The sequence below is a fragment of the Inquilinus sp. NPDC058860 genome, from assembly GCF_042743185.1.
Taxonomy (GTDB): Bacteria; Pseudomonadota; Alphaproteobacteria; order DSM-16000; family Inquilinaceae; genus Inquilinus.
In genome coordinates, this window is record NZ_JBHYMS010000020.1 from 1 (window position 1) to 54,798 (window position 54,798).

Consider the following 54,798-nt stretch of genomic DNA (forward strand, 5'->3'; position numbering starts at 1 on the left):
TTCACCCCCATCCCTTCGCTCCGAATCAGCAAATCCGGAACGTATTGATTCAGCACCATTCAGCTCTGGGAAGGCTGAATGTCGATTGGCCCTAGCCGGCGCGAACTCCATCGACAAGAGAAGGCTGGACATGACTGAGAGCGCGACCCGGGACGGCGGCGCGGCGATCGCGGCCGTGCGCGGCAGGACCAGGGTGCGATGGATCGTGGCCGCGCTGATGTGGCTCGCCATCGCCATCAACTACATCGACCGCACGGTGCTGGCCGCGGCCGCGCCGCATCTGACGCAGGACCTCGGCATCGCGCCCGACATGATGGGCATCATCATGTCGGCCTTCTTCTGGTCCTACGCGCTGCTGCAGATCCCGGCGGGATGGTTCGCCGACCGGTTCGGCCAGAAGATCGGGCTGGGGGCGGCCGTCGCCTGGTGGTCGGTGGCGACCTCCGCCAGCGGCCTCGCCACCGGCTTTTACTCCCTGCTCGGGCTGCGCGTGGCGCTCGGCGCCGGCGAGGCGGGGGCCTATCCGGCCAATGCCGGCATCGCCGCGAAATGGTTCCCGGACCGGGAGCGGGCGACGATCTCCGCCCTGTTCGACAGCGCTTCGAAATTCGGCGGCGCGGTGGCGATGCCGCTGATCGCCTGGATGATCTCGGTCCTCGACTGGCGGCTGACTTTCGTGGTGATCGGCGCCGTCGGTCTGGTCTGGACCGCCGCCTGGTGGTGGTTCTTCGCCGAGACGCCGGAGGGGCACGGCAGCGTCAACGCGGCGGAGCTGCGGCACATCCGCGACGGCCAGGCCCGGCGCCACGGCACGGGCGGCGCGATGCCGATGCGCTGGTACCAGCTGCTGCGCTACCGGAACATCTGGGCGATGTGCCTCGGCTTCTTCACCATCAACTACATCTCCTACTTCTTCATCACCTGGCTGCCGACCTATCTGGTGAAGGAGCAGGGGATGGGCTTCCTGACCATGGGGCTGGTCGCCTCGCTGCCGCTGCTGGCGGGGCTGGTGTTCGAGATCCTGGCCGGCTGGCTGTCGGACCGCATCGTCCACAGCGGGCGCCTGTCGCTCACCGCCACCCGCAAGCTGTTTCTGATCGGCGGGCTGGCGATGGCGCTGTGCATCGGCCTGGCGCCGTTCTCCACCTCCGTCACCTTTACCGTGCTGCTGCTGTGCATCGCCAAGGCGGGCACCACCGTCGCCGCCTCGCAGGTCTGGGCGCTGCCGGGCGACGTCTCGCCGCGCAACATGACGTCGACGGTCGCCGGGCTGCAGAACATGGTGTCGAATTTCGGCGGCATCGTCGGGCCGGTCGTGACCGGCTTCATCGTCGCCGCCACCGGTTCCTTCAACGCCGCCCTGGTGTTCTCCGCCGCGATCGGCGTGCTGGGGATCGTCAACTACGCGGTCCTCCTCACCAGGGTGGAACCGATCCAGGACGCGGGAGAGCAGGCATGAGGGCCACGGTGGTCAGCCTGGGCGGGCCGGTGGCGCCGGAGGCGGAAGAATTGCTGCGAGAGGCGGGCGTCAGCTCCATCGCCACGGAGCCCTATCCGGCGAAGGAGCGGATGATCGCGACGCTCGCCGAGCACCAGCCGGAGGCGGTGATCGTCCGCCTGGTCGACCGGGTCGACGAGGCGGTGCTGCGCGCCTCTCCCCGGCTGCGGGTGGTGGCGAAGCACGGCGCCGGGACCAACGACATCGACGTGGCGGCGGCCGGGCGCCTCGGCCTGCCGGTGCTGGCCGCGACCGGCTGCAACGCCCATTCCGTCGCCGAGCACGCTTTGGCTCTGATGCTGGCCCTGATCAAGGACCTCCGGCGGCAGGACGCCTTCGTCCGCGGGGGCGGCTGGGAGAAGAAGTCCTATCGGGGGCACGAGCTGCGCGGGCGCAGGCTCGGGCTGGTCGGGATCGGGCTGATCGCCCAGGCCCTGGCCCGGATGGCCGATGCGATCGGCATGCGGGTCGCGGCCTATGACCCTTTCGCCCCGGACGAGGCCTTCGGTGCCGTGGTCGGGCGCGCGGCCGATCTCGACACGCTGCTGCGCGAGAGCGACGTCGTCAGCCTGCACTGCCCGCTGACCGACCGGACCCGGGGGCTGATCGGGGCGCGGGAGCTGGGGCTGATGAAGCCGACCGCGTTCCTGATCAACACGGCGCGGGGCGAGGTGGTCGACGAGCCCGCTTTGGTGCAGGCCCTGCAGGCCGGGACCATCGCCGGTGCCGGGCTGGACACCTTCGCGCCCGAGCCGCCCGCCTCGGACAACCCGCTGTGGCGGCTCGACACCGTGATCGTCTCGCCGCATGTCGGCGGGGTGACCGAGGAGGCTCGTCGTGAGGTCTCGCTGCAGACGGTGCGCAACGTCCTCGCGCTGCTGAGGGGCGAGGAGGTGCATCCGCGCTACGTCGTCCGCGGCTGAACAGTCGGCTTTCAGAGAGGCCGCCCGACCGGCGGCGTGCCGTGGGTGTGGAAGGAGTCGATCGTCTTCAGGCCCCAGGCCTGGCCCTTCCTGCGCTCCTCCTCGGTCCAGACGATCGGCGTCCAGTCGGGCGCCAGGACCAGGCGGGCCCCGGCATTCGCCACCTCGACGCGGTTGCCGCCGGGCTCGTAGACATAGAGGAAGAAGGTCTGCTGCACCGCGTGCTTGTGCGGGCCGGTCTCGATGAAGACGCCGTTCTCCAGGAAGATGTCGGCCGCCCGCAGGATGTCCTCGCGCGAATCCAGGGCGTAGGTGACGTGGTGGAAGCGCCCCCGGGTGCCGGTGTGGTCCCTGGTGTAGGCGAAGTCGTAGCTCTTGTTGGTGAAGGTCAGCCACGTCCCGGCCTCGGTGCCGTCGTTCAGCACGATCTGCTCGGTCAGCCGGGCGCCGAGATAGGTCTCGAAGAAGATCCGGTTGGCCTTCACGTCGGCGGCGAGGCCGTTGAAGTGGTCGAGGCGGCGGACATTGACGCCGCGGGCCGGAAAGCGCTGGGCCTGGTTCTTCAGCGCCGGCTTCAGCTCCGCCGGCGCCTGGTACCACTCGGTCTCGTAGTAGAGCTCGATGACGTGCCCGTCCGGGTCATGGCAGCGATAGGCCGGGCCGTGGCCGAGCTCGTCCTCGGCCCAGCCGATCTCGTGGCCGGAACCCTTGAGCGCGGCGACACGCCGCTCCAGCGCCTGCGGGCTGCGGGTGCGGAAGGCGGCGTGGCCGAGGCCCGAGGTCTTCGACCCGGTCAGCACCAGCGAAGTCCGCTCGTAGTCGTCCCAGCCGCGCAGATGGACGGAGCTGCCCTTCTGGCCGCTCACCGTCATGCCCATGACGTCGACGAAGAAGTCGAGGCTCTTCTCCGGCACCGGGCTCAGGATCTCGACATGGCCGAGATGCGCGACGTCGAGATTGGGTTCGGGCGACATCGGATCAGCCCGGCAGCTCGTCGACATAGGTCAGACCCGCGGCGGCCAGCGCCTCCCGCATCCTGTACATGTCGAGCCCGAGCTCGCCGGCGGCCAGGCGGGCGCGCTTCTCCTCCTCGTTGGCGACGCGCTTCTCGCTCAGCGCCAAGACCTCCGCGGCCTGTGCGCGCGGCACGACGACGACCCCGTCATCGTCGGCGACGATCGCATCGCCGGGCACGACATGGGCGCCGGCGCAGACCACCGGCACGTTGACGCTGCCGAGCGTCGCCTTGACCGTGCCCTTGGCCGAGATCGCGCGCGACCAGACCGGGAAGCGCATCTCGGTCAGCGCCTTGACGTCGCGGCAGCCGGCGTCGATCACCAGCCCCGCCACGCCGCGGGCGCGGAACGACGTCGCCAGCAGCTCGCCGAACATGCCGTCGGTGTTGTCGGTGGTGCAGGCCACCACCAGCACGTCGCCGGGCCGGCACTGCTCGACCGCGACATGCAGCATCCAGTTGTCGCCGGGCTGGGCCAGCACGGTGACGGCGCTGCCGGCGATCGCGGCACCGGGCCAGACCGGGCGCATATAGGTCTTCAGCAGGCCGACCCGCCCCATGGCCTCGTGCACGGTCGACACCCCGCAGGCGGCGAGGCGCCGGGCGACCTCCGGCTCGACCCGGCGGATGTTGCGGACGACGACGGGCTTCATGCCAGCACCTCCAATGCCTCCGGTAACAGGGCGTGCAGGGCGATGATCCCGCCGGCGCGCCAGACGAAGTCGCCCGGACAGGGTCGTCACGCGAGGTGACGCTTGAACCACGCGATCGTCCGGTCCCAGGCCAGCTTGGCGGCGGCCTCGTCATAGCGGGGCGTGGAGTCGTTGTGGAAGCCGTGATTGGTGCCGGGATAGATGTAGGCTTCGTAGGTCTTGCCCTGGGCCTTCAGGGCGGCCTCGTAGGCGGGCCAGCCGGCATTGATGTTGGCGTCGGTCTCGGCGTAGTGCAGCAGCAGCGGCGCCTTGATCCGCGCCACGTCCTCCGGCTTCGCCTGCCGGCCGTAGAACGGCACCGCGGCGCCGAGCTCGGGATAGGCCACGGCCGCGGCGTTGGCGACGCCGCCGCCGTAGCAGAAGCCGGTGATGCCGACCTTGCCGGTCGTCAGCTCGCTCTTCATCAGGAATTCGACCGCGGCGAAGAAGTCGTTCATCAGCTTGGCGGGATCGACCTTCTGCTGCAGCTCGCGGCCCTTGTCGTCGTTGCCGGGATAGCCGCCGACCGAGGTCAGGCCGTCGGGGGCGAGCGCGACGAAGCCGGACTTCGCCACGCGCCGCGCCACATCCTCGATATAGGGGTTGAGGCCGCGGTTCTCATGGACCACGACCACGCCCGCCACCCGGCCGGTGGCCTTGGCGGGGCGGACCAGATAGGCGCGGACCTCGCCATTGCCGTCGGGCGACTGGTAGGTGATGTACTCGGCGACGATGTCCGGGTCGGTGAACGCGACCTGCTGCGCCATCGCGTAGTTCGGGCTCAGCGACGCCAGGACGGCCGCCGCGCTCAGCCCGGCGACGGCGAAGGTGCCGGCGCGGTCGAGGAACTCGCGCTTGGTGATCTTCCCATGGACGTAGAAGTCGTAGAGCTCGAGCAGCTCCGGCTGGAAATCCTTGGCCGTGAGACGGGTCATGGTGCGTTCCCCCTTTCCAGGCCGCTTCGCGAATCCCGAAGCGGCTAACCCACCTCACGTTCGTCGCGGCCGGAACCGTCGCTCGCGCGGCGTCGGCATTGCCCTCACGCCCGCGGCGGCGGCAGGAGGGGGCGCTCGACCAGGACCGCCTGACCTCCGAACCGGAGGCCGGCTCCTCGGGCCGACGGCGCCTATGGCTCGCGGACGCGGGCAACCAGGGCCCGGGCGCCCGCCGGCGACAGGCCGTCCATGGCGCGGCCGGTCAGCCCGGGATGCTCCGAAGCGGTCAGCCGGGTCAGGACGTCGCCCGGAGGCATCTCCAGCAGGACGGCGGCGCCGTGCTCGACCATCAGCGCGACGCTGTCGGACCAGCGCACCGGATGGGCCAGGTTGGTCGCCAGCTCCTCCCGCACTCCGGCGGCATCGCGCAGCATCCGGGCCCGGCGGTTGCCGACCATGGCGATGCGCGGCGTCGCGACCGGCACCGCCTCGGCCTCCGCCGCCAGCGCCGCCGCCGCCCCGTCCATCAGCGGCGCATGCGACGGCACGGCCACGGCCAGCCGCTCCGCCCGCCGGGCGCCGGCCTGCCGGGCCGCCTCGATCGCCCGGTCCAGCGCGGCGTCGGCGCCGCTCAGCACGAACTCCGCCGGTCCGTTGAGGTTGGCGAGGTACAGCGGCGCGGCCGCGCCGTGGATCGCGCCGACGATCGCCTCGACCCGGCGCTGCGGCAGGCCGGTCACCGCGACCATGCCGAATCCGGCCGGGCAGGCCTGCTCCATCAGCCGCGCCCGGCGGTCGACCAGGCGCAGCGCGTCGGCGAAGCCGATCGCCCCGGCCGTCACCGCGGCGGCGAAGGACCCGACCGACAGGCCCGCGACCATGGCGGGGACGACGCCCTCCGCCGCAAGGGCCCGCGCCGCGGCCACGCCGGCGACGGTCAGGCCGGTCTGCACCGACACCGTCGATTGCAGGGCGGCGCCTTCGTCCAGCGTCAGGACGTCCAGCCCGAGCACGGCGCCTGCCTCCTGCAACGTGGCCGTGACGGCCGGATGGTCCGGCAGGCGGTGCAGGAAGCCGGGGCTCTGCGCGCCCTGGCCGGGGAACAGGAAGGCGAGGCTCATGCGGGCTCGACCCAGGGATTGCGGACCAGCCGCGGCCCCTGGAGCGTCTTGACCACCGCTGCGCCGCCGGCGGCGATCTCGGCCAGGCTGCAGGCGCCGAGCGGCGTCTCCACCGCGATGTCGGCCGGCAACGCAGCCAGGGCGGCGAGCAGGCGGCCGGCCTCGCCGCGGCCGATCCGGCCCGGCGCGCGCAGGACGATGTCGAGATCGCTCTTCGGATGCGCCGCGGGATGACCGGTGGCGAGCTCGAAGCCGATGCTGCCGGCCGGGCCCCAGCCCGATCCGGCGAGCAGGGCGGCGACGGCATCGAGCGCGGCCAGCGCCGGGATTTCGGTCCGGCGCGGATGCCCCCGCCAGGTGCGGGCTGCGGCCAAGTCCTGCGGCGTGCGGCACTCGACGACCGTGGCCGGCGACAGCCAGGCGGCGCACCGTTCGGAGCGGCCGTGCCCGCGGATTCCGACCGGCAGCAGGCCGCCGAAGGGCAGCGCCCGGCGCACCACCACCCAAGGCGCCGCCGCCAGCGACGCTGCCGTCCAGCCGGGCAGGTTGCCAGCCAGCTCGATGACGGCTGCAGTATCGACTCGCAGCAGGTCGTGCGGTTGAAACGGTCCGGCAAGCGGGGCAGCGCCCGCTTCTTCCAAGTCCCCCCTCCCCTTGCGGGAGGGGGGCAGGGGGAGGGGTCTGCGCGCGTCCGCGCGCGAATGGGAAAAGGATCGCGGGGCAGATCCGCCAGCGTGTTGAGCGAGCGGAGAGAACTCCCTCCCCCTATCCCCCTCCCGCGAGGGGAGGGGGGACTCATGAAGCAGGCTGTTGTTCCCGTCTTCGTTCATCTCACTCGGCGTCCCATTGCTCGGCCAGGCGCCGGCGCACCTCGATCGAGGCGGCGCGACCCTGCCGCGCCTCCGGTGAGGCCAGGCGCGAGGACAGGTTGCGGCGGCCCGAAGTGCGGATGTCGGCCACCGCCGCCGCCAGCTCGGCCCGCACCCGTTCGACATCGGCGGCGTCCGGCGCCTCCGCCGAGACTCCTTCGATCAGCCGGTGCAGCAGCCCGAGCCCGGCATAGGCGCGGATGCCGTAGGCCATCGGCGGGATCTGCTCGCCCAGCCGGTCGAGCTCGGCGACCGTGCGGCGGGTGACGCGTGCCGCGGCCTCGCGGCCCATCGCATGCACCAGCACGCCGTCATCGGCCAGCGCCAGGATCCGGTTGGCCTGGTAGCCATGGGCCAGGAAGGCGCCGGACATCGCCTTGCCGACCAGCAGCGCCACCACCGGATGCCCGGCGAGCCGGGCCGTGGCATAGGCGTCGGCCGCCGCGGCGCAGGCCAGGTGGATGCCCAGCATCTCCTCCTGCCGTCCATAGGCCTGGCTGGTCACGTCGACCACCGCGACGATCGGGCGTTTGGCGCCGTCCCGGTCGGCTTCGATCGCGGCCCGCACCGCCGCGGCCAGGCCCCAGCCCTCGTCCAGCCCGACCTCGCCGTGCCGGGCCCGCGGGAAGCGGTTGGCCGGGTCGGGCACCACCGCGATGAAGCGGGCGGTCTCGCCGCCCAGCGGCGCGTCGGCGGCCAGTACGGTCGAGGTGCCGTCGACGGCGCTTCCCGGGCCGGCCAGGGCCGAAAGCCAGATCCGGCCCCGGCTGTCGGAAGACATCGTGCTCATGACACGCTCTCCTCGCCCCACAATTCTCTCAGCCGTTCCGGCGTCGGCGGCGCGGCCGGGTCGATCGCCGCCAGCCGCGCCCGGTACAGCTCGGCCGCCGCGCTGCGATGCTGCTTCGGCAGCCCGGCGCTGAAGGCGGCGCGCACGGCGTCGGCGATCGTCCCGGCATCGTCCGCGACCAGCGCGTCGACGAAGCCGGCGGCGCGGCGCTGCTCGCCGCCGATCAGGCTCCAGATCAGCTTGCGGTCGGAGGAATCCAGCTCCTCGATCCCGGCCTCCTGCTCGATCACCTCCGGCCCGTTCATGCCCAGCCGGGCCTGCCGGGTGACGATCAGCGTGCTGCACAGCGCCGCCGCCAGCGACATGCCGCCGAAGCAGCCGACCATGCCGGAGACGATTCCGACCACCGGCACATGCGGCCGCAGCGCCAGGATGGCGGCCTGGATCTCGGCGATGGCGGCGAGGCCGAGATTGGCCTCCTGCAGCCGCACGCCGCCGGTCTCGAACAGGATCACCGGCCGGGTCGGGATGCCGCGCTCATGGTCGGCCAGCGCCCGCTCCAGCGCACCGGCGATCTTGGCGCCGGCGACCTCGCCCATGCTGCCGCCCTGATAGGCGCTCTCGATCGCGGCCACCACCGCCGGCCGGCCGCCGATGCGGCCGCGGGCCAGCACCACCCCGTCGTCGGACTGGGCGACGATGCCCTGCAGCGGCAGCCAGGGCGAGACCAGTCGGTCGAACGGCCCCAGGATCTCGCGGACGCTGCCCTCGTCCAGCAGTGCGCGGGCGCGGTCGCGGGCGGTCAGCTCGATGAAGCTGTTGCGGCTTGCGATGGCGTTCATGACTTCGCCGCCTCCACCGCCTGCTCCAGGCGCAGCGCCACCATGCCGGGCGTGGCGCCGAAATCGTTGATCTCGACCGCGGCGGCGACGCCGTGGCGGGCGATGAAGCGGTCCAGCACCGCCCGCCACACCGCGCCGTAGCCGTCGACGCTGGTGGTGACGCGGATATGCGCCTGGCCGTCCGGCGAGGGCTCGATCAGCACCTCGAGATTGCCGGAGCCGACGACGCCGACATGGGCGCGCTTCGGCACGGGCGTCGTCGCGGGATAGTCGAAGCTCAGGCGTTCCATGGGGCGAAGCTCCGGTCGATGCGGTCGAGGAACAGGGCGGCGGCCAGCAGGTCCGCCGATCCGCCGGGCGACACCCAGCGGGACAGGAGGTCGGCGTCGAGCGCCTGCAGCGCCGCGCGGCCGGCCGGGGTGGCGGTGCCGCCGGCCGCCAGCACGGCGCAGGCGCCGGACTGTGCCGCCTGCAGGGCAGGGCGGCCGCCGCGATGCAGCAGGCAGGTGTCGTCCAGCGACGCCATCACGGCCAGCAACGCGTCCAGCCGGGCTTCCTCCTCGGTGGCCCCGGCGGCGCGGCTGGCCCGCAGGGCGGGGAGGGCGATCGCGACCACATGCGGGAAGCCGGCCTGCGCCTCGCCGCGGGCGCCGGCCGCGCCATGCGCCTGCCGCACCTGCTCGCCGTTGCTGGTGTGACGCGGCGCGAAGCGGTCGGGCCATTGCGCGATGGCAGCCGCCGCGCCGGCGATCCGGCAGGGGTCGCCGGGGCCGGCGATCACCGCCCCGGCCAGCAGCAGACCCAGCGCCCAGATCGCGCCGCGATGGGCGTTGCTGCCGCCGGTCGCCGCCATCATGCGGGTTTCGCCGGCACGGCCGATCGCGGCCAGCTCTTCGCGCAGCGCCTGGTCCGGCGCACGGCCTTGAGCAACCTCGGCCATGGCGCGGAATGCGGACCGCAGGGCGCGGGCGCTGCGGCGCAGCGTCTCCAGGTCGAGGTCGCGATGCGCGCCGGGGCCGCGCCGGTCGACCAGCCCGGGCTTCGGCGTCAACTCCGCCTCCTCGACCAGCGCCCAGACGGCGAGGTCGGCGAGAGCGTGGGGACCTATGGCATTCGCATGCCGTTCTGTTCTAGTCCCCCCTCCCCCTGCGGGAGGGGGGTAGGGGGAGGGGTCTGCGCGCGTCCGCGCGCGAATGGGCAAGGTGCCGGATAGGCCGATGTGTCAGGATCCTGGCCGGATCGAGCGGAGAGAACCCCCTCCCCCTATCCCCCTCCCGCGAGGGGAGGGGGGACTCGTTGAACTTCGGCCGGTGCCCTGGATCGGCCTAGCGGCTGGCCGGGATGATCTGGCGGCGCCAGGGGGCCAGGATCGACTCCCGCATGTCGCCGATGGTCATCCAGTCGATCGGCACCAGCTTGGCCTTCTGCGCCGGGTCCAGCAGCGGGATGCGCTTGCCGGTCTCGGGCGGGATCGCGGCGTCCTTGTTCGAGGGCGCGTAGAACATCGCCTCGGAGAAGCGCTTCTGCGCCTCGGCCCCCAGCGCGTAATCCATGAAGGTCTCGGCCGCCTCGCGGTTCGGCGAGTTGGCGATCAGGCTGATCACATTGACCTGGGTGATGGTGCCCTCCGCCGGCGCCACCGACCCCAGCCGGCCCTCGGTCTGGTCGGCGTAGAACTGGCTGCGCGCGTTCCAGCCGATCGCCAGCGTGGCGGTGCCGTTGGCGACCAGGGTGTAGGCGTCGGGCTTCGGTTCCCAGGTCTGGATCAAGGGCGCCATCTCGACCAGCTTGTCGACGCCGGGCCCGACGCCCTGGCGGTAGTCCTCGGCGCCGGCCATGCGGTTGGCGATCAGGGTCAGCGCGATCGCCTGGATGTCGCCGCCGCCCTGGGCCGGCACGATGATCTTGCCGGCCTGCGCCTGGTCCCACAGCGCGGTCCAGCTGGTCGGCGCGGCCGGGAAGGTCTCGGCATTGTACAGCAGGGCCAGCGTGTCATAGGTGATCGGCGGGGCGAAGGTGCCGAGGTCGCGGCCGAGATCGCCGAGATGGGCCAGGTTGGTCAGCCGCGCCGGGTCGCCCTCGGCGATCAGCCCTTCGTCCCGGGCGATCTTGGCGACCGACAGGTCGAAGATCACGGCGTCGACCTGCGGCGCGTCCTTCTGCGCCCGCATCAGGCCCAGCGCCGTGGCCGCGTTCTGGACGCCGTAATAGGTCACGGTGATGTCCGGATGGGCGGCCTGGAACGGCTCGATCACCGCCTTGGTGTAGTTCTCCTGGAACTCGCCGCGATAGCCCATGACCGTGATCTGGGCGGCGTGGACCGCGCCGGTCGCGGTGATGGCCAGGATGGAGGCGAGACAAAGGGATCGCGCGCAGGAGGCGAGTGTCATGGTCGTGTCCCTGTTTGTGCCGTGGCGGCCGCCGTCGGGGGCGGTCTGCGGGCGCCGGTCGATCGCCGGCGGCAGGGACACGCTGGGGCAGGCGGCCCACCCCGTCTAACGGGTTTTTCTTATCGCCCGATAAGATTTCCCAGGCTATCCCGCCCGGACCAGGCAGGCCGCCTCGGTGCCGCCATCGGCCGGGCGCAGCGCCGGGCGGGTCGTGGCGCAATCCTCCACCCGGATCGGGCAGCGGCTGACGAAGGGGCAGCCGGCCGGCGTCGCCAGCGGGCTCGGCAGGTCGCCGGACAGGATGATCTTGCGGCGCTGCCGCTGCGCCCGCGGGTCGGGCAGCGGGATCGCCGACAGCAGCGCCTCGGTGTAGGGGTGGCGCGGCGCCGCGAAGACGGCGTCGGTGTCGCCCTGCTCGACGATGGTGCCGAGATACATCACCGCCACCCGGTCGGCGATGTGGCGCACCACCGACAGGTCGTGGCTGATGAACAGATAGGCCAGGCCGAGCTGGTCCTGCAGCCGCACCAGCAGGTTCAGGATCTGCGAGCGGATCGAGACGTCGAGCGCCGAGACCGGCTCGTCGCAGACCATGAGCTTCGGCGACAGCGCCAGGGCCCGGGCGATCACCACCCGCTGGCGCTGCCCGCCCGACAGCTCGTTCGGATAGCGCTGCGCATAGGATCCGGGCAGTCCGACCAGGTCCAGCAGCTCCGCCACCCTGCGGCGCCGCTCGGCACCGGGCGTGCCGCGGATCGCCAGCGGCTCGGCGATGCTGGCGTCGATCCGCATCTTCGGGTCCAGCGCGGCGCTCGGGTCCTGGAACACGATCTGCATGGCGCCGGCCAAAGCGCGGCGCTCGGCCGGGGCGGCATGGGTGACGTCGCGGCCCTCGAAGGTGACGGTGCCGCGCGTCGCCCGCTCCAGCCCCAGGATGGCGTAGCCGGTGGTCGACTTGCCGCAGCCGCTCTCGCCGACCAGCGCCAGGGTGCGGCCGGCCTCGAGGTCCAGCGAGATGCCGTCCACCGCCTTGACCACGGCGCCCTTGGCGGCGCCGCGGACCGGGAAATGCACCGCCAGGTCGCGGACGGAGAGCAGGCTCATGCCAGCGCCCCCACGCGGTCGCCGTGCCAGCACGCGGCCAGGTGGCCGGCATCGCCCGTCGCCGGCTCCAGCGGCGGCGCCTCGGCGCAGCGCTCATCGGCCAGCGGGCAGCGGGTGCGGAAGCGGCAGCCCTGCGGCCAGTGCGCCGCGTCCGGCACGGCGCCGGCGATGGTCTTCAGCTCCTCGCGGCGCGGGCCATCCAGCCGCGGCACGGTGGCCAGCAGCAGCCGGGTGTAGGGGTGGGCCGGGGCGTCGAAGATGGCGTCGACCGGCCCGCTCTCGACCACCGTGCCGCCATACATCACCGCCACCCGGTCGGCCATGTCTGCGACCACGCCCATGTCGTGGGTGATCAGCAGGATGGCGCTGCCGGCTTCGGCCCGCAGCGACTTCAGCAGGTCCAGGATCTGCGCCTGGATGGTGACGTCCAGCGCCGTGGTCGGCTCGTCGGCGATCAGGATCTCCGGCCGGCAGATCAGGGCGGACGCGATCATCACCCGCTGGCACATGCCGCCCGACAGCTCGAAGGGGAACTGCCCGGCGCGGCGCTCCGGATCGGCGATGCCGACCCGGGCCAGCATGGCCACGGCCTCGGTGCGGGCGGCCGCGGCCGAGGCGCCGCGATGCAGCCGCAGGCTCTCCGCCACCTGGTCGCCGACCCGGACCAGCGGGTTCAGCGACGCCACCGGCTCCTGGAAGATCACCGACACCCGGTTGCCGCGCAGGTCGCGCAGCGCGGCCTCGTCCAAGGCCAGAAGATCGGTGCCGTCCATGGCCACGGTGCCGCTGGCGACGCGCGCGGCGGCCGGCAGCAGGCGCAGCACCGACAGGGCGGTCAGGCTCTTGCCGCAGCCGCTTTCGCCGACCAGGGCCAGCACCTCGCCGCGGCGGATCGACAGCGACACCCCGTCGACCACCGACCGGCCGCCGATGGCGACCTTGAGCCCGTCGATGGCGAGAAGGGGCGCCTCAGCCGCCATCGGCCGGCCCTCCGACCGCAACGCCGGACCACGGGCTGGTCGGATGCGCCATGCCGACCGTCTCTCCGGTCTCCGGATCGTGTGAGGCGGCCGAGGCGATGGCGAAGTTCACCGGATACAGCGTGTCCTCGACGATCTCGACCGGGAAGTCGCGGGCGACCGTGGCGGCGACATCCGGCGCGGCCTGGGCGTTCACCTTGATGGTCGGCGTGCTGGCATCGACGCGCGGCGTGTGGAACGCCTCCTCCAGCGTCATCCCGTAGTCGACGAGATAGGAGATCAACTGCAGCAGGGCCGGGAAGATCGACCGGCCGCCGGCAGCGCCGATCGCCAGCTCCGGCCGGCCGCCGCGGCCCAGGATCAGCGGGCACATGTTCGCCAGCGGCTGGGCGCCTCCGACCATCGAGTTCGGCTGGCCCGGCCGCGGGTCGAACCACATCATGCCGTTGTTCATCAGGATGCCCGCGGCAGGCAGCGCCACCTTCGACCCGAAGCGGGACAGCAGGGTGTTGGTCAGCGAGACGAAGTTGCCTTGCGCGTCGACCACGGAGACGTGGCTGGTGCAGCCGGGGTCGCGGGCCAGGCCGGCATGGCCCATACCTGTCAGGCGGCGGCGATAAGCCTCGCGCGCCGCGCGGGCATAGGCCAGCGCCGCCCGCGCATCCGGCCGATCGCCCCAGGCGGTTCGCGGCGCCAGCAGCTCCAGCGCCGCCAGCAGGCTCGGGCCGCCGCTCAGCCCCGGCATGGCCCAGACATCCCGGCCGCGATAGGCGCCGCGCAGCGGCTCGGTCCAGCGCGGCCGGTAGGCGGCGAGGTCGGCGGCGGTGATGCGGGACCCGGCCTCGGCCAGGTCGGCCGCCAAGCCGCGCGCGGTCTCGCCCTCGTAGAAATCGCGGGCGCCCTCGCGCGCCAGCCGCCGCAGCATCCGCGCCTTGGCCGGCATCGGGCGGTGCTTCCCATCCCCCGCCTTCGGGGCCTCGCCATTCTCCAGCAGCAGCGCGGCGGTCGGCGCGAAGCGGGCCAGGGCCGCGGCCTCGATCGACAGGCAGAAGGCGGCGTACCAGTCGATCTCCAGCCCGCGCTCGGCATGGTCGATGGCGGGCGCCAGCGCCTCGTCCCAGCCGATGCTGCCGAAGCGCTCCAGCGCCGCGGCCAGTCCGGCGACGGCGCCGGGGATGCAGATCGAGCTGCCGCCGATCAGGTTGCGGTCCTCCACCACCGACGGCCACTGGAACCAGTTGCCGGTGTCGGCCCCCGCCAGCGGATAGTCGGCCGGGTCCAGCGCCGCCGGGGCCCGGACGTTGAAGTCCAGCGCCGAGACCGCGCCGCTCGAGCCGTCGGCATGCAGCAGGAAGCCCCCGCCGCCGACGCCGGACAGCCAGGGCTCGACCACGCTCAGCACCAGCGCCGCCACCACCGCCGCATCCATGGCGTTGCCGCCGCGGGCCAGCACCGCCGCGCCGGCCTCGGCGGCATAGCGATGCTGGGCCGCGACCAGGCCGTGGCGGCTGCGGATCTCGGTCTTGCGCCCGCTCACATTCATGCCGTGCGCCCGAAGCGGCGCGGCTCGACCGGGCCGGGGATGGCGGAGGCGGCGACGAAGCGCCCGGCATTGGCCGACCCGGCGTGATACGCCGCGACCTCGCCGACCGTGGCGATCCAGACGCCGGGCGCCGTGGTGATCCGCTCCAGCAGGCGTTCCAACAGCCGCAGCCGCTGGGCGCGGCCGGAGATCCAGTCATGCACGGTCAGCATGAACAGGCCGTTCAGGCGGCGCAGGCCTTCCCACTCGTCCAGCCAGCCCTCCAGGATCGGCCCCGGCGCCTCGGGCGGCCACTGGTCGGTGCCGCCGCCGGAGAACTTGAAGAACACGGCGTCGTCGATCGCCCATTGCACCGGCACCTCGACCACCCCGTCGATCTCATAGGGGTGGTCGGCGCCCGCCAGCGAGCTGTCCCAGAAGCCGTGCCGGCGGACCTCCGCCAGCATGTGCGGGGTCATCTCCCAGGCCGGCGACCGGAAGCCCTTCGGCACCGCGCCGGTCTGGCGCCGAAACACCTCGATCGCCGCCTCCAGCGCGCCGGTGAACTCGGCGTCGCTGCTCTGCGCCACGATCTCGTGGAAGAAGCCGTGCAGGCCGATCTCGTGGCCGCGCTGCAGGAAGGCCGGCAGCAGCTCGGGGTTGGCCTCGGCCACCGCGCCGGGCACGAAGAAGCTGCCCTTGACGCCGAAGCGGTCGAGCAGGTCGAGCAGCCGCCAGATGCCCATCCGCGGGCCGAAGCGCCGCTGCTCCAGCTGGCCCAGCGAGCGCGTCGCCTCCGGCGCCCGCTGCTGCCAGAGATAGGGCGAATCCGCGTCGACATCGACGGTGAAGCAGAAGGCGCTGTCGCGGCCTTGCGGCCATTGATAGCGCGGCCAGGGCTGGACCATCGGATCCTCCTTACAGCGGCGACTTCTTGGCCTGGTACACGGCCATCGACCCGATCGAGTTGCCGCCGTCGACGGTCATGGTCGACCCGGTCATGTAGGCGGCGGCGTCGCTGGCCAGGAACAGCACGGCGTTGCCGACATCGGCGGCGGAGGAGGGGCGGCCGAGCGGGATCGACCCGCTGGTGGCCTCGACATGCTCCTGGGTCAGCAGGCTGACCTTGCTGCCGGCGATGAAGCCGGGCTCGACCGCATTGACCCGGATGCCGAACTCCGCCAGCTCCAGGGCGAAGCCCTTGGTCAGCCGGTCCAGCGCAGCCTTGGACACGCAGTAGGGCACCACGGTCCGCCGCATCTTGCGCGACGCGCCGGAGGAGATGTTGATGACGCTGCCGGGAACCTCGGCGGCGATCATCTGCTTGGCCAAAGCGCGGGTCAGCAGGAAGGGCGCGCGCAGGTTGACGTCGAAGATCCGGTCCCATTCCTCGACATCGATGTCGAGCAGGAAGCCGCTGGGATAGACACCGGCGTTGTTGATCAGGATGTCCGCCGTGCCCCAGCGCCGGCCGATCTCGGCGGCCAGGTCGTCGATCGCGGCGTCCTTCCGCAGGTCGGCCGCATGGGCGAAGCGGTCGCCCTTGAGGTTCAGGACCAGGCGGTCGAGATCCTCCTGGGACGTGTCGGTCAGGCACAGGCGGGCGCCGGCCTCGGCGAAGGCGGCGGCGATCCAGCTGCCCACCACGCCGCAGGCGCCGGTCACCACCACGCGCTTGCCGTTCAGATCGCTCGGGATGTTCATGGATGTCCTCATCGGCTGTGGGGGTCGAGACGGTCGCGCAGCGCGTCGCCGATCAGGTTGGCGGCGAGCACGAGAAGGAACAGGCAGAGCCCGGGGAAGGTCGCGATCCACCAGGCGGTGGCGACGTAGTTGCGCCCGGTCGACAGCATCGCGCCCCAGCTTGCGGTCGGCGGCTGCACGCCGAGGCCGAGGAAGGACAGCCCGGCCTCGAACAGCACCATCAGCCCGAACTCCAGCGTTGCCACCACGGTCACGGCGCCCAGGATGTTCGGCAGGATGTGGCGGAACAGCACGCGGAATGGCCCGGCGCCCATGAAGGCGGACAGCCGGACATAGGGCCGGCCGGCGATCGCCAGGGTCTGGCCATAGGCGACGCGGGCGTAGCGCGGCCAGCGCGTCAGGGCCAGCACCAGGATGACGTTCAAGAGGCCGGGCCCGACCACGGCGACGGTGATGATGGCCAGCAGGATGGCCGGCACCGACAGGAACACGTCGACCACCCGCATCATTACCATCTCGACCGGCCCGCGCAGATAGCCGGCGAGCATGCCGAGCACGGTGCCGATGATGCCGGAGATCAGCACCGACAGCACCGCGACCAGCAGCGAGATCCGGGCGCCCCAGACCAGGCGGCTCAGCAGGTCGCGGCCGAGCTCGTCGCTGCCCAGCAGGTAGTGCACGTTGCGGGCGATGGTGCCGGGCGGCTTCAGCCGGCCCAGCAGGTTCTGCGCGTTCGGGTCGTAGGGCGCGACCAGCGGCGCCAGCACCGCGGCCAGGGCGAACAGCGCCAGCAGGATGATGAAAGGCAGGGCGCGCCGCAGCGGCCGGCGCGCGGCGGGTGCGGTGTCGACGGCGGCGCTCATCGCGCATTCCCCAGCCGGATGCGCGGGTCGACGGCGGTGTATAGCAAGTCGGTCAGCAGGTTCAGCGCGACGGTGACGAAGGATCCCAGCAGCACCACCCCCTGCACGATCGGGAAGTCGCGCGCCAGGATCGACTGCACCGTCAGCTGCCCCAGCCCCGGCCAGGCGAACACCGTCTCGACGATCACCGCGCCGGCCAGCAGGTTGGAGATCTCGAGGCCGGCCACCGTGATCACCGGGATCGAGGCATTGCGGGCCAGGTGACGCAGCAGCAGGCGCCCGGTCCCGGCGCCGCGGGCGCGGGCGGTGCGGACATAGTCCTTCGACAGCTCCTCCAGGAGGGCCGTCCGCGTCACCCGGGCGAAGGTCGCCATGCTGAGCAGGCCGAGCGCGACCGACGGCATCACCAGATGGTCGATCCTGCCGGTGGAGGAGGGCGGCAGCCAGCCGAGCGTCACGGCGAAGACGAGGATCATCAGGATGCCGCTCCAGAAGGTCGGCATGCTCTGCGCCGCCAGCACCAGCCCGGCGAGCAGCCGAGCCACCCAGCGGTCGCGCCAGAGGGCCAGCGCCACCCCGACCGGGATGCCGAGGCCGCAGGCGACCAGCAGCGCCCCGGCCGCCAGCGCCAGGGTGTAGGGCAGGCGCGAGGCGATGATGTCCAGGACCGGCACGCTCTGCACCACCGACCGGCCCAGGTCGAAGCGCGCGACCTCGCCCAGGAAGGACAGGTATTGCACCCAGAGCGGCCGGTCGAAGCCCAGCGCGTGGCGCAGCGCCTCGATATCCGCCTGGGTCGCGGTGTCCGGCACCAGCAGGTAGGTCGGGTCGCCGGTCAGGCGCTGCAGGAAGAAGATCAGCGTGGCGACGCCGAAGATCGTCAGCAGCGCCTGGCCCAGGCGGCGGAGCAGGAAGGCGGTCATGCCGGGTGCCGGTCCTCCCTCAGTCCGACCAGGACATGCGGTTCAGGAACAGGCTCTCATTCGGCGTCGGCGTCCATTGCAGCGGCCTGGCGGCGCCGTAGATCGCCACCGTCTGGAACAGCGGCACCACCGGAAGCTCGCTGGCGATGAAGGTGCTGACCTTGCGGTAATCGGCCAGCCGCCTGTCCGCGTCCAGCGTCGCCCGGGCGTCGTCCAGCCAGCCGTCGAGCTCCTTGTTCTCGACGATCGTCCAGGGATTGCCGGAATGGAACAGCTGGTACAGCGCCCCGTCGGCGTCCTGGCAGGCGCAGGAAGACCGGCTGACGGCCAGCGCCGGGCCGCCCTGGGCGCCCTGCTGGATCAGCTTCAGGAAGGTCGGGGTGTCGACCAGCTTGATGCTGGCGTCGAAGCCGATATCGGCCAGCTCCTGCTGGATCGCCTGGACCACCCGCTGGTCGAAGAAGCTGCCGGTGGCGATCTCCACCTTCGGCGTGCCTCCGACCTCGGCGACCAGGGCCTTGGCCTTGTCCGGGTCGTAGGGCAGGCCGGGGATGTCGTCGAACCAGCCGAAATGCGCCGGCGTCAGCATCTGCCCGATCGGCTTGTCCAGGCCGCCGAGGATGCCCTCGGTGATGCCCTCCTTGTCGACGGCATAGGCCACGGCCTGGCGCAGGCGCTTGTCGTCGAAGGGCGGCCTGGTCGGGTTCAGGCGCAGATAAGCCAAACGCTCGGTCAGCGTATAGAGCCGCTTGCCCTTGCCCGAGGCCTCGAGCTGGCCGGCCAGGTCGGAATCGAGCGACACCGCCAGGTCGGCGCTGCCGGCCTGGATGTCGGCCAGCCGGGTGGCGGCGTCGGGCACCGCCCGGAACACCGCGGTCGCGAACGGCCCCTTCTGGCCCCAATAGGCGTCGTTGCGGGTCAGGGTGACGGCGACGCCGCGCTGCCAGCTGTCGAACTTGTACGGGCCGCTGCCGACCGGCTTCAGGTTGAAGGCGTCGTTGCCGACCGCCTCGACCACATGCTTCGGCACGATCGACAGCTTCACCAGCTGCGCCAGCAGGGCCGGGTAGGGGCCGGCGAGGGTCAGCACGACGCTGTGCGGCCCCGTCGCCTCGGCCTTCACGATCTTGTCGAACTGGCCCTGCTGCGGGCTGGCGAGCTTCGGATCGATGATCCGGGTGACGCTGTAGGCGACATCCTCCGGCGTCAGCGTGCTGCCGTCATGGAAGGTGACGCCGTCGCGGATCTCGAACTCGACCCGGGTGTCGGACAGCACCTTCCAGCTTGTGGCGATCTGCGGGGCGATCCCGCCCTTGTCGTCGCGGGTGACCAGATTGTCGAAGATGTTGCGGTAGACGTAGTAGCTGTCCGGGTTCCACTGCAGCTGCGGGTCCAGGGTCGACGGTTCGTTGACCAGGTCGACCACGAAGCGGTCCTTGGCCTCCGCCGCGGCCGGAAGGGCCAGGGCGAAGGCCAGCGCCGCGCCCAGCAGGGCGGGCTTGAGCGGGTTCGCCATCGTCATTCCGCCCAGGACATGCGGTTCAGGAACAGGCTCTCATTCGGCGTCGGCTGCCAGTTCAGCCCCTTGGCCGCGCCGTAGATGATGGCCGCCTGGTACAGCGGCAGCGCCGGCACCTCGGTGGCGACGATCTCGTTGACCTTGGCGTAGCGGTCGAGGCGGGTGGCCTCGTCCAGGGTCGAGCGCGCCTCGACCAGCAGCTTGTCGACCTCGGCGTTGCGGTAGTTCGACCAGCCGCTGCTGCTGTGCAGCAGGGGGAACAGCACGCCGTCGGCGTCCTGGCAGGCGCAGGACCAGCGGCCGAAGGTGATGCTCGCGCCTTCCTGCGGCTTGCCCTGCGACCGCTTCAGGTAGCTGGCCATGTCGGTCATCGTGATCTTCACGTTGATGCCGACCTCCGTCAGCTGCTGCTGCACCGCCTGGACGATGCGCTGGTCGTAGACCGGGGCGGTCGACAGCTCGGCCTCGGCCTTCGCCGCGTCGCCGGCCTCGGCCACCAGCGCCTTGGCCTTCTCCGGATCGTAGGGGAAGCCCTCGATGCCCTCGGTCCAGCCGACATGGGCGGGGGTCAGCAGCTCCGCCACCGGCTTGTCGTAGCCGCCCAGGATGCCCTCGGTCAGCCCCTGCTTGTCGATGGCATAGGCCACGGCCTGGCGCAGCTTGGGGTTGTCGAAGGGCGGGTTCATCGGGTTCAGCCGCAGATAGGCGACACGCTCGGTCAGCACCACCAGCGGCTTGACCTTGTCCGACCCTTGGATCTGGGCCGCGAGGTCGCTGTCCAGGGTGACGACGAGGTCGGCGGTGCCGGCCTGCAGGTCGGCGACCCGGGTGGCGGCGTCCGGCACGGCGCGGAACACCGCGGTCTGGAACGGCCCCTTCGGCCCCCAATAGGCGTCGTTGCGGGTCAGGGTGACGGCGACGCCGCGCTGCCAGCCCTCGAACCTGTACGGGCCGCTGCCGACCGGCTTCTGGTTGAAGGCGTCGTTGCCCACGGCCTCGACCACATGCTTCGGCACGACCGACAGCTTCACCAGCTGCGCAAGGAGGGCGGGGTAGGGGCCGTCGGTCTTGATGCGGACCGTGGTCGGGCCGGTCGCCTCGGCGCCGGTGATCTTGTTGAACTGGCCCAGCTGCGGGCTGGCGAATTTCGGGTCGGTGATGCGGCGGATGCTGTAGGCGACGTCCTCGGCCGTCAGCTTCTGCCCGTCATGGAAGGTGATGTCGTCGCGGATCTGGAACTCGATCTCGGTGTCCGAGATGTATTTCCAAGAGGTCGCCACCTGCGGGACGATCTCGCCCTTGTCGTCGCGGGTGACCAGGTTGTCGAAGACGTTGCGGTAGACGTAATAGCTGTCCGGGTTCCACTGCAACTGCGGGTCCAGCGAGGACGGCTCGTTCACCAGATCTATGGTGAGACGGTCCTTCGCCATGGCCGGGGCGGCCGCCAGCATCACGGCCCCGAGCGCCGCGCCGAGCCATGCGTTCCTGATCCGCGTCATGTGATGTCCCCCTGTTGTGATGGCCGGTGCGGGCGCGTCTCGTGCGCTGCTGCCGGTCCGGTTTGTCTCCGACGCCGGCCGCGCCCCGTTCCTGCCACGTCGAGCGACGAGGGCAGGGAGAACAGGGCGTCGGTGGCGAAGTCCTGGAAGGCCGATATCGCGGCCGCGATCTCCCGCCGTGCCGCCTCGGCGTCGCCGGCGGCGAGCGCGGCGATCAGCGGCTCCCGCCCGATCGGCCGGTGGTGCCGTCCGGCGAGGTCGAAGAAGGCCGCGATCCGGTCCGCCTGGTTCCAGGCCTGGTCCAGCCAGTTCCCGACCAGCCCGCCGGCCCGGGCTGCCAGCTGGTCGAGGATCTGGCGATCGGCGCTGCGCAGCGTGACCAGCGCCTGATGATCCTCGCGCCCCTGCAGCGCGGTTCCCATGCGGGTCAGCGCCGCCAGCCGGGCGGCGGCGTCCGGCGGCAGCCGGATCTCGATCAGGCCGGGCTCGGCCACCTTGCGGGCCCGGATCACGTCGCCGATCAGCGCCCCGGTGACCGGCGCCACCCGCCAGCCGCGACGCGGCTCGACCGCGACCAGCCCTTCGGCCGCCAGGGTGGTGAGCGCAGTGCGCACGGCGGCACGGCCCAGGCCGAAGCGCAGGGCGAGCTCCGGCTCCGAGCACTCGGCATCCGGCCGCAGCTCGCACTCGATCACGGCGCGGCGCAGCCGCTTCAGGGCGAAGGCCGCCTTCGGCTCGGCGCCGGGTGCCCGGGCCTGGGCAAAGGGCGAGGACGGATCATACATGCCGACAGCGTGACATTGTACGTGACATCTCACAAGATGAATCTGATATTTTACTATCTGTGAAGATAGAACTTCTTTGCCTTCCATCTTTCAAAATCGCCTTACGAGAAACCGGTTTACTAAACCGGTTTCTGACTCTAGCTTGGTACTCGGAGGCACAATGGCGACCATTCGCGACGTCGCGCGGGAGGCGGGTGTTTCACCGGCCACGGTCTCGCGCTACCTGAACGGCAATATCGAGCTGCCGGCGGACACCGCCGGGCGGATCGATGCCGCGTCGAAGCGGCTGGAGTATCGCCCGAACCTGCTGGCCAAGCGCCTCAGCCTCGGCAGCTCCGAGACCATCGGCCTGGTCACGCCCGAGATCGCCAACCCGTTCTTCGCCGCGCTGGCCGCGGCGGCGGAGGCCGAGGCGCGACGCGAAGGCTTCTCGATCCTCTTGAGCAGCACCGGCGGGGACCTGGAGATGGAGGCCGCCAGCATCGACCGGCTGGCGGCGCGCCATGTCGACGGGCTGCTCGTCCTCACCAACCGGGTCGATGACGGGCGCCTGCGCGACCTGATCGACGGGCGCACCGACGTGGTCCTGCTCGACGAGGACGTGCCCGGCGCCAGGGTCACCCGGATCTTCGTCGAGAACGAGGCCGGCGCCCGCGACGCCACCCGCCACCTGATCGCCGCAGGACATCGTCGCATCGCCCATATCGGCGGCCCGGAGCAACTGCTGAGCACGGAGGAGCGGTTCGCCGGCTTCGCCCGGGCGATGGCCGAGGCCGGCCTTTCGGTCGAGGGCGGGCTGGTCCGGTTCGGCGCCTACGAGCGCGATTTCGGACGCGATGCCACCCGCGAGATCCTCGCCAACGGTCGGCCGACCGCCGTGTTCACCGGCAGCGACTACATCGCCGTCGGGGTGCTGCAGGAGCTGGCGGCCCAGGGCTTGTCGGTGCCGGGCGACCTGTCGCTCGCCAGCTTCGACGACATGCCTTTCGCGGACCTCCTCAGCCCGCCGATCACCACCGTGCGCCAGCCGATCGAGGCGCTCGGCCGGCTCGGCATCCGGACGCTGCTGGCGCAGATCCGGGGTGAGGAGGTTCCGCCGATCCAACGCCTGCCCACCGAACTGGTGGTCCGTCGATCCGTCGGACCGCCGCCGGGGCAGGCCAACGCGGCAGGCTGATCGCGACACCTGCCGCCCGGGGAAGAAACGCGACAACAACACGATGCAGAGGAGAGCTTCATGATCCGACTGAACGCACTGATGTCGACCGCGGCGCTGGCCGGCGCGGCGATGCTGGCCGGCGCCGCCCAGGCGCAGGCCGAGACCATCGCGCTGGTGACGATCAACCAGCAGGCCCTGTTCTTCAACCAGATCAACGAGGGCGCGCAGAAGGCCGCCGACGCCGCCGGCGCCAAGCTGGTGATCTTCAACGCCAACAACGTGCCCAGCGCCCAGAACGACGCGATCGAGACCTACATCACCCAGAAGGTCGACGGCATCGTCCTGGTGGCGATCGACGTCAACGGCGTGAAGCCGGCGATCACCGCGGCCAAGCAGGCCGGCATCCCGGTGATCGCGGTCGACGCCCAGATCCCGGACGGCGACAACGCCGCCTTCGTCGGCGTCGACAACCTCAAGGCCGGCGAGGAGATCGGCAAGCATACCGCCGAATATGTGAAGGCGCAGATGGGCGGCAGCGCCAAGCTCGGCGTCATCGGCGCGCTGAACTCCTTCATCCAGAACCAGCGGCTGGACGGGTTCAAGAAGGCGCTGACGGCGTCGGGCGTGACGGTCGACATCGTCGACACGGTGGACGGCCAGAACGTCCAGGACGTCGCCCTGACGGCGTCGGAGAACCTGATGACCGCCAACCCGGCCATGACCGCGCTCTACGCCACCGGCGAGCCGGCGCTGATCGGCGCGGTCTCCGCCGTCACCAGCCAGGGCCGCACCGGCGACATCAAGGTGTTCGGCTGGGACCTGACCGCCCAGGCGATCGCCGGCATCGACGCCGGCTGGGTCGCGGCCGTGGTGCAGCAGGACCCGGCGACCGAGGGCAAGGTCGCGGTCGAAAGCCTCTTGAAGCTGAAGAAGGGCGAGACCGTGCCGGCGATCATCAACGTGCCGGTGACCATTGTCACCAAGGCCAACGTCGACCAGTTCCGCGGCATGTTCAAGTAACCCGCCGAGGCTGCCCCTTCACCCGAAGGGGCAGCCGCCGACGCAGCGATCAAGCATGGAGGGACCGTTGGACGAACCCGTCCGCGTCCGCATGAGCGGCATCTGCAAGCGCTACGGCGCGATCCAGACGCTCGAGAATGTCGACCTGACCCTGCGCCGCGGCGAGGTGCTGGGGCTGGTTGGCGACAACGGCGCCGGCAAGTCGACGCTGAGCAAGGTGCTGTCCGGCGCCGTGACCCCGGATGCCGGCACGATCGAGATCGACGGCGCCGCGGTGCGCTTCGACAGCCCGGCCGATGCCCGCCGGCACCATGTCGAGATGGTCTACCAGGACCTGTCGCTGTGCGACACGGTCGACGTCGCCGGCAACCTGTTCCTGGGGCGCGAGCCGCGGCGCGGTGCCTTCGGCCTGTCCTTCCTCGACAAGGGGCGGATGCACGCCGAGGCGCGGACGATGCTGGACGGGCTCGGCATCCGCATCCCGAACACCTGGCTGAAGGTCGAGAACCTGTCGGGTGGCCAGCGCCAGAGCATCGCCATCGGCCGCGCCGCCTCCTTCGACCCCAAGGTGCTGATCATGGACGAGCCGACGGCGGCGCTGGCCGTGGCCGAGGTCGAGGCGGTGCTGGAGCTGATCCGCACGGTCAGCGCCCGCGGCGTCAGCGTCATCCTGATCACCCACCGGCTGCAGGACCTGTTCCTGGTCTGCGACCGCATCCAGGTGATGTATGAGGGCCGCGCCATCGCCGAGCGCCGGATCGCCGAGACCAACATCGAGGAGGTCGTCGACCTGATTGTCGGCCGGAAGTTCACCGCCCGCTCGGCCCGCATGGCCGCGGGTCCGGAGGTGCGGGCATGAGCGCGGCGGGGAGCACTGCGATGAGCGAGGACCAGGCCCATAGGGCCCGCGCGGCGAAGGCCGACCGGCCGCCGGGGCTGCGCCACCAGGTGATGGCCAATGGCGGCGTCGCCAGCATCTTCATCTTCTTCCTGGCCGTCTGCATCCTGTTCGGCCTGGTCACGGACAGCTTCCTGACCGAAGGCAACATCCTGAACATCCTGCGGCAGAGCGCGCCGCTGCTGATCGTCGCCACGGCGATGACCTTCGTCATCACCACCGGCGGCATCGACCTGTCGGTCGGCTCGATGCTCGGCCTGGTGGGCGCCCTGTCGGCCGTGGCGCTGCAGGCCGGCGTGCCCTGGCCGCTGGCCCTCGTCGGCCTGGTCCTGCTGGGCGCCGCGATCGGGGCGCTGCAGGGCTTCTTCATCGCCTATGAGGGCATCCCGGCCTTCATCGTCACCCTCGCCGGGCTCGGCATCATCCGCGGCGTGGCCCTCTTGATCACCCAGGGCTATTCGATCCCGGTCGATCCCGGCAGCGCCTTCGTCACCATCGGCCGCGGCTGGGTGGCGGGGCTGCCGCTGCCCGCGATCATCGCCGTCGCGGTGCTGGCGCTCGGCGTGGTGATCTTCACCCAGACCCGGTTCGGCCGCTACGTCACCGGCATCGGCGCCAATGCCGAGGCGGTGCGCCGCGCCGGGGTGAACATCCGGCGGGTGACCCTGCTGGTCTACGTCCTCTCCGGCGCCGCCGCGGCGCTGGCTGCGGTGGTGATCGCGGCGCGGCTGGGCAGCGGGTCGGCCAATGCCGGGGCGGGGTTCGAGCTCGACGTCATCGCCGCGGTGGTGCTGGGCGGCACCAGCCTGTTCGGCGGTCGCGGCACCATGATCGGCACCGTGCTGGGCGCCCTGACCGTGGCGGTGATCGGCAACGGCCTGATCCTGGCGCATATGTCCCCGTTCCTCACCCCGATCATCACAGGCGTGATCATCCTGATCGCGATCTGGCTCAACTTCCGGATCTTCCGGACCACGACCCGCCGCTGAGGCCCAAGATGACAACAGACACCATCGGCGTGCGCTCTGGCCAGGTCATGACCGTGCTGGGGCCGATCCCGGTCGAGGCCATGGGCGTGACTCTGATGCACGAGCACATCCTGCTCGACACCTCCAGCTGGTGGCGCCGGCCCTGCTGCGCCAGCCATATCGCCCTGGCCGAGAAGCCGATCGACATCACCATGATCGGCGAGCTGCGGATGAACCCGTTCCTGAACCGGGACAACTGCTTTCTGCTCGACACCGACCTGGCGGTGGAGGAGCTGGGCAAGTTCGCCGAGCTGGGCGGCGCCACCGTGGTCGACCCGACCTGCCTGGGCATCGGCCGCGACCCGGAGGCGCTGCAGCGCATCAGCCGGCGCACCGGGCTGAATATCGTCATGGGTTCGGGTTACTACCTCGGCCAGTCGCACCCCGAGGAGGTGCGGGCCATGGACGTCGACAGCATCGCCGAGATGATCGTGCGCGACGTCGGCGGGGCGCCGCCGCCGGAGGACGATGACGGGCCGGTGATCCCGGCCGGGCTGATCGGCGAGATCGGCGTCAGCAAGAATTTCACGGCCGAGGAGGAGAAGTCGCTGCGCGGCGCCGCCCGTGCCGCGCGCCGCACCGGCGTGCCGCTGTCGATCCACTTGCCGGGCTGGGAGCGGCTGGCCCATCGCGTGCTCGACGTGATCGAGGAGGAGGGGGCGGATCTGCGGCACACGGTGCTGTGCCACATGAACCCCAGCCACAACGACCTGCCGTACCAGAGGGCGCTGGCCGACCGCGGCGCCTTCCTCGAGTACGACATGATCGGCATGGACTACTACTACGCCGACCAGAAGGCGCAGTCGCCGAGCGACGAGGAGAACGCCCGGGCGATCGTCAGCCTGATCGAGTCCGGCCATGCCGACCGGCTGCTGCTGTCGCAGGACGTGTTCCTGAAGATGATGCTGACCCGCTACGGCGGCTTCGGCTACGGCTACATCCTGAAGCATTTCGTGCCGCGGCTGCGCCGGCACGGCGTCGATCGCGCCACGATCGACCGGCTGCTGATCGACAATCCGCGGCGCGTCTTCTCCGCCGCCCACAACACCAAGGCCTGACCTATGGCGAAGCACAAGATCCTGCTGGCGGGTGAATCCTGGGTCTCGACCGCGACCCACATCAAGGGGTTCGACCAGTTCCCGACCGTGACCTACCACCAGGGCGCGGAGCCGCTCTTGGACGCGTTGAAGGACTCGCCCTTCGCCATCGACTACATGCCGGCGCATCTGGCGCAGCGCGACTTCCCGCAGTCGATCGAGGGGCTGCAGACCTATGATGCGGTGATCCTGTCCGACATCGGCGCCAACACGCTGCTGCTGCATCCCGACACCTGGGTGCACAGCAAGCGCACGCCGAACCGGCTGAGGCTGCTGCGCGACTATGTCCGCGGCGGCGGCGGCCTGCTGATGTTCGGCGGCTATTACAGCTTCCAGGGCATCAATGGCGGCGCCCGCTTTCACAAGACCGCGGTGGAGGAGGTCCTGCCGGTGGAGATCCTGCCGGTCGACGACCGGGTCGAGGTGCCGGAGGGCTTCGACCCGAAGCTGGTCGCCGACCACCCGATCCTGGCCGGGCTGCCGGCCCCCTGGCCGGCGCTGCTCGGCTTCAACGAGGTCAGGCCGAAGCCGGGCGCGCAGGTGCTGGCCACGGTCGGCGCGGAATACGGCGACCTGCCGCTGCTGGTGGTCGGCGAATATGGGCAGGGCCGCACCTTGGCCTGGACCTCCGACATCGGCCCGCACTGGCTGCCGCCGGACTTCGCCGCCTGGGACGGCTATGGCCGTCTGTGGTCGCAGGCCCTGGCGTGGACGATCGGGAAGGGCTGAGCCGCCGGTGCCGTCTCCCTTCCCCTTATTGTCATGCCCGGGCTTGACCCGGGCATCCAGGGAATGTCGATGCCGCTCTGGGTGGCCCCTGGATTGCCGGGTCAAGCCCGGCAATGACAGTGGAGGAGAGGAATTGGCTCTGATACGCCGGGCATCACCATGACCATCCATGTCGTCGGCAATGCCTGTCTCGACACCCTCTACCGGCTCGAACGCTTCCCGGAGCCGGGGGAGACGATCGTGGCTGACGGCATGGCAGAGGATCTGGGCGGGAAGGGGCTGAACCAGGCGGTCGCCGCGGCCCGTGCCGGCGCCCGGGTCTGCCTGTTCGCCGCCATCGGCTCCGACCGGCCGGGCGAGGCGGTGGCGGAACGGCTGGCGGCAGAGGGGATCGACGCCGCCGGGCTGGTCCGGCTCGATTGTCCGACCGATCGGTCGATGATCCAGGTCGACGCCGCCGGCGAGAACACCATCGTCAGCGTCACCGGCTGTGCCGACCGCTTCGCCCCGCCGCAGGGCACCGATCTGGACGGCGCGCTCCAGGCCGGTGACCTGCTGCTGATGCAGGGCAATCTGCGCATCGCGGCGGTGCGGGACTGTTTCACCCTGGCCCGAGGGCGCGGCATCGGCACTGTGCTGAACCCGTCGCCGATCCGCGACTCCTATGCCTCGGTGTTGCCGCTGACCGACCTGCTGGTGGTCAACCGGGGCGAGGCCTGCCGGCTGGGTGGCGACCCCGATCCGCACCGGGCGGCGCAGACCCTCCTGCGCCGCGGCGTGCCCATGGTCGTCGTCACCCTCGGCGCCGCCGGGGCTTCGGTGCTGACGGCGGAGGGCCGGCAGGACCATCCGGCGCCGACCGTGGCGGCAATCGACACCGCCGGCGCCGGCGACCTGCTCTGCGGCGTGCTGGCCGGGCTGCTGGACCTCGGCGAGACGGTCGAAACGGCCCTGCCGGCCGCCATCCGCGCCGCGGCCATCGGCGTGACCCGCCCGGGCGTGCTGTCGTCCTTTCCAAACCGGGCGGAGATCGAGGCGATCCTGCCCCTGGCCCGAGGAGGGGCCGAGCGATGACCGAGACCAAGCCCGTGGCTGAGAACCGTGGCCATGCCATCCGCGACATCTTCGGCCGGACCAAGGCGGTGATCGGCGTCGTCCACCTGCTGGCGCTGCCCGGCGCGCCGCACCACCGCGGCGGCGGGGTCGAGGCGATCACCGACCGCGCCATGGCCGACGCCGAAGCCTATCTCGCCGGCGGCTGCGACGGGCTGATCGTCGAGAACCACGGCGACATCCCCTTCGCCAAGCCGGACGACATCGGGCCGGAGACGGCATCGCACATGGCGGTGATCGCCGACCGCATCCGGCGGCAGTCCGGCAGACCGATCGGCATCAACGTCCTGGCCAATGCCGCGATCCCGGCCTTCGCCATCGCCTGCGCGGCCCAGGCGGCCTTCGTGCGCGTGAACCAATGGGCCAACGCCTATGTCGCCAACGAGGGCTTCGTCGAGGGCGAGGCGGCACGGGCCCTGCGCTACCGCGCCCGGCTGCGGGCCGACGGCATCCGCGTCTTCGCCGACGCCCATGTCAAGCACGGCGCCCACGCCATCACCGGCGACCGCCCGGTGGAGGAGCTGGCGCGCGACGTGGAGTTCTTCGACGCCGATGCGGTGATCGCCACCGGCCAGCGCACCGGCCACGCCGCCGATCTCGACTATATCCGCACCATCGCCGGCGCCACCACGCTGCCCTCGCTGGTCGGCAGCGGCGTCACGCCGGAGAACGTCAACGCCATCCTGGGCGTGGTCGACGCGGTGATCGTCGCCAGCACGCTGAAGCGGGACGGGGTGTGGTGGAACCCGGTCGACCCGGCGCGCGTCCGCAGCTTCATCGCCGGCATCGACCGGTGACGGCGGCGATGGCTCCCCGGATTGATCAGGCACGGCTGCTGCGGCGGCTGGACGAGCTCGCCGCCTTCGGCGCCACCCCGGCCGGCGGCGTCGACCGCCAGGCGCTGTCGGAGCCGGAGATCGCGGCCCGGAGCTATGTCCTCGATATCGCCGCGGCGCGCGGCTTCCGCAGCTTCGTCGATCCGATCGGCAACCTGTTCCTGCGGCGCGAGGGCATCGACCCGTCGCTGCCGCCGGTCGTCGCCGGCAGCCATCTCGACAGCCAGCCGCGCGGCGGCCGCTATGACGGCGCGCTCGGCGTGATGGCGGCGCTGGAATGCCTGGAGGCGATCGACGATGCCGGCGTTGCCCACCGCCCGCCGGTCGAGGTGGTGGCCTGGACCAACGAAGAGGGCAGCCGCTTCGCCCCGGGCGCCATGGGGTCGATGGCCTATAGCGGCGCCCGGCCGCTGGCCGAGCTGCTGGCCAGCCGCGACGCCGAGGGCATCGCCGTCGCCGACGCCCTGCCGGCGATCCTCGCCGCCACGCCGGAGGCGGCGCCGCGGCCGCTCGGTGCGCCGCTGGCCGCCTATCTCGAGCTGCATATCGAGCAGGGACCGGTGCTGGAGGCGGAGGGCATCCCGGTCGGCATCGTCACCGGCATCCAGGGCGCCCGCTGGTTCGAGGTGACGGTCGCGGGCGAGGCCGGCCATGCCGGCACCACGCCGGAAGCCTTCCGCAAGGACGCCTTCGTCGCGGCGCAGCGGATCGTGGCCGAACTGCGCGCGGCGCTGGCCGACCGGGACGACCGCACCCGCTTCACCATCGGCCGCTTCGCCCTGCATCCCGGTTCGGTCAACACCATCCCGGCCGAGGCGGTCTTCTCGATCGACCTGCGGCATCCGGAGGAGGACCGGCTCGACGAGCTCGAAGCCGCGGTCCGGCGCATCGTCGCCGAGCGCGCGGCGCCCTGCCGGGCCGCGATCCGGCCGCTCCTGACCATTCCCGGCCGGCGCTTTCCCGACCGGATCACCGGGCTCTGCGCCGAGGCGGTGCGCGACTGTGGCCTGCTGGAGCGGCGCCTGGTCTCCGGTGCCTTCCACGACGCCCAGTTCATCGCCGGGATTTGCCCGTCCGGCATGATCTTCGTCCCCTGCCGCGGCGGCATCAGCCACAACGAGGCGGAGCATGTGGAGCCGGAGCATGCCGTCGCCGGGGCCCGCGTGCTGCTCGCCGCCCTGCTGCGGTTGGCGGCGTAGACCGTCCTCCTGACGCCGTCAGGGTGCCGCCTCGGCGAGGCCGATCCGGATGCGGCGGTTGTGGCGGCCCTTGTTGTCGACCTTGAGGATCCGGATCGGCCCGGACCGGCCGGTGGAGGCCAGATGCGTCCCGCCGCAGGCCTGGCGGTCGAGCCCGGCGATGTCGACGATGCGGATCAGCCCGTCCGCGGTCGGCGGCGGCGTCACGGATTTTGAGCGGATCAGCCCCCGCGTGTTGTGGGCCTCGGCCAGCGGCACATAGTCGTCGCGCACGGCGAGATCCTGGCGGACGAGGTCGTTGATCTCGGGCTCGAGCGCGCGCAGCCGGTCGTTGTCCGCGTCCGGCAGGTCGAAATCGAGCCGGGCCGTCCCATCGGCGCCCAGTTGCGCCCCGGTGACGAGCGCGCCGTCGAAATGCCGGAACACCAGCGCGTTCAGGATGTGCGTGCCGGTGTGCAGCTCGCTCATCATCCGGCGGAAGTCGGGGTCGACCGCGGCCTCGATCGGGCCGGCCATCTCGACCGCGGGGTCGTCCAGCAGGTGCCAGACCTTGCCGCCGGCGGGTTCGAAGCCGGCGACCGCGACCTCGCCGCCCCGCCAGCGTAGCGTGCCGCGGTCCGGCAATTGCCCGCCGCCGCCGGGATAGAAGGGGGACCGGGCCAGCAGCACCCGGCCGGGGCGTGCGTCGATCACCTCGGTCTCGAGGACGAGGTGGTCCGGGTTCTCGTGATAGAAGGAGCGTGCCATGGCAGACGACCTGATGAAGGGAACGCAGGCAGTCTGGCGCGGGCGCGGCCGCCGCTATTGGTGGAAATCGAGGTTTCGCGCTGTGCGGATGGCATGGCCCCGCTGCCGCCCGGCATGATCAAATCCTGGGCAGTCCGCTGCCCGATTGATCTCCGGCTGGCCGCGCGCCTGCGGCCTCGCCGCGGGCCTTGACCGTCCAATTATGATGCATCAAACATGATGCGCCAATGGCACGGGATTTGCACAGCCTGACCTCGGGCGGCGGGACGGGTCCGGCCGCTCGGGGCGTCGCAGTCTGCGGCGGCCGGCCAGCAGCAGGGGAGGCGATCGAAGAATGGATATCCATGGCCTGACACGGCGGCATCTGCTCGCCACCGCCGGGGCGGTCACGCTCCTGAGCCTCGCCGAGGCCCGGGCCCAGGGCGTGGCGCCCAAGGCCGGCGGCACGCTGACCACCGTGATCACGCCGGAGCCGCCGCTGCTGGTGCCGGGCGTGAACAACCAGGGGCCGACCCTGATCGTCTCCAGCAAGATCTATCAGGGGCTGATCGGCTACGCCCCCGACCTGTCGCCCCAGCCGGCGCTGGCGAAGAGCTGGGAGCTGTCGGACGACAAGCTGACATACACCTTCCACCTGCAGCCCAACGTGAAGTTCCACGACGGCCGGCCGATGACGGCCGACGACGTGATCTTCTCGATCATGAAGTTCCACATGGAGCTGGCGCCCCGCGCCCGCGGCGTGTTCTCGAAGATCAAGGCGGCGGAGGCGCCGGACCCGCAGACCGTCAAGCTGACGCTCGATTCGCCGTTCGAGCCGTTCCTGCTGATGTTCGACGTCACCACCTGCGCCATCGTGCCGAAGCACCTCTATGACGGCACCGACTACCGCAACAACCCGGCGAACCAGCACCCGGTCGGCACCGGCCCCTTCGCCTTCGACGCCTGGCAGCGCGGCAGCTTCATCCGGCTGAAGAAGTTCGCCGACTACTGGAAGCCCGGGCAGCCCTATCTCGACCAGCTGATCTACCGGATCGTGCCGGACAGCCAGAGCCGGGCCCTGGCGCTGGAGACCGGCCAGGTCCAGATGACCCAGTTCAACGACATCGAGCCGTTCGACGTGCCGCGGTTCCAGCAGCTGCCGACGGTGATGGTCGAGACCACGGGCTGGGAGTATTTCGCGCCGCTGATGTGGCTTGAGCTCAACAACCGGGTGAAGCCGCTCGACGACGTCCGCGTGCGGCAGGCCATCAGCCACGCGCTCGACCGCGACTTCATCGTCAAGCGGCTGTGGTTCGGCGTCGGCAAGCCGGCGACCAGCCCGGTCGCCTCGGCCACCCGCTACCACGACCCCGACGCGAAGCTGCAGGCCTACGACCTGGAGGCGGCGGCGAAGCTGCTGGACGACGCCGGTCTGAAGCCCGACGCCAACGGCGTGCGCTTCACCATCAAGCACCTTGCCATCCCCTATGGCGAGATCTGGTCGCGCCTGTCGGAATACATCCGCGCCTCGCTCGGCAAGATCGGCATCCAGGTGGTGCTGGAGACGACGGACGCCGGCAGCTGGGCCAAGCGCGTCGGCGACTGGGACTACGAGACGGCGATCAACTTCGTCTACCAGTACGGCGACCCGACGCTGGGGGTCGAGCGCACCTATGTCAGCAGCAACATCAAGAAGGTGACCTTCGCCAACACCGAAGGCTACTCCAACCCCGCGGTCGACAAGCTGTTCGAGACGGCGCGCCTGTCCGGCGACCCGGAGGAACGGAAGCGTGCCTTCTATGAGGTCCAGAAGATCCTGACCGAGGAGGTGCCGGTGGTCTGGCTGATGGAGATGAGCTTCCCGACCATCCACGACCGCCGGGTGAACAACCTGATCACCACCGGAACCGGCGTGCACGCCTGTTTCGACGACGTCTTCATCGCCTGACCATGGCGCGGCTCCTGCTCCTGCTCGGCCGGCGCCTGGTCAAGATGGTGCTGGTCGTGCTGGCCGTCGCGGTCGTCAGCTTCCTGCTGATCCACGCCGCCCCGGGCGACCCGGCCAGCGTCATCGCCGGCCAGTCCGGGGCGGCGGACCAGCAGCTGGTCGACCAGCTGCGCCAGCAGTTCGGCCTCGACAAGCCGCTGATCACCCAGCTCGGCATCTATCTCGGCCATGTGGCGCAGCTCGATCTCGGCTTCTCCTACCCGCAGCAGCGCAGCGTCGCCTCGCTGATCCTGGAGCGGCTGCCGGCCACGCTGCTCCTGACCGGCACCGCCTTCCTCCTGGCGCTGCTGGCCGGCGTGGTCGCGGGCGTGGTCGCGGCGCGCCATGCCGGGCGCTGGCTCGACAGCGTGGTCACCGTCGTCGCGCTGTGCTTCTACGCCACGCCCATTTTCTGGGTCGGGCTGATGCTGGTGCTGGTGTTCAGCGTCTGGCTGAACTGGCTGCCCAGCTTCGGCAGCGAGACCGTCGGCGCCGACCTCACCGGCTTCGCCGCCGTCCTCGACACGCTGTGGTACCTGACCCTGCCGGCGGTGACGCTGGGCCTGTTCTACATGGCGGTCTATGCCCGCATGACCCGCGCCTCGATGCTGGAGGTGGCGGATCAGGACCATATCCGCACCGCCCGTGCCAAGGGCGTGCCGGAAGGGCGGATCCTGCGCCGCCACGTGCTGCGCAACGCGCTGCTGCCGATCGTCACCCTGGCCGGCATCCAGGCGGGCCAGCTGGTCGGCGGCGCCGTTTTGGTCGAGACGGTCTTCGCCTGGCCCGGCATCGGCCGCCTGGCCTTCGATGCGCTGATGGCGCGCGACTATCAGCTGCTGCTCGGCGTCTTCCTCTGCACCTCGGTGCTGGTGGTGCTGTTCAACCTGGTGACCGACCTGCTGTATCTGGTGATCGACCCGCGGGTGGAGGCGGTGTGATGGCCCGGGCCTTCCTGCGGAACAAGGGCGCCATCATCGGCCTTCTCTTCCTGGTCGCGCTCGGCCTCATCGCCGCGCTGGCGCCGGTGCTGTTCCCGTTCTCGCCCTGGGACATGCAGGGCGCGCCCTTTACCCCGCCGGGCGAGGACCAGTTCCTGCTCGGCACCGACTCGCTGGGGCGCGACGTCGCCGCCGGCATCGCCTACGGCGCCTCGGTCTCGATGCTGATCGGCGTGGTCTCGACCCTGGCCGCGGTCGGCATCGGCGTGCTGCTCGGCGCGCTCGCCGGCTATGCCGGCGGGCGGATCGACGATCTGATCATGCGCTTCACCGAGATCTTCCAGACCGTGCCCGGCTTCGTCCTGGCCATCGTCGTGGTCGCGATCCTGACCCCCAGCCTGGGCTCGATCGTCATCGCCATCGCCGTGGTCTCCTGGCCGCCGGTGGCGCGGGTGGTGCGGGCCGAATGCCTGTCGCTGCGCAGCCGCGAATTCGTCCAGGCGGCGGAGGTGCTGGGCCGCTCCCACGCCGCCATCATCTGCCGCGAGATCCTGCCCAACGTCGCCTCCTCGGTGGTGGTGCTGGCCAGCCTGATGGTGGCGACCGCCATCCTGCTCGAATCCTCGCTGTCCTTCCTCGGCCTCGGCGACCCGAACCTGATGTCCTGGGGCTTCATGATCGGCAGCGGCCGCAGCGTCATCCGCCTGGCCTGGTGGATGAGCGTCTTCCCCGGCGTCGCGATCTTCCTGACCGTGCTGTCGCTCAACCTGGTGGGGGAGGGGCTCAGCGACGCCCTGAACCCGCGCCTGGCGAGGACCCGGCGATGAGCCTGCTCGAGATCACCGGCCTCACCGTCGCCCTGCCGCCGGGCGGCGACCGGCCGAACGCCGTGTCCGACGTGTCGCTGACCCTGGCGGCCGGCGAGATCCTGTGCATCGTCGGCGAGAGTGGGTCGGGCAAGTCAGTCTCGACCGCCGCGGTCACCGGCCTGCTGCCGAAGCAGCTGCCGGTGCGGTCCGGCCGCATCCTGTTCGAGGGGCGGGACCTGCTGGCGATGAAGCCGGAGCAGCTGCGCGCCCTGCGCGGCGCCCGCGTCGGCATGATCTTCCAGGAGCCGATGACGGCGCTGAACCCGCTGATGCGGGTGGCCGACCAGATCGCCGAGGTGCTGCAGGTGCACGGGGTACGCCCCGGCAACCGCGTGGCCGAGCTGATCGCGGCGGTCGGCCTGCCCGATCCGGCGCGGATCGCCCGGTCCTACCCGCACCAGCTGTCCGGCGGACAGCGCCAGCGGGTGATGATCGCCATGGCCCTGGCGCTGGAGCCGGCGATGCTGGTGGCGGACGAGCCGACCACGGCGCTCGACGTCACCACCCAGATGCAGATCCTGCGCCTGATCCGGTCGATCCAGCGCCGGCGCGGCATGGGGGTGATCTTCATCACCCATGATTTCGGCGTGGTGGCCGAGATCGCAGACCGCGTCGCGGTGATGCAGCACGGCCGCATCGTCGAGACCGGGACGGCGCAGGAGGTGCTGAACGCGCCCGCCCATCCCTACACCCGCGCGCTGATCCGCGCGGTACCCCGCTTCGAGGGACAGGCACCGGGCGGCGCGGCCGTCGGATCGGAAATCCTGGTCGCGGCGCGCGGCATCCGCAAGACCTACCGCTCGCACGGCCTGTTCCGCCGGCCGGCGACCAAGGCGATCGACGGCGCCACGATCGAGATCCGGCGCGGCGAGACGCTCGGCCTGGTCGGCGAGAGCGGCTCGGGCAAGTCGACACTGGCGCGGACGCTGGTCCGGCTGGTGCGCCCCGACGACGGCAGCATCGTGTTCGATGGCGCCGACCTGCACCCCCTGTCGCGGGCCGGCTGGCAGCCCTATCGCCGGCGCATCCAGATGGTGTTCCAGGACCCCTTCGCCTCGCTCAACCCGCGGCGGCGGGTGGGCGAGATCATCGCCGAGGGGCCGATCGCCCATGGCGTGCCGCGGGCCCAGGCCGAGGCGGAGGCCTTGGCGCTGCTCGACCTGGTGCGGCTGGACCGCGCCGCCATCGGCCGCTACCCGCACGAGTTCTCCGGCGGCCAGCGCCAGCGCATCGGCATCGCCCGGGCCCTGGCGATGAAGCCGGAGCTGCTGATCGCGGACGAGCCGGTCTCGGCGCTCGACGTCTCGGTCCAGGCCCAGGTGCTCGATCTGCTGCGCGATCTGCGCCGACGCCTCGGCCTGTCGATGCTGTTCATCACCCACGACCTGCGCGTCGCGGCCCAGATCTGCGACCGGGTCGCGGTGATGCGCCGCGGCGAGATCGTGGAGCAGGGCGACATCGCCGCGGTCTTCGCCGCCCCGGCCCATGACTACACGCGCGAGCTCTTGGACAGCATCCCGGGCCGGCACTGGACGCCGCCGGCCCTGGCGATGGAGCCGGCGGCATGAGTGCGCCGACCGTCCTCCTGCTCTCCACCACCCTCGACCTCGGCTACCTGGTCGACCCGATGCGCGCGGCCCTGCCGGGCGCCGATGTCCGGCTGTGGCCGGACGCCGACCCTGAGGCAGTGGAGATGGCGATCTGCTGGCGGCCGCCGGCGGGCGTCCTGGCCGGGATGCCGCGGTTGCGCCTGATCCATTCGATCGGCGCGGGGATCGACCACATCACCGCCGACCCGGACCTGCCCGACCGGCCGCTGTGCCGGATGATCGACGACGGCATGGCCGCGGGGATCCGCGAATACGTGCTGTGGTCGGTGCTGTACTTCCACCGCGACTTCGACCTCGCCGCGCACCAGCGGGCGCAGCGGCTGTGGGAAGCGCGGGCGCCGGTCCCGGCCGCCGACTGGACGGTCGGGGTGCTGGGGCTCGGCGCCATCGGCCTCGGCGTCGCCGCGGCGCTGCGCGACCTCGGCTACCGGGTGCGCGGCTGGTCGCGCACCGAGAAACGGGTCGAGGGCGTGGAGTGCTTCGCCGGGGCGGAGGGGCTGGCGCCCTGCATCGAAGCCTGCGACGTGGTGGTGTCGATCCTGCCGCTGACGGCGGATACGCGGCGCCTGTTCGACCGCGAGGTGCTGTCGCGGCTGAAGCCCGGCGCGGCCTTCGTCAATGTCGGCCGCGGCGAGCAGCTGGTGCTGGACGACCTGCTGGGCCTGATCGACGAGGGGCATCTGCGCGGCGCCGTGCTCGACGTCTTCGAGGTCGAGCCGCTGCCGCCCGAGCACCCTGCCTGGCGGCATCCGGCGGTGGTGGTGACGCCGCATATGGCGTCGCGCACCGACCGGCGCGACATCGCCCGTCAGGCGGCGGAGAATTATCGCCGCGCCATCGATGGACAGCCGCTGATCGGGCTGATCGAACGCGAACGAGGCTATTGAGGAGGAGGCCCGGATGGACGGACACATGACGGCAGTGCCGCCCGGCATGACCGAGGCGGAATGGAAAACGCGCTGCGACCTGGCGGCGCTGTACCGGCTGGTCGCGCATTTCCGGATGACCGACCTGATCTACACCCATATCAGCGCGCGGGTGCCGGGGCCGGACGACCACTTCCTGATCAACCGTTACGGCGTGCTGTTCGAGCGCATGCGCGCCAGCGACCTGGTCAAGATCGATCTGGACGGCCGGGTAATCGGCGGCGCCGGAGCGGCGATGGACCAGGAGGTGAATGCCGCCGGCTTCACCATCCATTCGGCGATCCACGCCGTCCGTCACGACCTGGTCTGCATCATCCACACCCACACCGCGGCCGGCATCGCCGTCTCGGCCCAGAAGCAGGGCCTGCTGCCGATCAGCCAGCACGCGCTGAAGTTCTACGGCCGTCTCGCCTATCACGGCTATGAGGGCATCGCCCTCGACCTCGACGAGCGCGACCGGCTGGTGCGCGACCTCGGCGACCGCCAGGCGATGATCCTGCGCAATCACGGCCTCCTGGTGGCCGGGCGCAGCATCCCGGAGGCGTTCAACCAGATCTACTATCTGGAGCGCGCCTGCCAGGCGCAGATCCAGGCCCTGGCCGGCGGGGCGGAGCTGGTGCTGCCGCCGGAGGAGGTGCGCCTGCACACCGCCGAGCAGTTCCGCCGCGGCGCCACGCTTGAGCATTGCGAGAAGGGATGGAAGGCCGCGCTGGTGTTGGTCGAGGACGGGAAACCGCCCTACCGGTCGTGAGGCGGGGCCTCCGCCTCCAGCAGCTTGCGCTGCAGGATGACCTCGCCGCCCTTCAGGATGTCCTGCGCGATCGCCTGCCGTGCCGCCGCGCCGTCGCCGGCGCGGACCGCCTCCAGGACCGGATAGTGATGCTCGATCATCGACCGGCCGCCGGCCTCGTAGAGCTCGGAGATCAGCGGCCCCATCCGCATCCACAGCGGCTTCAGGATGCCGGCCAGGGTCGGCAGCCCGGCGATGGCCGGCAGCGCCAGGTGGAACTGCTCGTTCAGCGCGATGGCGCCGAGGGTGTCGGTCTTGCGGATCGCCGTCTCGTTCTGGCGGATCAGCCGCTCCAGCAGCTTCAGGTCCTTCGGCGTCGCCCGCGCCGCGGCCCGCTCCGCCGCCAGCCCCTCGAGCTCGATCCGGATGTCGCGGATCTCCAGATACTGCTCCAGGGTCAGGGACGGCACGCGGATGTCGCGCAGGCTGCGCAGGATCAGCACCTGCTCCTGCACCAGCCGCAGGATGGCGTCGCGCACCGGCGTCACGCTGGTGCCCATCTGCTGCGCCAGGTCGCGGATCCGGAGCCGCTCCCCGGGCCGCAGCGCACCCTCCATCAGCGCCGCGCCCAGCTTGCCGTAGACGATGTCGCCGAGGTTCTCGTGGTCGATCGCATCCAGGCCCGGCACCGGGCGGGGCTTCTCCGTGGGGGGCGTCGTGGTGTCCATGCTGCCGGATGGTGCGAAGGGTCTCGATGATGCATCATACATCAGTGACTCGGCGGCGGTCGAGGCCGGCCCAACGCTCTTGATGAATGGGACGATGAGATGAAGGTCTTCTGGAACGACATCCAGCGCAGCCACGCGCCGCAGTTCTTCCTGCAGCGCGGCCAGCTGCGCCGCAACTTCGAGGTGCCGGCCCGGGCCGAGGCGCTGCTGGCCGCGGTGCATGACATGAAGCTCGAGGTGGTCGAGCCGCCGGCGGTCGATCGCGCCGCGCTGCAGTCGGTCCATGCGCCGGACTATCTCGATTTCCTGGAGCAGGCCTGGGCGGAGTGGTCGGCGCTGCCCGACCACGGGCCCGAGCTGGTGCCGAACATCCATCCGAGCCCGGAGATGCTGGCCCAGGGCGCCAGGCCGCCCGGCACCATCGTCGGCCGGCTCGGCTGGTACACTGCCGACACCTCCTGCCCGATCGGGTCGCAGACCTGGGCCGCCTCCGTCGCCGCCGCGGCCTGCGCCGTCGCCGCGGCCGACGAGGCGGCGTCCGGCCGCGCCGCCTATGCCCTGGCCCGCCCGCCCGGGCACCACACCTATGCCGCCCGAGCCGGCGGTCACTGCTACCTGAACAACGCGGCGCTGGCGGCGCAGCGGCTGCGCGACCGCGGCGCGGCGCGCGTCGCCGTGCTCGATATCGACGCCCATCACGGCAACGGCACCCAGGGCATCTTCTGGGATCGGGCGGATGTCTTCGTCGCCTCGGTCCATGGCGACCCGAACCGCTATTATCCCTGGTATGTCGGCCATGCCGGCGAGACCGGGGCCGGGGCGGGGGAGGGGGCCAACCTCAACCTGCCGCTCGCCCTCGGCACCGGCGACGAAGGCTGGCTCGCCGCGGTCGACCAGGCGATCGCGGCGGTCGGGGGGGTCGATGCGGTGGTGGTCAGCCTCGGCTTCGACGCCTCGAAGGACGAGCCGCTGGCGGCGCTGCAGGTGACCGAGGACGGCTTCGCCCGGGCCGGCGAGAAGATCCGGGCGCTCGGCAAGCCGGCCGCGATCATCCAGGAGGGCGGCTATGCCGTCGATGTCCTCGGCCGGCTGCTGGCGCGCTTCTTTGACGGCTTCGCCGGCTGACGATGGACGAGCTTGAGGACAGGCGCCTCTCGCCGGAGGATGCCGAGCGGCTGGTGCGCGCCCGCTGGAGGATCGAAGGGCGCGCCGAGGCCCTGAGCAGCGAGCGGGACCAGAACTTCCGGATCGAGACCGCGGCCGGGCGGCGCGTGCTGCTGAAGATCGCCGATCCGGCCGAGGACCGGCAGGTCACGAACTTCCAGACCGAGCTGCTGCTGCATCTGGAGCGGGCGGATCCGGGCCTGCCGGCGCCCCGCATCCTGCGGGCGCTCGACGGGACGGCGGAGATCCGGATCGGCGCCGGCACCCCGCTGGTCGCCCGGCTGCTGTCCTTCCTGGACGGGACGCCGCTGGCGGCGGTGACAGAGCGTTCGCCGCGGCAGCGGTGGCGGATCGGCGAACGCCTCGGCCGCCTCGGCGCGGCGCTCGCCGGCTTCCGCCACCCGGCGGACGAGCATGAGCTGATCTGGGACATGGCCCGCGCGGCGCGGCTGCGCGACCTGCTGGGGGAGGTCGAGGACGCGGACCGCCGGGCGCTGGCCGAAGCCGGCCTCGACCGGTTCGAGCGGGCGGTGGCGCCGGCCCTGGCGGGGCTGCGCCGGCAGGTGATCCATGCCGATGCCAATCCCAGCAACATCCTGGTCGATCCCGCCGATCCCGACATGGTCGCCGGCCTGATCGATTTCGGCGACGCGGTGCGGACCGTGCTGGCCACCGATGTCGCCGTCGCCGCGGCCTACCATCTGGCCGACGGCGACGACCCGCTCGGTCCGGCGGGGGAACTGATCGCCGGCTATCACGCCGCGCTGCCGCTGCGGCCGGAGGAGGTCGAGCTGCTCTGCGACCTGATGGCGACCCGGCTGGTGATGATCGTGGTGATCGGCGCCTGGCGCGCCCGGCGCCATCCGGGGAACCGGGACTACATCCTGCGCAACAATCGGACGGCCTGGGCGCGGCTGCGGCGCCTGGCCGATCTCGACCGTCAGGCGGCCGCCGACCGCCTGCACCGGATCTGCCGGGAGGAGGCCGCCCATGTCTGATCCCCGCACCGCTGCCCTGCGCGCCCGACGCGACCGGCTGCTGGGCCCGGCCTACCGCCTGTTCTATGACGAGCCGCTGCATGTCGTGCGCGGCGAGGGCGTCTGGCTCCACGACTCCGAGGGCGAGCGCTATCTCGACGCCTACAACAACGTCGCCTCGGTCGGCCACTGCCATCCGCATGTGGTCGGCGCCCTGGCGCGGCAGGCGGCGGTGCTGAACACCCACACCCGATATCTCTCGGAAGGCGTGCTCGACTATGCCGAGCGGCTGCTGGCGACCTTCCCGGCCGAGATCGGTCATGTGATGTTCACCTGCACCGGCAGCGAGGCCAACGACCTGGCCCTGCGGGTGGCGCGCGCCGTCACCGGCGGCATCGGCGTGATCGTCACCGACTGGGCCTATCACGGCGTCACCGTGGCGCTGGCGGAGATGTCGCCCTCGCTCGGCAGCGCGGTCCGGATCGGCGACCATGTCCGCCTGGTCGCGCCGCCCGACGCCTATCGCGGCGACGGCGATACCGGCCAGGCCTTCGCCGCCCGGGTGACCGCCGCGATCGAGGACATGCGGCAGCACGGCATCGTGCCGGCGGCGCTGCTGGTCGACACCATCTTCTCCAGCGACGGGGTCTTCGCCGACCCGCCCGGCTTCCTGGCCCCGGCTGCGGCGGCGATGCGCGCGGCGGGCGGGCTGGTGATCGCCGACGAGGTGCAGCCCGGCTTCGGCCGCACCGGCGGCATGTGGGGCTTCGCCCGGCACGGCTTCGTTCCGGACATGGTCACCATGGGCAAGCCGATGGGCGACGGCCACCCGATCGCCGGCATGGCCGCGCGGCCGGAGGTGCTGGCCGAATTCGGCCGGCGGACCCGCTACTTCAACACCTTCGGCGGCAACCCGGTCTCGGCCGCGGTCGGCATGGCGGTGCTCGACGTGATCGAGGGCGAGGGGCTGGTCGCCAATGCGCGCGACACCGGCGCCTTCCTGCGGCAGGCGCTGCAGGACCTGGCGGTGCGCCACCCCGCCATCGGCGACGTCCGCGGCGCGGGGCTGTTCCTCGGGGTCGAGCTGGTGCGCGACCGGGCGACGCGCGAGCCCGACGGCGCGCTGGCGTCCCGCGTGGTCAACGGCCTGCGCCGGCGGCGGGTGCTGGTCAGCGGCTGCGGCCGGCACGGCAACGTCCTGAAGCTGCGCCCGCCGCTGGTCTTCGACCGGAAGCACGCGGAGATCCTGGTCGACGCCCTCGACCGCACGCTGGCCGACCCGGACGGGGAATAGCGCTCAGAACGCCGCCGCGCCGATCCCGAGCCCGGGATAGAGCCCGTCGAGCGCCTCGATGTCCGATCGGCTCTGGGCGATGATCCAGTCGCGGATCTCGGCCACCGCCGTGCGCATCGGCCGGGCCCGCGAATGCACCAGCTGGCACAGCCGGCCGGTGCGCATCAGGCTGCGGGCGGCGGGCACCAGCGCCCCGGTCCCGAGCCAGTGCGAGGACACCGTCGCCCAGCCCAGCGCGATGCCCTGGCCCAGCAGCGCCGCCTGCACCACGATCGCATAGTCGGAGAAGCTCAGCGTGCTTCGCGGCCCGGCCCGGTCGTCACGCAGATCCTCGAACGAATCCGGCCAGCCGGGGTCGGAGCCGGCGAGGTTGATGATGGTGTTGCCGTCGCCCGTCGCCTTCCGCCGCTCGATATAGGCCGGGCTGCAGATCGGCAGCATGATCTCGCGCATCACCAGCGAGGTCTCGTGGCGCGCATCGCCGCCGTCGACGAATCGCATGCCGAGATCGACGTCGTCGACCGGCCCCTGCAGCGGCCCGGCGATCAGCTGGAAGCGCAGGTCGACCGACGGGAACTCCTTCTGCAGCCGGTTGATCCGCGGCATCAGCCAATGGGTGGTGAAGGCGGTGGACAGCGACAGCGTCACCGTCTCGGTGCCGGTGCGCCGGGCCTCGATCTCACGGATCGCGGCCTCGATCCCGCGGAACCCCTCGGCGATGCGGCGATACAGCGACCGGCCGTCCTCGGTCAGCACGATGCCGGCGGCGGAGCGGTCGAACAGCCGCACGCCGAGATGGCTTTCCAGCCGGCCGAGCATCCGGCTGACCGCCGGCTGGGTGACGTTCAGCTCCGCCGCCGCCCGGGTGAAGCTGCCGCAGCGGGCGGCCGCCTCGAACACGAAGAGGGCGTTCGAGGAGGGCAGCATCCGGCGCAGCTGGGTCATGATCTGAGTTTATGGTCCGGCCAAGTTTTTCGCAATTGCCTCGCCCCGGGTCGTTTGCTGTGATCTACGCACGACACAAGGATCTCGGGACGCCATCGCCCGCCCTGCGGAGAACGATGCGACGGATCCGGTGACGGCCGCTCATGCCGCCATGGCATGCGGCGGCGCTCAGGGACAAGGCTCACGACCATGACGCAGCACGGCAGCACGGGCGTCTCGATCCGTTCCGTCAGCAAGCACTACGACGCGTTCCGCGCCCTCGACGACGTCAGCCTGACGATCGCGCCGGGCGAGTTCGTCTCGCTGCTCGGCCCGTCCGGCTCGGGCAAGACCACGCTGCTCAGCATCCTCGGCGGCTTCATCCAGCCGACCGCCGGGTCGGTCCGGTTCGGCGAGCGCGACGTCACCTTCACCCCGCCGCACAAGCGCGACATCGGCATCGTGTTTCAGAGCTACGCCCTGTTCCCGCACATGACGGTGGGCGAGAACGTCGCCTTCGCGCTGCGGGCGCGGCGCCTGCCGAAATCCGGCTGGGCCGGAAAGGTGGCCGGGGCGCTGGCGATGGTCGAGCTGTCCGGCTATGAGAACCGCCGCATCTCCCAGCTCTCCGGCGGTCAGCGCCAGCGTGTCGCCCTGGCCCGCGCCATCGTGTTCGAGCCGCGGCTGATCCTGATGGACGAGCCGCTCTCCGCCCTCGACAAGCAACTGCGCGATGCGATGCAGATCGAGCTGCGGCACCTGCACCGGCGGCTCGGGGCGACCATCGTCTACGTCACCCACGACCAGCGCGAGGCGCTGACGATGAGCGACCGGGTCGCCATCCTGCGCGACGGGCGGCTGGTGCAGATCGACACGCCGGAGCGGCTGCACGACCACCCGGCCGACAGCTTCGTGGCCAGCTTCATCGGCGAGGCGGCGCTGCTGCCGGTCACCCGGGCCGGGCCCGACCGGGTGGCGCTGGGCGGCGCCGTGCTGCGCTCCGGCCGGCCGATCCCGCAGTCGGGCGACCTGCTGCTGGCGGTGCAGACCGAGAAGCTGCTGATCGATGCCGGTGACGGCGGCGACGGCGCCAACCGCCTGTCAGGCCTTGTGTCGGAGATCATCTACCAGGGCGAAAGCCTGAAGGTGTTCCTGACCCTCGACGACGGCACCGTGCTCAGCCTGCGCCAGCCCAGCCACCATGCGGCGCGCAGCAGCGTCCCGCCGGTCGGCGGCCGGATCGCCGTCACCCTGCATCCCGAAGACACCATCGTCGTGCCGCGCGCCGCCTGAGGCCGCGCCATTCCTCCCGATCCACAACCCGAGAAGCAGACATGCCGTTCAGCGCCTTCAAAGTCCTCACCTTCGACGTCGTCGGCACCCTGATCGACTTCGAGACCGGAATCCTCGACTCCGTCCGGCGGATCGGCGGCCGCGCCGCGCAGGGGCTGAGCGACGACCGGATCTTCGAGGCCTACAAGCGCGGCCGCGATGCCCATCCGTACCGGTCCAGCGAGGCGATGTTCCATGTCTACAAGTCGCTGGCGCAGGAGTTGGAGCTGCCGGCTGACGACCTCGCCGCCGGGGCCTTCCAGCTCGACGTGCTGCGCTGGCCGGCCTTCGCCGATTCCGCCGAGGCGCTGCGCCGTCTGCGCCGGCACTTCCGGCTGGTGGCGATGACCAATGCCGACCGCACCGCCTTCTCCAGTTACGCCAACACGCTGGGCCAGCCCTTCGACGACAGCGTCACCGCCGACGAGACCGGGACCGCCAAGCCCGACCCGAACTTCTTCTCCTTCAACCGCGGCCGGCAATCGGCCTTCGGCACCAAGTTCGGCGAGATCCTGCATGTGGCGCAGAGCCAGCACCACGACATCGGGATCGCCCGCAAGCTCGGCTACAAGACCTGCTGGATCGAGCGCCGGCAGGGGCAGCAGGGCTTCGGCGGCACGCCGGCGGTGGCGACGCTGACCACGCCCGATTTCCACTTCTCGACGCTGAAGCAGCTCGCCGACGCCGTCGAGGCGGCCGAGCCGCGGGCTGCCTGACCGGACCGCGCCGATGATGGCCCTTCCTTCCCCCAGGCCCGGCGTGAATTCGCTCTGGGCCGCGACCGCGGGCCCGGCGCCGCGGCTGCCGGCGCTGGACGGCGACGCCGCGGCGGATGTGGTCATCATCGGCGCCGGCTACACCGGCCTGTCGGCGGCGCGCCACATCGCCGCCGGCGGTCTCGACCCCCTGGTGCTCGACGCCAGCGCAGTCGGCTGGGGGGCCAGCGGCCGCAACGGCGGCTTCGTGACCCCGAAGTTCCGCCTGTCCCTGCCGGCCATCGCCGCGGCCCATGGCCGGGACATGGCCAAGCGGATGTACGATCTGGGCCATGAGGCGGTCGATGCCGTCGAAGAGCTGGTCGAGGAGTTCGGCATCGACAGCGCCGGCTTCGCCCGGGTCGGGCTGGTCAAGGCGGCGCACACCGAAAAGGCGCTGGCCGCGGTCGCCGCTGAGGCCGAGTGGATGAAGGCCGAGATGGGCGACGGCCACATCAGCCTGCTGTCGCGCGACGAGGTGCGGGCAGAGCTCGGCTCCGACGGCTTTGTCGGCGGCGCGCTGACCCGCGGCCCCGGCTGCATCCACCCGTTGAACTATGTGCGCGGGCTGGCCGCCGGCTTGGCGGCGCGCGGCATCCGCATCCATGAGGACAGCCCGGCCTTGGCGATCCGGCGCGAGCCGGGCGCGGTGGTGGTGGAGACGCCACACGGCCGGGTGCGCGCCGCCCAGGCGATCATCGCCACCAACGCCTATTCCGATCTGACCGGCGCGACCCGCGAGATGCAGCGGACGCTGGTGCCGTTCCGCAGCGCCATCCTGGCGACCGCGCCGTTGCCGCCGGACCTCGCCGCCAGCCTGCTGCCGACCCGCCGGATCTGCAGCGAGACGCGGCGGATGATGCGCTGGTTCCGGATCGTCGACGGCCGCTTCGTCTTCGGCGGCCGCGGCGCCTTCGGCAAGGCGGATTCGCCCGCGGCCTTCGCGGCGCTGCGCCGCGCCATGGTGGCGCTGTTCCCGATGCTCGCCGACATCCCGGTCGAGTACAGCTGGTCGGGCCTGGTCGCCATGACGCTGGATTCGGTGCCGCATGTCGGCCGGCGCGACGACCGGCTGCTGTTCGCCCTCGGCTACAACGGCGCCGGCGTCGCCATGGCCAGCCTGATGGGCCGCTATCTCGCCGCCTTCGTGCGGGGGGAGACGCCGGATGTCGGGCTGCTCGACGCCCGCCGGCTGGCGCCGGTGCCGCTGTATCCGCTGCGCGAGCCGGCGGTCCGCGCCGTTGCCGGCTGGTACCAGATGCTCGACGCCGTCGGGCTCTAGAACGCCGGGGATCCGGCCAACGAAACAGGGAGACAGGACCATGAGATCCAGGCTTCAAATCCTCGCCCTCTCCGCCCTCGGCGCGCTGGCCTCCGGTACCGCCGGCGCCGAACAGATCACCTTCGTGTCGCAGGGCGGCGCCTATCAGGAGGCGCAGACCAAGGCCATCCTCGACCCTGTGGCCGAGCAGCTGGGCATCACCGTCAATCAGGACAGCGCGCCCGACGCCTGGCCGGTGATCAAGACCCAGACCACGACCGGAAAGCCGATCTGGGACGTGGTCGACACCCCGACCAAGGACTGCGTCCGCGGCGGCGAGCAGGGCATGATCGAGAAGCTCGACTTCGCCAAGATCCCGAATGCCGCCGGCCTGCCGGACGCGTACAAGACCCCGTATTCGGTGTCCTACGAGTTCTATTCCAGCGTCCTGGCCTACAACGCCGAGAAGTACGGCGACAACCCGCCGAAGACCTGGGCCGATTTCTGGGACGTGAAGAAGTTCCCCGGCACCCGGGCGCTGCGCAACCACCCGTTGGCGACGCTCGAGGCGGCGCTGCTGGCCGACGGCGTGGCGCCGGACAAGATCTACCCGCTCGATGTCGACCGCGCCTTCCGCAAGCTGGAGGAGATCAAGCCGAACATCGCCGTGTGGTGGACCTCGGGTGCCCAGTCCGCCCAGCTGCTGGCCGATGGCGAGGCCGACATGATCATGGCCTGGAACGGCCGCGTCTCCGCCGTGGCCAAGGAGGGCGCGCCGGTCGCCTTCACCTACAACCAGGGCATGCTGCAGAACACCTCGCTGTGCATCCTGAAGGGGGCGCCGAACCTCGACGCCGCGGTCAAGTTCGTCAACGCGGCGATCGCGCCGGACATCCAGGCCAACTTCCCGGCCTATATCGATTACGGCCCGGGCAATCCGAAGGCCTACGAGACCGGCAAGATCTCGCCCGAGCGCGCGGCGGAGATGCCGAGCTCTCCCGACAACGCCGCGAAGCAGGTGCTGGTGTCGACCGAGTGGTGGAGCTCGCCGGCCGGCGAGGAGGTGCTGAAGCGCTGGGCCTCCTTCATCCAGCAGTAACCCCGAGCGGTTGAAGCAGGCATGTCCGTGACCATCAGTCCTTCGGTGTCGCAGCCGACCATCAAGCCTTCGGTGTCGCAGGAGCGTCGCGAGCAGCGGCTGACGCTCTTGCTGCTGGCGCCCGCCCTGGCCGTGATCGTCTGCCTGCTGATCGTGCCGCTCGGCTGGCTGGCCTGGCAGTCGATCCGCCAGGACGGCGGCTTCACCCTGGCCAACTACCGGCGCTTCGTGACCGACGACGCCACCTGGATGTCTTTCATCCAGACCTTCCGCATCGCCTTCACCGTCACCCTGGCGACGCTGCTGCTGGGCTACCCGGTCGCCTATGTCGCGGCGGCTGCGTCGCCGGGCTGGCGGGTGGTGATCCTGGCGCTGGTGGTGCTGCCGTTCTGGACCAGCGTCCTGGTGCGCTCCTACGCTTGGCTGATCCTGCTGCAGCGGCGCGGCATCATCAATTCGGCGCTGACCGATCTCGGCCTGATCGACAGCCCGCTGCTGCTCGTCAACAACGAGCTCGGCACCGTGATCGCGACGATCCACATCCTGCTGCCCTTCATGGTGCTGCCGCTCTACGCCGCGATGCAGAAGATCCCGCGCGAGCTGACCATGGCGGGGGCCAGCCTGGGCGGATCGCCGTCCTTCGTCTTCCTGCGCGTGTTCCTGCCGCTGTCGCTGCCGGGCGTGATCGCGGGGGCGGTGCTGGTCTTCGCCCTGACGCTCGGCTTCTACATCACGCCGGAGCTGCTGGGCGGCGGCCGGACCTACATGGTGTCGATGCTCGTCTCCCGGAACATCGAGGTCTACAACGAATGGGGCGCGGCCTCGTCGATCAGCGTCGTCCTCCTGGCCTGCGTGTTCCTGATCTTCCGGGTGGCCAGCCTGTTCATCCCGTTCGAACGGATCATGGGCGCGAGGTGACCATGAACATCACCCGCTTCTTCCTGTACGGCTTTGTCGCGCTGGTCCTGGTCTGGCTGGTGGTGCCGATCATCATCGTCGTGCCGATGTCCTTCTCCGGCGCGCGGTTCCTGTCCTTCCCGCCGCCGTCCTGGTCGCTGCGCTGGTACGAATCCTATCTCGGCAACCCGGCCTGGATGCAGGCGACGAAGATCAGCCTGATCGTGGCGGGGTCGAGCGCGGTCGTCGCCACCATCATGGGGACCGCGGCGGCCTATGCGCTGAACCTCACTCAATCCAAGCTGCTGCGCGGCCTGCAGGTGGTACTGCTGCTGCCGCTGGTGGTGCCGATCGTGATCACCGCCGTCGGCATCTTCCTGGTCTATGCCCAGGTCGGCCTCCTGGCGACCATGACCGGGCTGGTCCTGGCCAATGTCATGCTCGGGCTGCCCTATGTGGTGACCTCGGTGCTGGTCAGCCTGCGCAAGTTCGACCCGGCGCAGGAGATGGCCGCGCTCAGCCTCGGCATGAACCGGTTCCGCACCTTCTTCGCCGTGACCCTGCCGCAGATCCGCTCGGGCGTGGTCTCCGGCCTGCTGTTCGCCTTCATCTCGGCGCTGGACGAGACGGTGGTCGCCCTGTTCGTGTCCGGCGGCCAGTACCAGACCCTGACCAAGCGCATGTTCACCTCGCTGCGCGACGAGATCGACCCGACCATCGCCGCCATCAGCACGCTCCTGACCGCCGTCTCCCTCGTCATCGTCGTGCTGGCCTCCCTCAGCGCCCGGAACGCGGAGCGACGGCGGGCCGCCGCCGGATGAGGGCCGACTGCCTGATCCTGGGCGGCGGCTCCGCCGGCTGCGTGCTGGCCGCGCGGCTGTCGCAGGATCCCGGCCGCTCCGTCATGCTGGTGGAGGCGGGGCGGGACATCTCCGCCGGAAACGCACCGGCCGACATCCTCAGCCGCTATCCCGGGCGGGCCTATCTCGACAATGCGAACATCTGGGCCTCGCTGACGGCGCTGATGGGTTACGGCCGGTCGAACGCGGCGCCGCGCAGCGTCCGCCGCTACGAGCAGGCGAAGCTGCTCGGCGGCGGCTCGGCCATCAACGCGCTGATGGCCAATCGCGGCTCGCCCGCGGACTATGCCGAATGGGAGGCGCTGGGCGCGGCCGGCTGGGGCTGGGACGACTGCCTGCCGGTGTTCCGCCGGATCGAGGCCGACCGCGACTTCGCGGGGCCGCTGCACGGGTCGGACGGTCCGCTCGCCATCCGGCGCATCGGCGACGACCGGATCTCGCCCTTCGTGCACCGGGTGATGCAGACGCTGGAGCGGCGCGGCCACCCGATCCGGGCCGACCAGAACGGCGCCTGGGAGGACGGCACGTATCGCGGCGCCGTCGCGGTCAGCGACCGCGGCGAGCGGCTGCCGACCTCGATCGCCTGGCTGACGCCGGAGGTCCGCCGCCGGCCGAACCTGACGATCCTGACCGGCTGTCGCGCCGACCGGCTGCTGTTCGACGGCCGCCGCGTCACCGGGGCGGAGGTCGTCGGCGCAGATGGCCGGCCGCAGGCGATCGGCGCCCGCGAGGTCATCGTCGCGGCGGGCGCCATCCACAGCCCGGCGCTGCTGCTGCGCTCCGGCATCGGGCCGGCGGCCGGGCTGCAGCCGTTCGGCATCCCGGTCGTGGCGAACCTCCCCGGTGTCGGCCGCAACCTGATGGAGCATCCCTCGATCGCCGTCGCCGCCACCCTGCCGCCGGCGATGCGGGTGCGGGACCGCGGCGAGCATCACGAGCAGGCGATCTGGCGCTTCTCCTCGGGGCTGGACGGCCTGCCGCAGGGCGACATGCACGCCGCCATCCTGTCGCGTTCCGGCTGGCATTCGGTCGGGCTGCGCATGGGCAGCCTGTTCTTCTGGGTGAACAAGTCCCTCTCGCGCGGCGCCCTGACCCTGGCCTCGCCCGATCCGGCCGTCGAGCCGCATGTCGATTTCCGCATGCTCAGCGACCGCCGCGACCTCGACCGGCTGAAGACGGCGCTGCGGATGGGGGCGGCGGCGCTGCTGGACCCGCATATGGATGGGCATCGCGGCCCGGTCTTCCCGTCCAGCTATTCGCCCCGCGTGGCCCGGATCGCCGGGCCCGGCGCCTGGAACGCGCTGCAGCGCGGCGCCCTGTCCGTGCTGCTCGACCTGGCCGGGCCGCTGCGAGCCGCGCTGGTCCATGCCGCGATTACCCTGGGCACGACGCTGGACGGCCTGCTGCGCGACGACGACGCGCTGACCGAGTTCGTGCGCCGCCATGTCGGCGGCACCTGGCATCCGTCGGGCACCTGCCGGATGGGGGCGGAGGGCGATCCGGCCGCCGTGACCTCGCCGCAGGGCAGGGTGCATGGCGTGGACGGCCTGCGCGTCGCGGACGCCTCGCTGATGCCGTCGATCCCCTGCGCCAACACCAACATCCCGACCATCATGATCGCCGAGCGGATCGCCGATTTCATCCGGGCCGGCCGATAGGGCCTCAGGTCGTGGCATGCCTGCACCCTCATGCGGACAAGACGCGGCCAAGTGCAGTATGTCGATCCGGTGCACGCCTCTCTGACGGACCGGATCCCCCGCGTCCAGGCGATGCGGGAGACGTTCCGATGACCCTGTTCGACCTGGCCGGCAAGCGGGCGCTGGTCACCGGCTCCTCGCGCGGCCTCGGCTTCTCCGTCGCCGCCGCGCTCGGCCGCCACGGCGCGACCGTGATCCTGAACGGCCGCGACGACGGGCCCCTGGCCCAGGCGGTCGCCAAGCTGCGCGACGAGGGCATCGACGCCCATCCGGCCCGCTTCGACCTGACCGACGCCGACGCCGCCTCCGCCGCCATCGGCCGGGCGGTGCAGACGGTCGGGGCGGTCGACATCCTGGTCAACAACGCCGGCATCCAGCTGCGCAAGCCGTTCCTGGACTTCGCGATCGAGGACTGGCGCATGATCCTCGACGTGCACCTGATCGGCAGCGTCGTCGCCGCCAAGGCGGTGCTGCCGGGGATGGTCGAGCGCCAGGCCGGCAAGATCATCAACATCTGCTCGCTGATGAGCGAGCTGGGCCGGCCGACCATCGCCCCCTATGCCTCGGCCAAGGGCGCGCTGCGCATGCTGACCCGCAACCTCGCGGTCGAGTTCGCGCGGCACAACATCCAGGTCAACGGCATCGGCCCCGGCTATTTCGCCACCGAGCTGAACCGCGCGCTGATGGACGACCCGGAGTTCGACGCCTTCGTCAAGCGCCGCACCCCCGCGGCCCGCTGGGGCCATCCGGACGAACTGGGCGGCGCCGCCGTGTTCCTGGCCTCCGCCGCCTCCGACTTCGTCAACGGCCAGATCATCTATGTCGATGGCGGCCTGCTCGCCTCCGTCTAGGAACGCCCGTCGCGACTCCCCGCCATCCCGGCAGGGAAGCGGGCGGCCATGGCGCGCGCAAGCCCACGCCTCTCCGGCAGGGGAGTGTGAGAAATGCGGGTTCAAGGCTGCGGCGTCGTGTTGCAAAGGCCGGCCTGTGCGGCGCGCACGGGCGGCGATGCCGTCATTCGGGTGGCGGCAGCCCATGGCGCCGGATCTCGGCCTCGCGCTCGCGGCGCCGGCGTTCGGCCTCGGGCGGTGCGGTGGCCGAGGGCGGCCCGGTGCCGGCGGTGGTGTCGGGGCTGTAGATCGGGTCCCCGGGCGGGCCGAGATCGGTGGTGGGGAGGGCGCGATGGACCCCGGGGGTGCGGTCGAGCGTGCGCGGCGGGGGCAGGCCGGAGTCGCGGAAGGCCGGTTCGGCGGCCGGGCTCCTGTTCCGCCCCGTCGGGCCGGTGCCGGCATCTCCGGCCCCGGCTTTCGCCGCCGCGGCGGAGCCGCCGGCCGGCGGGATCCCGTCGGGCGGGAGGCCCAGGGCCCGGCACAGGCTGGCGATCAGGGCCTCGATCGGCAAGGCGGTGTCGGCGCGGTCGGCGTCGATGCGCGCGTCTTCGGCCAGCCGTTCCCGGAGTTCGACGGTCAGCCGCTCCCGGGCCTCGGCGTCGGGGGCGTCGGCGATGGCGTCGGCGACGCCCTGGGCGACGGCGTGGCGCCGGTCGTCCGTTTCGTCCTGCCGGCTCTCGCGCCGGTGCTCGGCCTCGCGCCGCGCCGCCTCGCGCTCCTGGCGCAGCCTGGCCTTCAGCGCGATGGCGCGGCGGATGCCGAGGAAGAGATTGCTGAAGCGGGTCTCCGCATCCCCGGCGCGGTCGAGATCTCCGGCCGCAAGCGCGGCGAGGGCCCGGGCCTGAAAGCCGCGGGCCAGCGCCTCTGCGAGCTCCATCAGCTCGGACGCCATCGCGGCGTCGGCCTCGATCGCGGCCGGCGACGCGGCGGCCGGTGCCTCCCGCCGCCGGCGCAGCTCGAGCGCCACGGCGCGTCGGATGGCGAGGAACAGGCTGCTGAAGCGGGTTTCGGCCTTGCCGGCGCGGTCGAGATCGCCGGCCGCAAGGGCGGCGACCGCCTCGGCCTGGAAGGTCCGGGCCAGCTCCAGGGCGAGCCTGGTCAGCCCGGACAGCACCTCGGTCTCCCGCTCGTCCGTGGACGGCGAGGCAGCGGAGGGAGTCTCGGCTGTGCTGGCATCGACCATTCCTGCATTAGAACAAAAAGGGAACAATAAAGCCAGAAGAATCGCATCCGCTTCCACGCGGTCATCGCGATTTCGGTGACAGTGCACTTTTGGGTTCTATGCCCATTTGGCGGAACGAGCCTGATCGCACCTTCAGGGCTGACTGGCGGATGCGTGGCCGGCCCTGCGATCCGCTCCGTCCGCCAGGGCTGCCGGATCGTGCATCATCACCGGACCTCTTGATCTGCCTGCCGTCTCAGGCTCACCGATCGGCCCGCGCATCATAGGCTTCCCGGGCCTGTTCGATTTCGTGCAGGTGGTGGATGGCCCAGTCATAGACCGCGCCGAACGGGGCCTGCAGCGTGCGCCCGAGGTCGGTGATGGAATATCGGACGGCGACCGGGGACGTGGCCAGGACCTCGCGGGCGATCAGCCCGTTGCGCTCCAGGCGCCGCAAGGCCTGCGTCAGCGCCTTGTGCGTCACGCCTTCCAGGCGCCGGATGAACTCGTTAAAGCGCGTCGGCTTCTCGGTGAGGATGGTCAGGATCATCACCGACCATTTGTTGGCGACCTGATCGAAGAAGGAGCGCGCGGCGCAGTCCGCGAAATACACGGCGTCGACGGGTTCCGCCATCGAGATATCCTCGCATATACCTGGGCACCTGAAGGTGCGTGATTGACCCTAAATATCAATCGTATACCTGTGGGGCAACCCGGCCGAGCAACGCCGGGCGCCGCTTCGCCCGATTCCGATCCGGGAGCGGGAAGCGGTCTCGTGCACCATGGATGGAAGAGATGGCGCAATTCGATCTGTCCCGGCGCGGCCTGCTGGCGCTCACAGGGGCGGCAGCGGCGATCGCAGGCCCCGGAACAGGGCTGGCGGCGACGGCACGTCCGGCGAGGTTGTTCTCCACGG

General features: G+C 71.3%; 54 protein-coding genes (1 of these 54 only partly in view). 29 read left to right on the forward strand and 25 right to left on the reverse strand.

Annotated elements, in window-relative coordinates:
• Positions 1–130: 130 nt before the first annotated feature.
• Together ACFW16_RS15770 and ACFW16_RS15775 are read left to right on the forward strand one after the other, a co-directional pair.
• Positions 131–1,459, forward strand: a complete 1,329-nt coding sequence (locus ACFW16_RS15770) for an MFS transporter (RefSeq protein ID WP_380306556.1) — start codon at positions 131–133, stop codon at positions 1,457–1,459.
• Entirely contained in the window at positions 1,456–2,421 is a 966-nt protein-coding gene (locus ACFW16_RS15775; RefSeq protein WP_380306558.1) for a hydroxyacid dehydrogenase, read from the forward strand. The genes ACFW16_RS15770 and ACFW16_RS15775 overlap by 4 nt, the downstream gene beginning before the upstream one ends.
• A gap of 11 nt (positions 2,422–2,432) precedes the next feature.
• Here ACFW16_RS15775 and ACFW16_RS15780 read toward each other — a convergent pair whose 3' ends face one another.
• From ACFW16_RS15780 to ACFW16_RS15875, 20 genes are all read right to left on the reverse strand, one after another.
• Positions 2,433–3,395, reverse strand: a complete 963-nt coding sequence (locus tag ACFW16_RS15780; RefSeq protein WP_380306560.1) for a catechol 2,3-dioxygenase — start codon at positions 3,393–3,395, stop codon at positions 2,433–2,435.
• Between the two features lie 4 nt (positions 3,396–3,399).
• Positions 3,400–4,089, reverse strand: coding sequence for a 4-carboxy-4-hydroxy-2-oxoadipate aldolase/oxaloacetate decarboxylase (locus ACFW16_RS15785; protein ID WP_380306562.1), 690 nt, complete (start codon positions 4,087–4,089; stop codon positions 3,400–3,402).
• Between the two features lie 86 nt (positions 4,090–4,175).
• Positions 4,176–5,063 (reverse strand): YghX family hydrolase, encoded by an 888-nt coding sequence (gene yghX, locus ACFW16_RS15790; RefSeq protein ID WP_380306564.1) that lies wholly within the window; start codon positions 5,061–5,063, stop codon positions 4,176–4,178.
• A 191-nt stretch (positions 5,064–5,254) separates the two neighbouring features.
• Positions 5,255–6,184, reverse strand: coding sequence for a malonate decarboxylase subunit epsilon (gene mdcH, locus ACFW16_RS15795; protein WP_380306566.1), 930 nt, complete (start codon positions 6,182–6,184; stop codon positions 5,255–5,257).
• Positions 6,181–6,825 (reverse strand): malonate decarboxylase holo-ACP synthase, encoded by a 645-nt coding sequence (locus ACFW16_RS15800; RefSeq protein WP_380306567.1) that lies wholly within the window; start codon positions 6,823–6,825, stop codon positions 6,181–6,183. The genes mdcH and ACFW16_RS15800 overlap by 4 nt, the downstream gene beginning before the upstream one ends.
• Positions 6,826–7,015: 190 nt before the next feature.
• Entirely contained in the window at positions 7,016–7,843 is an 828-nt protein-coding gene (gene mdcE / locus ACFW16_RS15805; RefSeq protein WP_380306569.1) for a biotin-independent malonate decarboxylase subunit gamma, read from the reverse strand.
• Positions 7,840–8,685, reverse strand: coding sequence for a biotin-independent malonate decarboxylase subunit beta (locus ACFW16_RS15810; RefSeq protein ID WP_380306571.1), 846 nt, complete (start codon positions 8,683–8,685; stop codon positions 7,840–7,842). The genes mdcE and ACFW16_RS15810 overlap by 4 nt, the downstream gene beginning before the upstream one ends.
• Positions 8,682–8,975 carry a malonate decarboxylase subunit delta gene (locus ACFW16_RS15815; protein WP_380306573.1) on the reverse strand — a complete coding sequence of 98 codons (294 nt, stop codon included), beginning with the start codon at positions 8,973–8,975 and terminating at the stop codon, positions 8,682–8,684. The genes ACFW16_RS15810 and ACFW16_RS15815 overlap by 4 nt, the downstream gene beginning before the upstream one ends.
• Positions 8,963–9,886 carry a triphosphoribosyl-dephospho-CoA synthase gene (locus tag ACFW16_RS15820; protein WP_380306575.1) on the reverse strand — a complete coding sequence of 308 codons (924 nt, stop codon included), beginning with the start codon at positions 9,884–9,886 and terminating at the stop codon, positions 8,963–8,965. Before ACFW16_RS15820 ends, ACFW16_RS15815 begins: the two co-directional genes overlap by 13 nt.
• 124 nt (positions 9,887–10,010) lie before the next feature.
• On the reverse strand, positions 10,011–11,075 hold the full coding sequence (locus ACFW16_RS15825; protein WP_380306577.1) for an extracellular solute-binding protein: 1,065 nt from the start codon (positions 11,073–11,075) through the stop codon (positions 10,011–10,013).
• Positions 11,076–11,219: 144 nt separating this feature from the next.
• Complete coding sequence (locus ACFW16_RS15830; protein ID WP_380306579.1) at positions 11,220–12,179, reverse strand: ABC transporter ATP-binding protein; 960 nt, start codon at positions 12,177–12,179, stop codon at positions 11,220–11,222.
• On the reverse strand, positions 12,176–13,159 hold the full coding sequence (locus ACFW16_RS15835) for an ABC transporter ATP-binding protein (RefSeq protein ID WP_380306581.1): 984 nt from the start codon (positions 13,157–13,159) through the stop codon (positions 12,176–12,178). The genes ACFW16_RS15830 and ACFW16_RS15835 overlap by 4 nt, the downstream gene beginning before the upstream one ends.
• Positions 13,149–14,702, reverse strand: a complete 1,554-nt coding sequence (locus ACFW16_RS15840; protein ID WP_380306583.1) for a gamma-glutamyltransferase — start codon at positions 14,700–14,702, stop codon at positions 13,149–13,151. Before ACFW16_RS15840 ends, ACFW16_RS15835 begins: the two co-directional genes overlap by 11 nt.
• Positions 14,699–15,589 carry a polysaccharide deacetylase family protein gene (locus ACFW16_RS15845; RefSeq protein ID WP_380306585.1) on the reverse strand — a complete coding sequence of 297 codons (891 nt, stop codon included), beginning with the start codon at positions 15,587–15,589 and terminating at the stop codon, positions 14,699–14,701. The genes ACFW16_RS15840 and ACFW16_RS15845 overlap by 4 nt, the downstream gene beginning before the upstream one ends.
• Positions 15,590–15,599: 10 nt before the next feature.
• On the reverse strand, positions 15,600–16,385 hold the full coding sequence (locus ACFW16_RS15850; RefSeq protein WP_380306587.1) for an SDR family NAD(P)-dependent oxidoreductase: 786 nt from the start codon (positions 16,383–16,385) through the stop codon (positions 15,600–15,602).
• An 8-nt stretch (positions 16,386–16,393) separates the two neighbouring features.
• Entirely contained in the window at positions 16,394–17,248 is an 855-nt protein-coding gene (locus ACFW16_RS15855; protein ID WP_380306589.1) for an ABC transporter permease, read from the reverse strand.
• Positions 17,245–18,171, reverse strand: coding sequence for an ABC transporter permease (locus ACFW16_RS15860; RefSeq protein WP_380306591.1), 927 nt, complete (start codon positions 18,169–18,171; stop codon positions 17,245–17,247). The genes ACFW16_RS15855 and ACFW16_RS15860 overlap by 4 nt, the downstream gene beginning before the upstream one ends.
• Positions 18,172–18,190: 19 nt before the next feature.
• Positions 18,191–19,687 (reverse strand): ABC transporter substrate-binding protein, encoded by a 1,497-nt coding sequence (locus tag ACFW16_RS15865; protein WP_380306593.1) that lies wholly within the window; start codon positions 19,685–19,687, stop codon positions 18,191–18,193.
• 2 nt (positions 19,688–19,689) lie between these two features.
• Positions 19,690–21,189, reverse strand: coding sequence for an ABC transporter substrate-binding protein (locus tag ACFW16_RS15870; RefSeq protein WP_380306595.1), 1,500 nt, complete (start codon positions 21,187–21,189; stop codon positions 19,690–19,692).
• The gene (locus ACFW16_RS15875) at positions 21,186–21,974 is read right to left on the reverse strand and encodes a GntR family transcriptional regulator (protein ID WP_380306597.1); all 789 of its coding nucleotides are present in this window, start codon (positions 21,972–21,974) and stop codon (positions 21,186–21,188) included. The genes ACFW16_RS15870 and ACFW16_RS15875 overlap by 4 nt, the downstream gene beginning before the upstream one ends.
• A 160-nt stretch (positions 21,975–22,134) precedes the next feature.
• Between ACFW16_RS15875 and ACFW16_RS15880 the strand changes: the two genes are divergently transcribed.
• The 9 genes from ACFW16_RS15880 to ACFW16_RS15920 all read left to right on the forward strand — a co-directional run bounded on the left by ACFW16_RS15880 (position 22,135) and on the right by ACFW16_RS15920 (position 31,053).
• Positions 22,135–23,151, forward strand: coding sequence for a LacI family DNA-binding transcriptional regulator (locus ACFW16_RS15880; protein WP_380306599.1), 1,017 nt, complete (start codon positions 22,135–22,137; stop codon positions 23,149–23,151).
• A 60-nt stretch (positions 23,152–23,211) separates the two neighbouring features.
• Positions 23,212–24,153, forward strand: a complete 942-nt coding sequence (locus tag ACFW16_RS15885) for a substrate-binding domain-containing protein (RefSeq protein ID WP_380306601.1) — start codon at positions 23,212–23,214, stop codon at positions 24,151–24,153.
• 67 nt (positions 24,154–24,220) lie between these two features.
• A complete protein-coding gene (locus ACFW16_RS15890) occupies positions 24,221–25,012 on the forward strand; it encodes an ATP-binding cassette domain-containing protein (RefSeq protein ID WP_380306603.1) in 792 nt (263 codons plus the stop codon).
• A gap of 20 nt (positions 25,013–25,032) precedes the next feature.
• Positions 25,033–26,040: an ABC transporter permease gene (locus ACFW16_RS15895; protein WP_380306605.1), complete on the forward strand. Its 1,008-nt coding sequence runs from the start codon at positions 25,033–25,035 to the stop codon at positions 26,038–26,040.
• 8 nt (positions 26,041–26,048) lie between these two features.
• Positions 26,049–27,137: a phosphotriesterase gene (locus ACFW16_RS15900; RefSeq protein WP_380306607.1), complete on the forward strand. Its 1,089-nt coding sequence runs from the start codon at positions 26,049–26,051 to the stop codon at positions 27,135–27,137.
• 3 nt (positions 27,138–27,140) lie between these two features.
• A complete protein-coding gene (locus ACFW16_RS15905; protein WP_380306609.1) occupies positions 27,141–27,905 on the forward strand; it encodes a glutamine amidotransferase in 765 nt (254 codons plus the stop codon).
• Positions 27,906–28,064: 159 nt separating this feature from the next.
• Entirely contained in the window at positions 28,065–28,979 is a 915-nt protein-coding gene (locus ACFW16_RS15910) for a PfkB family carbohydrate kinase (protein WP_380306611.1), read from the forward strand.
• Complete coding sequence (locus ACFW16_RS15915) at positions 28,976–29,815, forward strand: BtpA/SgcQ family protein (protein ID WP_380306613.1); 840 nt, start codon at positions 28,976–28,978, stop codon at positions 29,813–29,815. Before ACFW16_RS15910 ends, ACFW16_RS15915 begins: the two co-directional genes overlap by 4 nt.
• 8 nt (positions 29,816–29,823) lie before the next feature.
• Entirely contained in the window at positions 29,824–31,053 is a 1,230-nt protein-coding gene (locus tag ACFW16_RS15920; protein WP_380306615.1) for a M20 family metallo-hydrolase, read from the forward strand.
• An 18-nt stretch (positions 31,054–31,071) separates the two neighbouring features.
• On the opposite strand, the gene ACFW16_RS15925 is transcribed toward ACFW16_RS15920, so the two are convergent.
• Complete coding sequence (locus ACFW16_RS15925) at positions 31,072–31,800, reverse strand: alanyl-tRNA editing protein (protein ID WP_380306617.1); 729 nt, start codon at positions 31,798–31,800, stop codon at positions 31,072–31,074.
• 334 nt (positions 31,801–32,134) lie between these two features.
• Here ACFW16_RS15925 and ACFW16_RS15930 point away from each other — a divergent pair, with 334 nt between their 5' ends.
• The 6 genes from ACFW16_RS15930 to ACFW16_RS15955 are packed head-to-tail and all read left to right on the forward strand — an operon-like array spanning position 32,135 to position 38,863.
• Positions 32,135–33,727 carry an ABC transporter substrate-binding protein gene (locus ACFW16_RS15930; protein ID WP_380306619.1) on the forward strand — a complete coding sequence of 531 codons (1,593 nt, stop codon included), beginning with the start codon at positions 32,135–32,137 and terminating at the stop codon, positions 33,725–33,727.
• Between the two features lie 2 nt (positions 33,728–33,729).
• Positions 33,730–34,707: an ABC transporter permease gene (locus ACFW16_RS15935; RefSeq protein ID WP_380306621.1), complete on the forward strand. Its 978-nt coding sequence runs from the start codon at positions 33,730–33,732 to the stop codon at positions 34,705–34,707.
• A complete protein-coding gene (locus ACFW16_RS15940; protein ID WP_380306623.1) occupies positions 34,707–35,534 on the forward strand; it encodes an ABC transporter permease in 828 nt (275 codons plus the stop codon). The genes ACFW16_RS15935 and ACFW16_RS15940 overlap by 1 nt, the downstream gene beginning before the upstream one ends.
• The gene (locus tag ACFW16_RS15945; protein WP_380306625.1) at positions 35,531–37,144 is read left to right on the forward strand and encodes an ABC transporter ATP-binding protein; all 1,614 of its coding nucleotides are present in this window, start codon (positions 35,531–35,533) and stop codon (positions 37,142–37,144) included. Before ACFW16_RS15940 ends, ACFW16_RS15945 begins: the two co-directional genes overlap by 4 nt.
• Positions 37,141–38,073 carry a 2-hydroxyacid dehydrogenase gene (locus tag ACFW16_RS15950; protein WP_380306627.1) on the forward strand — a complete coding sequence of 311 codons (933 nt, stop codon included), beginning with the start codon at positions 37,141–37,143 and terminating at the stop codon, positions 38,071–38,073. Before ACFW16_RS15945 ends, ACFW16_RS15950 begins: the two co-directional genes overlap by 4 nt.
• Positions 38,074–38,086: 13 nt before the next feature.
• Entirely contained in the window at positions 38,087–38,863 is a 777-nt protein-coding gene (locus ACFW16_RS15955; RefSeq protein WP_380306629.1) for a class II aldolase/adducin family protein, read from the forward strand.
• On the opposite strand, the gene ACFW16_RS15960 is transcribed toward ACFW16_RS15955, so the two are convergent.
• Entirely contained in the window at positions 38,851–39,531 is a 681-nt protein-coding gene (locus tag ACFW16_RS15960) for a GntR family transcriptional regulator (protein ID WP_380306631.1), read from the reverse strand. The genes ACFW16_RS15955 and ACFW16_RS15960 overlap by 13 nt on opposite strands.
• Before the next feature lie 138 nt (positions 39,532–39,669).
• On the opposite strand from ACFW16_RS15960, the gene ACFW16_RS15965 reads away from it, so the two are divergent.
• Genes ACFW16_RS15965 through ACFW16_RS15975 form a run of 3 tightly spaced genes read left to right on the forward strand, consistent with a single transcriptional unit; the run spans position 39,670 to position 43,005 of the window.
• Entirely contained in the window at positions 39,670–40,695 is a 1,026-nt protein-coding gene (locus ACFW16_RS15965) for a histone deacetylase family protein (RefSeq protein WP_380306633.1), read from the forward strand.
• Between the two features lie 2 nt (positions 40,696–40,697).
• Positions 40,698–41,732 (forward strand): phosphotransferase, encoded by a 1,035-nt coding sequence (locus tag ACFW16_RS15970; RefSeq protein WP_380306635.1) that lies wholly within the window; start codon positions 40,698–40,700, stop codon positions 41,730–41,732.
• Positions 41,725–43,005, forward strand: a complete 1,281-nt coding sequence (locus ACFW16_RS15975; protein ID WP_380306637.1) for an aspartate aminotransferase family protein — start codon at positions 41,725–41,727, stop codon at positions 43,003–43,005. The genes ACFW16_RS15970 and ACFW16_RS15975 overlap by 8 nt, the downstream gene beginning before the upstream one ends.
• Positions 43,006–43,008: 3 nt before the next feature.
• Here the strand turns inward: ACFW16_RS15975 and ACFW16_RS15980 are convergent, their stop codons facing one another.
• Complete coding sequence (locus tag ACFW16_RS15980) at positions 43,009–43,950, reverse strand: LysR family transcriptional regulator (RefSeq protein ID WP_380306639.1); 942 nt, start codon at positions 43,948–43,950, stop codon at positions 43,009–43,011.
• A gap of 189 nt (positions 43,951–44,139) precedes the next feature.
• Between ACFW16_RS15980 and ACFW16_RS15985 the strand changes: the two genes are divergently transcribed.
• From ACFW16_RS15985 to ACFW16_RS16020, 8 genes are all read left to right on the forward strand, one after another.
• Positions 44,140–45,222 carry an ABC transporter ATP-binding protein gene (locus ACFW16_RS15985; RefSeq protein ID WP_380306641.1) on the forward strand — a complete coding sequence of 361 codons (1,083 nt, stop codon included), beginning with the start codon at positions 44,140–44,142 and terminating at the stop codon, positions 45,220–45,222.
• 41 nt (positions 45,223–45,263) lie between these two features.
• Positions 45,264–45,977 (forward strand): HAD-IA family hydrolase, encoded by a 714-nt coding sequence (locus ACFW16_RS15990; protein WP_380306643.1) that lies wholly within the window; start codon positions 45,264–45,266, stop codon positions 45,975–45,977.
• 13 nt (positions 45,978–45,990) lie between these two features.
• Entirely contained in the window at positions 45,991–47,298 is a 1,308-nt protein-coding gene (locus ACFW16_RS15995) for an NAD(P)/FAD-dependent oxidoreductase (protein ID WP_380306645.1), read from the forward strand.
• A gap of 40 nt (positions 47,299–47,338) precedes the next feature.
• Positions 47,339–48,376 carry an ABC transporter substrate-binding protein gene (locus tag ACFW16_RS16000; protein WP_380306647.1) on the forward strand — a complete coding sequence of 346 codons (1,038 nt, stop codon included), beginning with the start codon at positions 47,339–47,341 and terminating at the stop codon, positions 48,374–48,376.
• Positions 48,377–48,403: 27 nt separating this feature from the next.
• Complete coding sequence (locus ACFW16_RS16005; protein WP_380306649.1) at positions 48,404–49,294, forward strand: ABC transporter permease; 891 nt, start codon at positions 48,404–48,406, stop codon at positions 49,292–49,294.
• Between the two features lie 2 nt (positions 49,295–49,296).
• Complete coding sequence (locus ACFW16_RS16010; protein ID WP_380306651.1) at positions 49,297–50,094, forward strand: ABC transporter permease; 798 nt, start codon at positions 49,297–49,299, stop codon at positions 50,092–50,094.
• Complete coding sequence (locus ACFW16_RS16015; RefSeq protein ID WP_380306653.1) at positions 50,091–51,791, forward strand: GMC family oxidoreductase; 1,701 nt, start codon at positions 50,091–50,093, stop codon at positions 51,789–51,791. The genes ACFW16_RS16010 and ACFW16_RS16015 overlap by 4 nt, the downstream gene beginning before the upstream one ends.
• Positions 51,792–51,919: 128 nt before the next feature.
• On the forward strand, positions 51,920–52,681 hold the full coding sequence (locus tag ACFW16_RS16020; RefSeq protein ID WP_380306655.1) for an SDR family oxidoreductase: 762 nt from the start codon (positions 51,920–51,922) through the stop codon (positions 52,679–52,681).
• Positions 52,682–52,844: 163 nt separating this feature from the next.
• On the opposite strand, the gene ACFW16_RS16025 is transcribed toward ACFW16_RS16020, so the two are convergent.
• Both ACFW16_RS16025 and ACFW16_RS16030 read right to left on the reverse strand, forming a co-directional pair.
• On the reverse strand, positions 52,845–53,834 hold the full coding sequence (locus ACFW16_RS16025; protein WP_380306657.1) for a hypothetical protein: 990 nt from the start codon (positions 53,832–53,834) through the stop codon (positions 52,845–52,847).
• Between the two features lie 310 nt (positions 53,835–54,144).
• Positions 54,145–54,516, reverse strand: coding sequence for a winged helix-turn-helix transcriptional regulator (locus tag ACFW16_RS16030; RefSeq protein WP_380306659.1), 372 nt, complete (start codon positions 54,514–54,516; stop codon positions 54,145–54,147).
• A gap of 161 nt (positions 54,517–54,677) precedes the next feature.
• Here ACFW16_RS16030 and ACFW16_RS16035 point away from each other — a divergent pair, with 161 nt between their 5' ends.
• Positions 54,678–54,798: the start of an alpha/beta fold hydrolase gene (locus tag ACFW16_RS16035; RefSeq protein WP_380306661.1), read on the forward strand. 752 nt of this gene lie beyond the right edge of the window; only the first 121 of its 873 coding nucleotides appear in the window; it begins with the start codon at positions 54,678–54,680; its stop codon lies off the right edge, out of view.

What these genes read in the sequence shown, in the direction of transcription:
- ACFW16_RS15770 (WP_380306556.1), top strand. Translation starts at nt 131, where the DNA reads ATGACTGAGAGCGCGACCCGGGACGGCGGCGCGGCGATCGCGGCCGTG.
- ACFW16_RS15775 (WP_380306558.1), top strand. Translation starts at nt 1,456, where the DNA reads ATGAGGGCCACGGTGGTCAGCCTGGGCGGGCCGGTGGCGCCGGAGGCG.
- ACFW16_RS15780 (WP_380306560.1), bottom strand. Translation starts at nt 3,395, where the DNA reads ATGTCGCCCGAACCCAATCTCGACGTCGCGCATCTCGGCCATGTCGAG.
- ACFW16_RS15785 (WP_380306562.1), bottom strand. Translation starts at nt 4,089, where the DNA reads ATGAAGCCCGTCGTCGTCCGCAACATCCGCCGGGTCGAGCCGGAGGTC.
- yghX (WP_380306564.1), bottom strand. Translation starts at nt 5,063, where the DNA reads ATGACCCGTCTCACGGCCAAGGATTTCCAGCCGGAGCTGCTCGAGCTC.
- mdcH (WP_380306566.1), bottom strand. Translation starts at nt 6,184, where the DNA reads ATGAGCCTCGCCTTCCTGTTCCCCGGCCAGGGCGCGCAGAGCCCCGGC.
- mdcE (WP_380306569.1), bottom strand. Translation starts at nt 7,843, where the DNA reads ATGAGCACGATGTCTTCCGACAGCCGGGGCCGGATCTGGCTTTCGGCC.
- ACFW16_RS15810 (WP_380306571.1), bottom strand. Translation starts at nt 8,685, where the DNA reads ATGAACGCCATCGCAAGCCGCAACAGCTTCATCGAGCTGACCGCCCGC.
- ACFW16_RS15815 (WP_380306573.1), bottom strand. Translation starts at nt 8,975, where the DNA reads ATGGAACGCCTGAGCTTCGACTATCCCGCGACGACGCCCGTGCCGAAG.
- ACFW16_RS15825 (WP_380306577.1), bottom strand. Translation starts at nt 11,075, where the DNA reads ATGACACTCGCCTCCTGCGCGCGATCCCTTTGTCTCGCCTCCATCCTG.
- ACFW16_RS15830 (WP_380306579.1), bottom strand. Translation starts at nt 12,179, where the DNA reads ATGAGCCTGCTCTCCGTCCGCGACCTGGCGGTGCATTTCCCGGTCCGC.
- ACFW16_RS15835 (WP_380306581.1), bottom strand. Translation starts at nt 13,159, where the DNA reads ATGGCGGCTGAGGCGCCCCTTCTCGCCATCGACGGGCTCAAGGTCGCC.
- ACFW16_RS15840 (WP_380306583.1), bottom strand. Translation starts at nt 14,702, where the DNA reads ATGAATGTGAGCGGGCGCAAGACCGAGATCCGCAGCCGCCACGGCCTG.
- ACFW16_RS15845 (WP_380306585.1), bottom strand. Translation starts at nt 15,589, where the DNA reads ATGGTCCAGCCCTGGCCGCGCTATCAATGGCCGCAAGGCCGCGACAGC.
- ACFW16_RS15850 (WP_380306587.1), bottom strand. Translation starts at nt 16,385, where the DNA reads ATGAACATCCCGAGCGATCTGAACGGCAAGCGCGTGGTGGTGACCGGC.
- ACFW16_RS15855 (WP_380306589.1), bottom strand. Translation starts at nt 17,248, where the DNA reads ATGAGCGCCGCCGTCGACACCGCACCCGCCGCGCGCCGGCCGCTGCGG.
- ACFW16_RS15860 (WP_380306591.1), bottom strand. Translation starts at nt 18,171, where the DNA reads ATGACCGCCTTCCTGCTCCGCCGCCTGGGCCAGGCGCTGCTGACGATC.
- ACFW16_RS15865 (WP_380306593.1), bottom strand. Translation starts at nt 19,687, where the DNA reads ATGGCGAACCCGCTCAAGCCCGCCCTGCTGGGCGCGGCGCTGGCCTTC.
- ACFW16_RS15870 (WP_380306595.1), bottom strand. Translation starts at nt 21,189, where the DNA reads ATGACGCGGATCAGGAACGCATGGCTCGGCGCGGCGCTCGGGGCCGTG.
- ACFW16_RS15875 (WP_380306597.1), bottom strand. Translation starts at nt 21,974, where the DNA reads ATGTATGATCCGTCCTCGCCCTTTGCCCAGGCCCGGGCACCCGGCGCC.
- ACFW16_RS15880 (WP_380306599.1), top strand. Translation starts at nt 22,135, where the DNA reads ATGGCGACCATTCGCGACGTCGCGCGGGAGGCGGGTGTTTCACCGGCC.
- ACFW16_RS15885 (WP_380306601.1), top strand. Translation starts at nt 23,212, where the DNA reads ATGATCCGACTGAACGCACTGATGTCGACCGCGGCGCTGGCCGGCGCG.
- ACFW16_RS15895 (WP_380306605.1), top strand. Translation starts at nt 25,033, where the DNA reads ATGAGCGAGGACCAGGCCCATAGGGCCCGCGCGGCGAAGGCCGACCGG.
- ACFW16_RS15900 (WP_380306607.1), top strand. Translation starts at nt 26,049, where the DNA reads ATGACAACAGACACCATCGGCGTGCGCTCTGGCCAGGTCATGACCGTG.
- ACFW16_RS15905 (WP_380306609.1), top strand. Translation starts at nt 27,141, where the DNA reads ATGGCGAAGCACAAGATCCTGCTGGCGGGTGAATCCTGGGTCTCGACC.
- ACFW16_RS15910 (WP_380306611.1), top strand. Translation starts at nt 28,065, where the DNA reads ATGACCATCCATGTCGTCGGCAATGCCTGTCTCGACACCCTCTACCGG.
- ACFW16_RS15915 (WP_380306613.1), top strand. Translation starts at nt 28,976, where the DNA reads ATGACCGAGACCAAGCCCGTGGCTGAGAACCGTGGCCATGCCATCCGC.
- ACFW16_RS15920 (WP_380306615.1), top strand. Translation starts at nt 29,824, where the DNA reads ATGGCTCCCCGGATTGATCAGGCACGGCTGCTGCGGCGGCTGGACGAG.
- ACFW16_RS15925 (WP_380306617.1), bottom strand. Translation starts at nt 31,800, where the DNA reads ATGGCACGCTCCTTCTATCACGAGAACCCGGACCACCTCGTCCTCGAG.
- ACFW16_RS15930 (WP_380306619.1), top strand. Translation starts at nt 32,135, where the DNA reads ATGGATATCCATGGCCTGACACGGCGGCATCTGCTCGCCACCGCCGGG.
- ACFW16_RS15935 (WP_380306621.1), top strand. Translation starts at nt 33,730, where the DNA reads ATGGCGCGGCTCCTGCTCCTGCTCGGCCGGCGCCTGGTCAAGATGGTG.
- ACFW16_RS15940 (WP_380306623.1), top strand. Translation starts at nt 34,707, where the DNA reads ATGGCCCGGGCCTTCCTGCGGAACAAGGGCGCCATCATCGGCCTTCTC.
- ACFW16_RS15945 (WP_380306625.1), top strand. Translation starts at nt 35,531, where the DNA reads ATGAGCCTGCTCGAGATCACCGGCCTCACCGTCGCCCTGCCGCCGGGC.
- ACFW16_RS15950 (WP_380306627.1), top strand. Translation starts at nt 37,141, where the DNA reads ATGAGTGCGCCGACCGTCCTCCTGCTCTCCACCACCCTCGACCTCGGC.
- ACFW16_RS15955 (WP_380306629.1), top strand. Translation starts at nt 38,087, where the DNA reads ATGGACGGACACATGACGGCAGTGCCGCCCGGCATGACCGAGGCGGAA.
- ACFW16_RS15965 (WP_380306633.1), top strand. Translation starts at nt 39,670, where the DNA reads ATGAAGGTCTTCTGGAACGACATCCAGCGCAGCCACGCGCCGCAGTTC.
- ACFW16_RS15970 (WP_380306635.1), top strand. Translation starts at nt 40,698, where the DNA reads ATGGACGAGCTTGAGGACAGGCGCCTCTCGCCGGAGGATGCCGAGCGG.
- ACFW16_RS15975 (WP_380306637.1), top strand. Translation starts at nt 41,725, where the DNA reads ATGTCTGATCCCCGCACCGCTGCCCTGCGCGCCCGACGCGACCGGCTG.
- ACFW16_RS15980 (WP_380306639.1), bottom strand. Translation starts at nt 43,950, where the DNA reads ATGACCCAGCTGCGCCGGATGCTGCCCTCCTCGAACGCCCTCTTCGTG.
- ACFW16_RS15985 (WP_380306641.1), top strand. Translation starts at nt 44,140, where the DNA reads ATGACGCAGCACGGCAGCACGGGCGTCTCGATCCGTTCCGTCAGCAAG.
- ACFW16_RS15990 (WP_380306643.1), top strand. Translation starts at nt 45,264, where the DNA reads ATGCCGTTCAGCGCCTTCAAAGTCCTCACCTTCGACGTCGTCGGCACC.
- ACFW16_RS15995 (WP_380306645.1), top strand. Translation starts at nt 45,991, where the DNA reads ATGATGGCCCTTCCTTCCCCCAGGCCCGGCGTGAATTCGCTCTGGGCC.
- ACFW16_RS16000 (WP_380306647.1), top strand. Translation starts at nt 47,339, where the DNA reads ATGAGATCCAGGCTTCAAATCCTCGCCCTCTCCGCCCTCGGCGCGCTG.
- ACFW16_RS16010 (WP_380306651.1), top strand. Translation starts at nt 49,297, where the DNA reads ATGAACATCACCCGCTTCTTCCTGTACGGCTTTGTCGCGCTGGTCCTG.
- ACFW16_RS16015 (WP_380306653.1), top strand. Translation starts at nt 50,091, where the DNA reads ATGAGGGCCGACTGCCTGATCCTGGGCGGCGGCTCCGCCGGCTGCGTG.
- ACFW16_RS16020 (WP_380306655.1), top strand. Translation starts at nt 51,920, where the DNA reads ATGACCCTGTTCGACCTGGCCGGCAAGCGGGCGCTGGTCACCGGCTCC.
- ACFW16_RS16030 (WP_380306659.1), bottom strand. Translation starts at nt 54,516, where the DNA reads ATGGCGGAACCCGTCGACGCCGTGTATTTCGCGGACTGCGCCGCGCGC.